General features: G+C 67.9%; 41 protein-coding genes, 1 tRNA gene and 1 pseudogene. 27 read left to right on the forward strand and 16 right to left on the reverse strand.

Going from position 1 to position 56,079, the window contains the following annotated elements; all coding sequences use genetic code 11:
- Positions 1-347: 347 nt before the first annotated feature.
- Positions 348-635: a hypothetical protein gene (locus ACAD63_RS00295; protein WP_431189894.1), complete on the reverse strand. Its 288-nt coding sequence runs from the start codon at positions 633-635 to the stop codon at positions 348-350.
- A 202-nt stretch (positions 636-837) separates the two neighbouring features.
- Between ACAD63_RS00295 and ACAD63_RS00300 the strand changes: the two genes are divergently transcribed.
- Positions 838-1,779 (forward strand): LysR family transcriptional regulator, encoded by a 942-nt coding sequence (locus ACAD63_RS00300; RefSeq protein ID WP_133096599.1) that lies wholly within the window; start codon positions 838-840, stop codon positions 1,777-1,779.
- An 85-nt stretch (positions 1,780-1,864) separates the two neighbouring features.
- Here the strand turns inward: ACAD63_RS00300 and ACAD63_RS00305 are convergent, their stop codons facing one another.
- The 4 genes from ACAD63_RS00305 to ACAD63_RS00320 all read right to left on the reverse strand — a co-directional run bounded on the left by ACAD63_RS00305 (position 1,865) and on the right by ACAD63_RS00320 (position 7,588).
- Positions 1,865-4,591, reverse strand: coding sequence for a DNA topoisomerase III (locus ACAD63_RS00305; RefSeq protein WP_434033290.1), 2,727 nt, complete (start codon positions 4,589-4,591; stop codon positions 1,865-1,867).
- Between the two features lie 148 nt (positions 4,592-4,739).
- Positions 4,740-5,144, reverse strand: coding sequence for a thioredoxin family protein (locus ACAD63_RS00310; protein WP_195427879.1), 405 nt, complete (start codon positions 5,142-5,144; stop codon positions 4,740-4,742).
- Between the two features lie 94 nt (positions 5,145-5,238).
- A complete protein-coding gene (gene dprA, locus ACAD63_RS00315; protein WP_243736962.1) occupies positions 5,239-6,399 on the reverse strand; it encodes a DNA-processing protein DprA in 1,161 nt (386 codons plus the stop codon).
- Between the two features lie 19 nt (positions 6,400-6,418).
- On the reverse strand, positions 6,419-7,588 hold the full coding sequence (locus ACAD63_RS00320; protein ID WP_133096596.1) for a LysM peptidoglycan-binding domain-containing protein: 1,170 nt from the start codon (positions 7,586-7,588) through the stop codon (positions 6,419-6,421).
- Between the two features lie 161 nt (positions 7,589-7,749).
- Between ACAD63_RS00320 and def the strand changes: the two genes are divergently transcribed.
- The 9 genes from def to ACAD63_RS00365 all read left to right on the forward strand — a co-directional run bounded on the left by def (position 7,750) and on the right by ACAD63_RS00365 (position 17,054).
- The gene (def, locus tag ACAD63_RS00325) at positions 7,750-8,256 is read left to right on the forward strand and encodes a peptide deformylase (protein WP_133096595.1); all 507 of its coding nucleotides are present in this window, start codon (positions 7,750-7,752) and stop codon (positions 8,254-8,256) included.
- 174 nt (positions 8,257-8,430) lie between these two features.
- The gene (gene fmt / locus ACAD63_RS00330) at positions 8,431-9,444 is read left to right on the forward strand and encodes a methionyl-tRNA formyltransferase (RefSeq protein ID WP_133096594.1); all 1,014 of its coding nucleotides are present in this window, start codon (positions 8,431-8,433) and stop codon (positions 9,442-9,444) included.
- A gap of 175 nt (positions 9,445-9,619) precedes the next feature.
- Positions 9,620-10,480 (forward strand): zinc metalloprotease HtpX, encoded by an 861-nt coding sequence (htpX, locus tag ACAD63_RS00335; RefSeq protein ID WP_133096694.1) that lies wholly within the window; start codon positions 9,620-9,622, stop codon positions 10,478-10,480.
- A gap of 191 nt (positions 10,481-10,671) precedes the next feature.
- A complete protein-coding gene (gene rsmB, locus ACAD63_RS00340) occupies positions 10,672-12,099 on the forward strand; it encodes a 16S rRNA (cytosine(967)-C(5))-methyltransferase RsmB (protein WP_434033291.1) in 1,428 nt (475 codons plus the stop codon).
- Between the two features lie 66 nt (positions 12,100-12,165).
- A complete protein-coding gene (locus ACAD63_RS00345) occupies positions 12,166-12,978 on the forward strand; it encodes a DUF4390 domain-containing protein (RefSeq protein WP_434033292.1) in 813 nt (270 codons plus the stop codon).
- Positions 12,975-15,413, forward strand: a complete 2,439-nt coding sequence (locus ACAD63_RS00350; protein ID WP_135706165.1) for a sensor histidine kinase — start codon at positions 12,975-12,977, stop codon at positions 15,411-15,413. Before ACAD63_RS00345 ends, ACAD63_RS00350 begins: the two co-directional genes overlap by 4 nt.
- Positions 15,414-15,467: 54 nt before the next feature.
- Positions 15,468-16,178 carry a response regulator gene (locus ACAD63_RS00355; RefSeq protein WP_135706164.1) on the forward strand — a complete coding sequence of 237 codons (711 nt, stop codon included), beginning with the start codon at positions 15,468-15,470 and terminating at the stop codon, positions 16,176-16,178.
- Positions 16,179-16,238: 60 nt separating this feature from the next.
- A tRNA-Phe gene (locus ACAD63_RS00360) sits at positions 16,239-16,314 on the forward strand.
- A gap of 275 nt (positions 16,315-16,589) precedes the next feature.
- A complete protein-coding gene (locus ACAD63_RS00365) occupies positions 16,590-17,054 on the forward strand; it encodes a hypothetical protein (RefSeq protein ID WP_135706163.1) in 465 nt (154 codons plus the stop codon).
- A gap of 31 nt (positions 17,055-17,085) precedes the next feature.
- On the opposite strand, the gene ACAD63_RS00370 is transcribed toward ACAD63_RS00365, so the two are convergent.
- Positions 17,086-18,867 (reverse strand): diguanylate cyclase, encoded by a 1,782-nt coding sequence (locus tag ACAD63_RS00370; protein ID WP_135706162.1) that lies wholly within the window; start codon positions 18,865-18,867, stop codon positions 17,086-17,088.
- A 364-nt stretch (positions 18,868-19,231) separates the two neighbouring features.
- On the opposite strand from ACAD63_RS00370, the gene ACAD63_RS00375 reads away from it, so the two are divergent.
- The gene (locus ACAD63_RS00375) at positions 19,232-20,023 is read left to right on the forward strand and encodes an aquaporin (RefSeq protein WP_434033293.1); all 792 of its coding nucleotides are present in this window, start codon (positions 19,232-19,234) and stop codon (positions 20,021-20,023) included.
- Here ACAD63_RS00375 and ACAD63_RS00380 read toward each other — a convergent pair.
- On the reverse strand, positions 20,007-21,701 hold the full coding sequence (locus tag ACAD63_RS00380; RefSeq protein WP_434033953.1) for a carbohydrate porin: 1,695 nt from the start codon (positions 21,699-21,701) through the stop codon (positions 20,007-20,009). The two genes, ACAD63_RS00375 and ACAD63_RS00380, sit on opposite strands and share 17 nt — an antisense overlap.
- Before the next feature lie 1,488 nt (positions 21,702-23,189).
- On the opposite strand from ACAD63_RS00380, the gene ltrA reads away from it, so the two are divergent.
- The 4 genes and pseudogenes from ltrA to dinB all read left to right on the forward strand — a co-directional run bounded on the left by ltrA (position 23,190) and on the right by dinB (position 28,488).
- A complete protein-coding gene (ltrA, locus tag ACAD63_RS00385) occupies positions 23,190-24,902 on the forward strand; it encodes a group II intron reverse transcriptase/maturase (protein ID WP_434033294.1) in 1,713 nt (570 codons plus the stop codon).
- A 286-nt stretch (positions 24,903-25,188) separates the two neighbouring features.
- A pseudogene (locus ACAD63_RS00390) lies at positions 25,189-26,338 on the forward strand (TRAP transporter substrate-binding protein).
- 119 nt (positions 26,339-26,457) lie between these two features.
- Positions 26,458-27,360 carry an EamA family transporter RarD gene (gene rarD, locus ACAD63_RS00395; RefSeq protein WP_135706158.1) on the forward strand — a complete coding sequence of 301 codons (903 nt, stop codon included), beginning with the start codon at positions 26,458-26,460 and terminating at the stop codon, positions 27,358-27,360.
- Positions 27,361-27,408: 48 nt separating this feature from the next.
- A complete protein-coding gene (gene dinB, locus ACAD63_RS00400) occupies positions 27,409-28,488 on the forward strand; it encodes a DNA polymerase IV (protein ID WP_195427884.1) in 1,080 nt (359 codons plus the stop codon).
- Positions 28,489-28,563: 75 nt separating this feature from the next.
- On the opposite strand, the gene ACAD63_RS00405 is transcribed toward dinB, so the two are convergent.
- The gene (locus ACAD63_RS00405; RefSeq protein WP_133096584.1) at positions 28,564-29,559 is read right to left on the reverse strand and encodes a DUF2272 domain-containing protein; all 996 of its coding nucleotides are present in this window, start codon (positions 29,557-29,559) and stop codon (positions 28,564-28,566) included.
- A 250-nt stretch (positions 29,560-29,809) separates the two neighbouring features.
- Complete coding sequence (locus tag ACAD63_RS00410) at positions 29,810-30,088, reverse strand: HU family DNA-binding protein (protein ID WP_012354324.1); 279 nt, start codon at positions 30,086-30,088, stop codon at positions 29,810-29,812.
- 1,028 nt (positions 30,089-31,116) lie between these two features.
- Here ACAD63_RS00410 and ACAD63_RS00415 point away from each other — a divergent pair.
- The gene (locus tag ACAD63_RS00415) at positions 31,117-31,620 is read left to right on the forward strand and encodes an SET domain-containing protein (RefSeq protein ID WP_133096583.1); all 504 of its coding nucleotides are present in this window, start codon (positions 31,117-31,119) and stop codon (positions 31,618-31,620) included.
- 13 nt (positions 31,621-31,633) lie between these two features.
- Here ACAD63_RS00415 and ACAD63_RS00420 read toward each other — a convergent pair whose 3' ends face one another.
- The 4 genes from ACAD63_RS00420 to phhA all read right to left on the reverse strand — a co-directional run bounded on the left by ACAD63_RS00420 (position 31,634) and on the right by phhA (position 35,609).
- Positions 31,634-33,292, reverse strand: a complete 1,659-nt coding sequence (locus ACAD63_RS00420; protein ID WP_434033295.1) for a sensor histidine kinase — start codon at positions 33,290-33,292, stop codon at positions 31,634-31,636.
- 73 nt (positions 33,293-33,365) lie between these two features.
- Positions 33,366-34,070: a response regulator transcription factor gene (locus tag ACAD63_RS00425; protein ID WP_115678953.1), complete on the reverse strand. Its 705-nt coding sequence runs from the start codon at positions 34,068-34,070 to the stop codon at positions 33,366-33,368.
- 154 nt (positions 34,071-34,224) lie between these two features.
- A complete protein-coding gene (locus ACAD63_RS00430; RefSeq protein WP_063240039.1) occupies positions 34,225-34,530 on the reverse strand; it encodes a 4a-hydroxytetrahydrobiopterin dehydratase in 306 nt (101 codons plus the stop codon).
- A 143-nt stretch (positions 34,531-34,673) separates the two neighbouring features.
- Complete coding sequence (gene phhA, locus ACAD63_RS00435; protein WP_240745911.1) at positions 34,674-35,609, reverse strand: phenylalanine 4-monooxygenase; 936 nt, start codon at positions 35,607-35,609, stop codon at positions 34,674-34,676.
- A 169-nt stretch (positions 35,610-35,778) separates the two neighbouring features.
- On the opposite strand from phhA, the gene ACAD63_RS00440 reads away from it, so the two are divergent.
- From ACAD63_RS00440 to ACAD63_RS00460, 5 genes are all read left to right on the forward strand, one after another.
- Positions 35,779-36,264 carry an Lrp/AsnC family transcriptional regulator gene (locus tag ACAD63_RS00440; RefSeq protein WP_029046491.1) on the forward strand — a complete coding sequence of 162 codons (486 nt, stop codon included), beginning with the start codon at positions 35,779-35,781 and terminating at the stop codon, positions 36,262-36,264.
- Positions 36,265-36,396: 132 nt separating this feature from the next.
- Positions 36,397-42,477 carry an alpha-2-macroglobulin family protein gene (locus tag ACAD63_RS00445; RefSeq protein WP_434033296.1) on the forward strand — a complete coding sequence of 2,027 codons (6,081 nt, stop codon included), beginning with the start codon at positions 36,397-36,399 and terminating at the stop codon, positions 42,475-42,477.
- A complete protein-coding gene (locus ACAD63_RS00450; protein ID WP_135706154.1) occupies positions 42,474-43,178 on the forward strand; it encodes a lysoplasmalogenase in 705 nt (234 codons plus the stop codon). Before ACAD63_RS00445 ends, ACAD63_RS00450 begins: the two co-directional genes overlap by 4 nt.
- Complete coding sequence (gene pbpC / locus ACAD63_RS00455; RefSeq protein WP_135706153.1) at positions 43,175-45,418, forward strand: penicillin-binding protein 1C; 2,244 nt, start codon at positions 43,175-43,177, stop codon at positions 45,416-45,418. The genes ACAD63_RS00450 and pbpC overlap by 4 nt, the downstream gene beginning before the upstream one ends.
- 58 nt (positions 45,419-45,476) lie before the next feature.
- Positions 45,477-46,430 (forward strand): delta(1)-pyrroline-2-carboxylate reductase family protein, encoded by a 954-nt coding sequence (locus tag ACAD63_RS00460; RefSeq protein ID WP_434033297.1) that lies wholly within the window; start codon positions 45,477-45,479, stop codon positions 46,428-46,430.
- Here ACAD63_RS00460 and ACAD63_RS00465 read toward each other — a convergent pair.
- Positions 46,382-47,068 (reverse strand): TetR/AcrR family transcriptional regulator, encoded by a 687-nt coding sequence (locus tag ACAD63_RS00465; protein ID WP_240745910.1) that lies wholly within the window; start codon positions 47,066-47,068, stop codon positions 46,382-46,384. The genes ACAD63_RS00460 and ACAD63_RS00465 overlap by 49 nt on opposite strands.
- A 155-nt stretch (positions 47,069-47,223) precedes the next feature.
- Here ACAD63_RS00465 and ACAD63_RS00470 point away from each other — a divergent pair, with 155 nt between their 5' ends.
- Both ACAD63_RS00470 and ACAD63_RS00475 read left to right on the forward strand, forming a co-directional pair.
- A complete protein-coding gene (locus ACAD63_RS00470; RefSeq protein WP_434033298.1) occupies positions 47,224-49,212 on the forward strand; it encodes an alkyl/aryl-sulfatase in 1,989 nt (662 codons plus the stop codon).
- Positions 49,213-49,490: 278 nt separating this feature from the next.
- Positions 49,491-50,219: an OmpW/AlkL family protein gene (locus ACAD63_RS00475; RefSeq protein WP_135706151.1), complete on the forward strand. Its 729-nt coding sequence runs from the start codon at positions 49,491-49,493 to the stop codon at positions 50,217-50,219.
- A gap of 67 nt (positions 50,220-50,286) precedes the next feature.
- Here the strand turns inward: ACAD63_RS00475 and ACAD63_RS00480 are convergent, their stop codons facing one another.
- Positions 50,287-50,487 carry a heavy-metal-associated domain-containing protein gene (locus tag ACAD63_RS00480; protein WP_195427887.1) on the reverse strand — a complete coding sequence of 67 codons (201 nt, stop codon included), beginning with the start codon at positions 50,485-50,487 and terminating at the stop codon, positions 50,287-50,289.
- Between the two features lie 182 nt (positions 50,488-50,669).
- On the opposite strand from ACAD63_RS00480, the gene ACAD63_RS00485 reads away from it, so the two are divergent.
- From ACAD63_RS00485 to ACAD63_RS00495, 3 genes are all read left to right on the forward strand, one after another.
- Positions 50,670-53,180: a heavy metal translocating P-type ATPase gene (locus ACAD63_RS00485; RefSeq protein WP_434033299.1), complete on the forward strand. Its 2,511-nt coding sequence runs from the start codon at positions 50,670-50,672 to the stop codon at positions 53,178-53,180.
- Positions 53,177-53,617, forward strand: a complete 441-nt coding sequence (gene cueR / locus ACAD63_RS00490) for a Cu(I)-responsive transcriptional regulator (protein ID WP_133096571.1) — start codon at positions 53,177-53,179, stop codon at positions 53,615-53,617. The genes ACAD63_RS00485 and cueR overlap by 4 nt, the downstream gene beginning before the upstream one ends.
- Positions 53,618-53,707: 90 nt before the next feature.
- Positions 53,708-54,670 carry an alpha/beta fold hydrolase gene (locus tag ACAD63_RS00495; RefSeq protein WP_135706149.1) on the forward strand — a complete coding sequence of 321 codons (963 nt, stop codon included), beginning with the start codon at positions 53,708-53,710 and terminating at the stop codon, positions 54,668-54,670.
- Here ACAD63_RS00495 and ACAD63_RS00500 read toward each other — a convergent pair.
- Positions 54,667-55,554 (reverse strand): LysR family transcriptional regulator, encoded by an 888-nt coding sequence (locus tag ACAD63_RS00500; protein WP_135706148.1) that lies wholly within the window; start codon positions 55,552-55,554, stop codon positions 54,667-54,669. The genes ACAD63_RS00495 and ACAD63_RS00500 overlap by 4 nt on opposite strands.
- 262 nt (positions 55,555-55,816) lie before the next feature.
- Between ACAD63_RS00500 and ACAD63_RS00505 the strand changes: the two genes are divergently transcribed.
- Positions 55,817-56,079, forward strand: a 263-nt coding sequence (locus ACAD63_RS00505; RefSeq protein ID WP_434033954.1) for an aldehyde dehydrogenase family protein, incomplete at its 3' end; no start/stop codon positions are given.

Genomic DNA, 56,079 nt, shown 5'->3' on the forward strand with positions numbered 1-56,079 from the left:
CCCCCGTGAAGTCAAAGCCCTGCCTAAGCGCTACACCGTCCGGTTCCTCAGAAAGGACCTTAACTGAACGGCATTAGGCCGCAAGGGCCCGTTTCTTATTTGTGCCGTCTGGCATAATCGATTTCAGTGCGGCGCCCGACCTGCCGCGCACCGAAACAAAGAAGCCCGCCGCCGGACATGCCGGTTGCGGGCTTCTTCTCCAATAAAGCGGGAGAGGGCGTTTGACTCTCTCCCAAAGCCGGTTGGAGACCAGGCAGAAACAGAAGGGGCCGCTCTGGGGAGGAGCGGCCCCGGATCGCGCTTGCAGGAGCCTTGTTGCGGTAGCGGACCCCGGAGGGACGGGCCGCTTACAGCGGCGCGCGATCGGTACCGGTTTCGTACTTTGCGCCGTCGGCAAAGGCGTCGAACTTGCCGGCGCGGGCGCCATTGGTGTAGGTGTCGAACTTGCCAGCCTTGGCACCGTCAGCGAACACGTCGTACTTGCCGGCCTTGGCGCCGTCCGTGTAGACGTCGTACTTGGCCGCCTTGGCACCGTCGGTGAACACATCGAACTTGCCTGCCTTGGCAAAGGCCGGCGAAGCGGACAGGGCAGCGGCGATGGTGGCGACAGCGATCAGGGCAGAGCGGTTTTTCATGATTCAGGCCTTCTTTATAGCTTGGATGCCTCCGCCAGCACTTTGGCTGAAACAGGATTGTTGCATTGCGGCATCCGATGGGTAGATATTAGGCATTTCCCTCATATCAATAAATATCAGGATCCACAATGATTAGTTCTGATTCCAACAATAAAGCAGTCTGAACGCGTAAGGATTCAGCGCAGAAACGGGAGACTATGTCATGGATCGCCTGCAATCGATGCGTGTGTTTTCCAAGGTGGTGGAACTGGGAAGCTTCGCGCGTGCAGCGCAACAGCTGGAAATGTCCAACGCCGTGGTCACCCGCTACGTCGCCGACCTGGAAAGCCACCTGGGCACCCGGCTGCTGAACCGGACCACTCGCAGCCTGTCGCTGACCGACGCCGGCGAAACCTACCTGCAGCGCTGCCAGCAGATCCTCGAGGATGTGGAAGAGGCCGAAAGCGTGGTCGCCGCGCGCAGCCAGTCGCTGTCGGGCACGCTGCGGCTGGTGACGCCGGTGATGTTCGGCCTGCACCTGCTGCCCGAACTGCTATCGCGCTTCCAGCAGCTCTATCCGGATGTGGTGTTCGACGTGCTGCTGTCTGACCGCAACGTCGACATCGTCGAGGAAGGCCGCGACGTGGCCGTAATGCTGTCAGACCTGGGACTGGGCTCGCATCTTGTGGCACGCCCGCTGCTGTCGGCCGAAGTGATCCTGTGTGCATCGCCCGGCTACGTGGCCGCGCACGCGCCGCTGCGCCATGCGCACGAGCTGAGCCACCATCGCTGCATCGCGATGCGGCTGCCCAACGCCGAACACGAATGGACGCTGCTCGGGCCCGAGGGCGAGGTGACCGTGCCGATCCGCCCTGGCCTGCTGTGCAGCAATGCCGAGCTGGCGCACCAGGCTGCGCTGGCCAATATGGGCGTGGCCATGCTGTCTTCCTACCTGGCCCGGCCGAATATCGAATCCGGCAAGCTGGTCCATGTGTTGCCGCAGTATCAGTTGCCACGGCGGGACGTCAGCGTGGTCTACCCGAGCCGGAAGTTCCTGCCGACCAAGGTCCGTGCGTTTATCGATTTCCTGCTGGAGGAAGGGCAGGTGAAGGGCAAGGCGGAGGACGCCGAGCCGCGGCACCCGGCGCATAGCGTCAGCACGTAAGTCCTGGGAAGGGCCGGCGGCTGATTCCGGATTGCAGAAGGGGCCCTTGCGGGCTGCCCTTGCGGGCCCCTTTGCCGTTACGGTGTCACTCGCCCGCTTCGACAGCGGTCTTGCGCGCCGCGCTCTTGGCGGGCACCTTCTTGGCCGCGGTCTTGGTGGCGGCGGTCTTCTTCGCTGCCGTCTTCGCTGCCGTCTTCGCTGCCGTCTTCGCCGCTGTCTTTGTGGCCGTCTTCGTGGCCGCGGTCTTGGCCGACGCCTTGCCCTCCGGTGCCTCCGCCGGCTCGGCATCGGCCACCTTGGCCGCGCCACGCGATCCCGTCTTTGCCGCAGTCTTGGCGCCCGGCTTGGGCTCGCGCGCCTCGAACTCGAAGCCGATCTTGCCGTCCGGCTGCTTGACCAGGAAGGCCTTGAAGTTGCGGCCGGTGCGCGACGACTTGAAGCCGGTCAGCAGGTCGGTCTTGCCGTCATTGAGCAGCTTGCCGATCTGCTCGCGGCTGATCTCCTGCTGCAGGATGATCTTTCCGGTGGTGAAGTCGCAGCTCTTGGGGCTGGCCACGCTGTTCTCGCAGACGTACTTCATGCCGTGCTCGAACACCGCGCCGCCGCACTTGGGGCAGGTGCCGACCGGCTCCTGGCCGCTGAAGTCGACCGGCTCGCCGTCGCCCTCGTCGTCATTCTGGCCGAAGTCGAACTCCATCTTGAAATTGCCTTCGTCGTCCTTGCCCAGCTTGAGGATGGCGGCGAACGGGCGGCCCATCTTGCTGCGGAAGCCCTGCAGCGGACCGATTTCCTTCTTCAGCAGCAGTTCCTCGACCTCTTCGATCTCGAACTGGCGCCCGCCGGGGATCTTGCTGATCGAGAACTCGCACGCGGTGCAGGCGAAGCGGCGATAGTTCTCCTTGACCTGCCCGCCGCACTGCGGGCAGGGCGTGTCCAGCGTGGCGTAGTCGCCCGGGATGGTGTCGCTGTCGTATTCCTTGGCGCGCTTGACGATCTGCTGCGTCATCTGCGCGATCTCGAGCATGAACTCGTCGCGCTTCAGGCGCCCGCGCTCGATCTGCGAGAGCTTGTGCTCCCACTCGCCGGTCAGTTCGGCCTGCGTCAGTTCCTGCACGCCCAGCCCGCGCAGCAGCGTCATCAGCTGGAACGCCTTGGCGGTGGGGATCAGCTCGCGGCCTTCGCGCACCAGGTACTTCTCGGTCAGCAGGCCTTCGATAATCGCCGCGCGCGTGGCCGGGGTGCCCAGGCCCTTGCCGGCCATGGCCTCGCGCAGCGCGTCGTCGTCCACCAGCTTGCCGGCGCCTTCCATGGCCGACAGCAGCGTGGCTTCGTTGTAGCGCGCGGGCGGCTTGGTGGTCAGGCCGACGCTCTCGACCTTGTCGGTCTTGACTTTCTCGTCCTTGGCCACCGGCACCAGGTTGGCGGCATCCTTGTCGCCTTGCGCCTCGCGGCCATAGATCACCAGCCAGCCGGGGTTGACCAGCACCTTGCCTTCGGTCTTGAAGTGGTGTCCGGCAACTTCGGTGATGCGGGTCGTGACCTGGAATTCGGCGGCCGGGAAGAACACCGCCAGGAAGCGGCGCACCACCAGGTCATACAGCTTCTGTTCCGGCTCCGACAGATTCTTTGGCGCCTGCAGCGTCGGGATGATGGCGAAGTGGTCGCTGATCTTGCTGTTGTCGAAGATCTTCTTGTTCGGGCGTACCCAGCCCTGCGACAGGATCTTCTTCGCGTGCGGCAGGTAGTTGGGCGAGCTGTCGGCCAGCATGTCCATGGTCTGCTTGACCGTGTCCATGTAGTCTTCGGGCAGCGCGCGGGCGTCGGTACGCGGGTAGGTCAGGACCTTGTGCTTCTCATACAGCGCCTGCGCCAGGCCCAGCGTGTTCTTGGCCGAGAAGCCGAAACGCGAGTTGGCCTCGCGCTGCAGCGTGGTCAGGTCGAACAGTGCCGGCGACTGCTGCGTCGACGGCTTGGATTCCTCGGTGACGGTGCCTGGCTTGTCGCGGCAGGCGGCAACGATGCTCTTGGCCTCGGCCTCGCTCCACAGGCGCGACTCGCGCGCCTCGGGATCGAACTCGCTCTTCTTGAACTTGGGGTCGAACCAGCGGCCTTCGTACAGGCCCGCGGCGGCGATGAACTCGGCGCGCACTTCCCAGTAGTCGCGCGGGACGAAGTGCTTGATCTTCTCTTCGCGCTCGACCACGATCGACAGCGTCGGCGTCTGCACGCGGCCCACGGTGGTCAGGAAGAAGCCGCCGCCCTTGCTGTTGAAGGCGGTCATCGCGCGCGTGCCGTTGATGCCGACCAGCCAGTCGGCCTCGGAACGGCAGCGTGCGGCGTCGGCCAGCGGCAGCATGTCCTCGTCCTCGCGCAGGCTGGCGAAGCCGTCGCGGATGGCCTGCGGCGTCATCGACTGCAGCCACAGGCGGCGGATCGGCTGTTTGGCCTTGGCCTGCTGCGCGATCAGGCGGAAGATCAGTTCACCCTCGCGCCCCGCGTCGCAGGCGTTGATCAGGCCGGTCACGTCCTTGCGCTTGATCAGGCGGTTCAGCACCTTCAGGCGCGACTCGGTCTTGGCGATCGGGCGCAGGTCAAAATGCGGCGGGATCACCGGCAGGTTGGCAAAACTCCATTTGCCGCGCTTGACCTCGTATTCGTCCGGGGCGGCAATCTCGACCAGGTGGCCAACTGCCGAAGACAGCACGTAGTCGTCGCTCTCGAAATACTCGTCGTGCTTGGTAAACCCCCCGAGGGCACGGGCGATATCCGCCGCGACCGACGGTTTTTCCGCGATGATGAGGGCTTTTGACATGGGAAAGGGTCCTTGCGAGCCGCTTCCGGCAACCCGCTAATTGCACTGCAAACGTAGTAATCAGAACGCCGGGAGGCTTTGAGGCGCCAATAATAAGCGCGGTTTCAACGACGGTGCAAGCAAGCGCCATCGTTGTCGCCGGCACCGCCTAGGCGGCGCCAGCCTCCCCGGCAAGTAGCCAGTCCAGCACCTGTGGCACATCTTCGGCGCTTGCCGGCATCGCGCCACCGCGCGTCAGCATGCGCTCCAGCACCTCGACATGCGGCAGCAGCGTGCCATAGAACTGCGGCGCGCCGCCCGACGCCGGCTGTACCAGCAGCGTCGGGAAGTTCTCGATGTCGATATCGCCGAGCGCATCGGCATGGGTCTCGATATCGATCCAGACGAAACAGTCCTGCGGATGGCGCCCGGCAAGTGTCTCCAGGGCCTTCAGGTAATCCCGGCAGGTACCGCACCACTGCGCGCACAGGCAAGCCACCAGACGGCCCTGTGGCCGCGCCGCCAGGCATTCGGCAATCGCGGCGGCGTCACGCTCGGGAAAGTAAACGGTCATGGCATCGGAGTCATGTGGCGTCCGCGACATGCGGACGCCGGCGATTGTATCGGTATCGGGGGCCATGCCCCCTTGCTGTGGCAAAACGCCTGGTTCAGCCGAGGCGCCGGAACAGGTTTCCCGGTAGACGTTCGGCCATGCCGGCCAGTTCCAGCTCCAGCAGGCGCGCCGCGACCGTCTCCGGGGGCTGGCCGCTGCGCTCGCACAGCGCGTCCAGCGTAACCGGATCGTAGCCGAGTGCCGGCAACAGGGTATCAGCCGGTTCTGAAAGCCGGGCCTTGCCGGTGACATCGTGGTCCGGAGCCGCAACGACCGGGACCGGGGGTGGGGCGGGGGCGCCAAGTTCGTCGAGCACGTCCGCTACCGATTCCACCAGCTTCGCCCCCTGGCCGATCAGCAGGTGGCAGCCGCGCGACAGCGGCGCGTGGATCGAACCGGGAATCGCGAACACCTCGCGCCCGAGGTCCGCCGCCAGCCGCGCCGTGATCAGCGAACCCGAGCGCGCTGCCGCCTCGACCACCAGCACGCCGCGCGCAAGCGCTGCGATGATGCGGTTGCGCCGCGGGAAGTTGGCCGCCAGCCCGCGCATGCCGAGGGGGAACTCGGTGACGATGGCGCCGCGCTGCGCCACCTCGCGGGCCAATGAAAGGTTCTCCGCGGGATAGACGCGGTCGGCCCCGGTGCCGATCACCGCCACCGTGCCGCCGCAGCCGCGCAGGCCGCCCGCATGGGCGGCCGCGTCGATGCCCTGCGCCAGGCCCGAAACCACCGTCAGCCCCGACTCGGACAAGCCCTGCCCGAACGTCAGCGCGTCGCGCGTGCCCTGCGCGGTGGCCGAGCGCGCGCCGACGATGGCCACCGCGGGGCGGGCCAGCATCGCGGGATCGCCCTGGATATATAGCAGCGGCGGCGGATCGGCCAGGTCGAACAGGCGTCGGGGATAGGCGTCGTCGGCGAGCGTAACGAGGTGGTTGCCGGGCGTGTCGAGCCAGCGCAGCGTCCGGCCGGCCAGCGCCGACACCGCGGCGCCGGGGGCAGCCAGCACGGCGCGCGCCAGCCTGGCCGGTACCACCGCCGACAGCGCCGCCACGCTTTGCGCCAGCACCTGCTGCGGCAGCCCGAATGCCGCCATCAGGCGCCGCATCGCCACAGGGCCGACGCCGGGTGCGTTGGCCAGCCGCAGCCACGCGAGCACGTCAGGCGGCTCGCGCGTGCTGTCCTGCCGGATCTCGCCGGCCAGGGGCAATGCCTTCACGCCATCCCCCAAGGCCGGTTCAGCGCGGCGAGGTGGCGCGGTCGCCGACCGCGATCACGTTGGAGGCGTCGGTCACCAGCGCGTACGCCACGCCGGGGAACACGCGGAAGACAAAGGCGAGCCCGTAACGCTCGTCGGGCAGGCGGATGCTGCGGTTCTGGTCGGTCCGGTCGTGTACGGTCTCGCCGGTGCGCGACAGCGCCAGCACTTGCCCGGGCTCGAGCCCGGCCTTGCTGCCGACGTTGAGCACCACCACCTGCTTGGCGCCGCCGAATTCGACGCCGCCATAGACCTTGGCAACGCGGCCGTCGACCTCGACATCGGGTGCGTGCGGCACGTAGCGCACCGCTTCGCGCGCCGGCTGCGGCATCAGCATCGTGCCCACGCCCATCTCTTGCTGGGCCTGCGTGACCTGCAGCGTGGACACCGCGTCGGGGCCCTGCGCGCCGCGCGCCAGCCGGACGTTGCCCTCGTACTCGGCCTCATAGCCCAGCACGGCGTTGGTGACCGGATCGCGCACCGGCGTGACCGGCCGGTAGGCCTGCCAGTCGCTGCCGGCCGGCGCATCGGGCGCAATGCCGCGCGCGTAGGCGCTGTCGTCGCGGCCCAGGTACACGCGCGATTCGGGCACCGCGACGATCCGTGCTGAGGTTGCAAGCGTGCCTTCGTCGACCACCAGCGGCCGGATCAGGAACGGCTCGATATCGCTGGCGGAAATGCTGAGGATGGCGGCGCCGTCCGCATCGCCGCCGCGCACGCGAGGTGACAGTTGCACAGTCCCGTTGCCCGCGGGGGTGGTCGACAGCCAGGCGCGGCCGTCGCGCTGGATCAGGTACAGGATCTGGCCGGGGTAAATAAGGTGCGGGTTGCGGATCTGCTGCTGGTTCATCCCCCACAACTCGGGCCAGCGCCACGGCTGGCGCAGGTATCGGCCCGAAATGCCCCACAGCGTATCGCCGTTGCGCACGGTGTACTGCGAGGGCGCATTGGGGGCGAGATCGGCGATCGGGATGCCCTGGCGGGCAGTGCGCTGGGCCTCGGCCTGCTGCGCCGCCGTGACCGTCAGGTCGGCGGCCCTGGCGGGCAGTGTTGCCGCGGCAGTGATGCCGGCGGCACTCAGCAATGTGAGGGTGAACGCGTGCAGCCTGCGGCCCGACGCCGCCTGGTGTTCTTTGGTAAGATCGCGCATTTTCCTGAACCGGCCGGTGGTTCGGCCGGATTGACCCTGGAGAGCGTGCCTGCTTCGGCGCGCCTTGATTTTTTGTACTGGCGCCCCGATTCTGCATGTAAAGTCCCGACGCCGCAACGCGGCCGGGCCGCTCGCTCAAGCGGGCGTTGCGCCCTAGCATCATGGCAAAACTCGACATCCTGACCTACCCCGATCCCCGTCTGCACACCGTCGCGAAACCTGTCGCGGCCGTGGACGACCGTATTCGCCAGCTGGTGAAGGACATGGCCGAGACCATGTACGAAGCGCCGGGCATCGGCCTGGCCGCGACGCAGGTGAACGTCCACGAGCAGGTGGTGGTGATCGACGTTTCCGAAACGCGCGACCAGCTCCAGGTCTTTATCAATCCGGAAGTCGTCTGGGCCAGCGACAAGCGCAAGGTGTGGGAAGAGGGCTGCCTGTCGGTGCCCGAGATCTATGACCGCGTCGAGCGCCCCGACCGTGTGCGCGTGCGCGCGCTCAACGAGAAGGGCGAGACCTTCGAGCTGGACGCCGACGACCTGCTGGCCGTATGTATCCAGCATGAGATCGACCACCTGCGCGGCAAGGTCTTCGTCGAGTACCTGTCGCCGCTGAAGCTGAACCGCATCAAGAGCAAGCTGCAGAAGCGCGAACGCACGCGCATGTAAGTCGCGCGCGGCATCCGCGAGAAGTGCGCGAAGATGTAACAGCACGGCGGAATCCGCCGCCTGCGCTCGACACGCGCGCGGGGTCTGCTATCTTTATGACTTCCGAAGAACAAACGTACCGGCCGCGATAGCGGCCGGTTGCGCTTTCAGCCAGTATTCACCTCGGAACCTGCCATGTCCCAAGCCAAGCCCCTGCGTGTCGCCTTTGCCGGCACGCCCGAGTTCGCGCGCGTCGCGCTTGAAGCCATCCACGCCGCCGGCTTTCCCGTGGTGGCCGTGCTGACGCAGCCGGACCGGCCCGCGGGCCGCGGCATGCAGCTGCAGGCAAGCCCGGTCAAGCAGTACGCGGTGGCCAACGGGCTCGGCCCGGTGCTGCAGCCCCGTTCGCTGCGCCGGCAAGGCAAGTATCCGGAAGAGGCCGCGGCGGCCGTGGACACGCTGGCGGAACTCGCCCCCGACGTGATGGTGGTCGCCGCCTACGGCCTGATCCTGCCGGCCGAGGTGCTGGAGTTGCCGCGCCTGGGCTGCCTCAACATCCACGGCTCGCTGCTGCCGCGCTGGCGCGGCGCGGCGCCGATCCACCGCGCCATCGAGGCCGGCGATGCCGAGACCGGCATCACGCTGATGCAGATGGACGAGGGCCTGGACACCGGCGACATGCTCACGCGCGAGGCCGTGCCGATCGGCGCCGACGACACCACCGGCACGCTGCACGACAAGCTGGCCGCGCTGGGCGCGCGCATGACCGTCGCCGCGCTGCAGGAACTGGCCGCTGGCCGCGCGCTGGCTGCGACGAAGCAGCCCGAAGCCGGCGTCACCTACGCCGAGAAGATCGCCAAGGACGAGGCGCCGCTGGACCTGCGCCGCCCGGCCACGGCGCTGGCCAGCCAGGTACGCGCCTTCAACCCGTTCCCCGGCGCCACCGTGCAGGTCGGCGATACCGTCATCAAGTGCTGGCAGGCAATGCCGCTGGCCGCGGCCAGCAGCCTGCCGCACCCGCCCGGGACGGTGCTGGCGGCCGATGCCGGCGGCATCATCATCGCCTGCGGCGACGGCAGCGCCCTGCAGGTGACCGAGCTGCAGAAGCCGGGCGGGCGCCGCCAGCCGGCGCAGCAGTTCCTGCAGGCCATGCCGGTGCCGCCGGGCACGCGCTGCGTGGTCCCCGGCAATGGCGCGGCGCAGGCATAATCAGTCAAGCCGGCGCGGCAAGCACTTCGTGTGCGTCATGCGCCATGGTGCGGCGGCTGGTCCCCGCAAGCAGTTGAATTTTCTGGTGTTGGCCCCTATCTAACGGTCATCGCACCGGCATGTTTTGCAACGCCTTGCAGCAGCCGGCGCGGTCCACTACATGGAGATCACCGCAATGTTCAACTGGGTCAAGACCTTCATGCTGATGGCGGCCATCACGGCGCTGTTCATCGTCATCGGCGGCATGATCGGCGGACGCAGCGGCATGATGATGGCGCTGCTGCTCGCGCTCGGCATGAACTTCTTCTCCTACTGGTTCTCGGACAAGATGGTCCTGCGCATGTACAACGCGCAGGAAGTCGACGCCAGTACCGCGCCGCAGTTCTACGGCATGGTGCAGGAGCTGGCGCAGCGCGCCAACCTGCCGATGCCGCGCGTCTACCTGATCAATGAAGACGCGCCGAACGCCTTCGCCACCGGCCGCAACCCGGAACACGCCGCGGTGGCCGCGACCACCGGCATCCTGCGCGTACTGTCCGAGCGCGAGCTGCGCGGCGTGATGGCGCATGAGCTGGCGCACGTGCGCCATCGCGACATCCTGACCTCGACCATTGCCGCGACCATGGCCGGTGCCATTTCCGCGCTGGCCAACATGGCGATGTTCTTCGGCGGCCGCGACGAGAACGGCAACCGCACCAATCCCATCGCCAGCATTGCGGTGGCAATCCTGGCGCCGCTGGCGGCCTCGCTGATCCAGATGGCGATCTCGCGCGCGCGCGAATTTGAAGCCGACCGCGGCGGCGCCGAGATCTGCGGCGACCCGCAGGCGCTGGCCAGCGCGCTCGACAAAATCCACCGCTATGCGCAGGGCATCCCGTTCCAGGCGGCCGAGGAGCACCCGGCCACGGCGCAGATGATGATCATGAACCCGCTCTCGGGCGGCGCCATCGCCAACCTGTTCTCGACCCACCCGGCGACCGAGGAACGCATCTCGCGCCTGATGCAGATGGCGCAGACCGGGACCTATCCCGCCTGATCGGGCGGGAGTTCGCGGGGTCCCTGGGGAGCCCGCCGGGGAGCCAATGTGGCTCAATTCCGGAGCGCGGCTCCCACACAAGGTAAACTGCCCGCTGGTTTAAACATGGACCAGCGGGCATTTTTCTTGCCCTCGCCCGGCTGCCCACCGATTCACGACTTACCTGCCGCCTCACCCGCTGCCTGACCGATATGCGCCTGCCTCCCGATTCGCTTGCCTTCCAGATGCTTGGCGCCGCCGCCGCGGTACGCGCCGTCAGCGAAGGCACCGCCTTGCCGCAGGCGATCGAAGACGCCGCCGCGCAGTTGCGCCTGGACCGCGTGCGCGATGCCGCCACGCGCGGTGCGCTGCAGGACATCGCTTACCGCACCATGCGCCAGTTCGGCACCGCGCGTGCGCTGGTGACGAAGCTGGTCACGCGCCCGCCCGGCGCGCAGGTGGACTCGCTGCTGGCGGTGGCGCTTGCGCTGCTGCTCGAGCAGGCACCGGGCCAGCGGCAGGACAAAGACAGCCAGGACGCGGCACAGGGCGCGACGCCGGGCACCCCGGGCCGCGCCGGCTACAGCACCTTCACGGTGGTCGATCAGGCGGTCAGCGCGGCCGCGTCGGAACCCAAGACTGCGCACGCCCGCGGCCTGGTCAACGCGGTACTGCGCCGTTTCCTGCGCGAGCGCAAGGCGCTGCTGGCCGAGGTCAACCGCGACGAACAGGCGCGCTGGAACCTGCCGCCGTGGTGGCTGCGCATGCTGCGCGAGGCGTACCCGGAGCAGTGGACCGATCTCGCCGCGAGCGTCAACGTGCGCCCGCCGATGACGCTGCGCGTCAACACCGCGCGGGTCAGCGTGAAGCAATACCAGACCGACCTGGCCAATGCCGGTCTCGCCGGCACCGTGGTCGGCCCGCAGGCCGTGCGCCTGGTGCGCGCGGTGCCGGTGACGCAATTGCCGGGCTTCGCCGAAGGCACGGTGTCGGTGCAGGACGCCGGCGCGCAACTGGCCGCGCCGCTGCTCGAGGTGGCCGACGGCATGCGCGTGCTCGATGCCTGCGCCGCGCCCGGCGGCAAGACCGGCCACCTGCTGGAGCTTGCCGACATCGACGTGACTGCGGTGGAAAGCGACCCGCAGCGCGCCACGCGCATCAACGAGAACCTCGCGCGCCTCGGCACGCAGGCCCGCATCGTGGTGGGCGATGCCAGCCAGCCCGCCGACTGGTGGGACGGCCAGCCCTTCGACCGCATCCTGGCCGACGTGCCGTGCTCGGCCTCCGGCATCGTGCGGCGCCATCCCGATATCCGCTGGCTGCGCCGTGAGACCGATATCGCCAAGCTGATCACCGAGCAGCGCCGCATCGTGTCGCAGCTGTGGCCGCTGCTCAAGCCGGGCGGCATCCTGGTCTACGTCACGTGTTCTATTTTCCCAACGGAAGGCGAGGAGCAGGCGCGCTGGTTTGGTGCACAACTGGCAGATGCGATACGATTGCAGGCGCCGGGGCAGCTGCTGCCCGGCACCCGTACGACAACGCACTCGGCCGGCGAACAAGGTGAAAAGGACCCTGGCCACGCCAGCCTGCCATCGGATCACGATGGCTTTTTCTACGCCCGCTTCCAGAAACGCGCCTGATCTGATCCGATGCCGAGCACGCCGCGCCCATCAGACTGCCGCGTTACCGTGGATTTCGCCGCGGGAATGACGCAACTGCGGACGCAACTGCGGGCGTGCATGCGTGTGCTGATGCTCGCGCTGGCTCTGCTGCTGTGGCTGCCGCCTGCCGCCCAGGCGCAGGTGATCGAGGCTACCGAGGCCCGCATCGAATACCAGGACGGTGGCTTCGAACTGGCTGCGAGCTTCGAGTTCGACCTGCCGCCCGCGCTGGAAGACGCGCTGCACAAGGGCATATCGCTATATTTCGTGGTCGATTTCGAGCTGACGCGGCCGCGCTGGTACTGGTTCGACGACAAGCCGGTCAACACCAGCCGCAGCGTGCGCTTGTCCTACCAGCCGCTGACGCGGCAATACCGCATTTCCACCGGCGGCCTGCAGCTGCCGTTCTCGCGGCTGAAGAGCGCGCTGCAGTTTGTCCAGCGGGTACGCGGCTGGCGCGTGTTCGAGCGCAACGCGGTCAAGCCCGGCGAGAGCTATCACGCGCAGGTGCGCATGCGGCTGGACCTGTCGCAACTGCCCAAGCCGTTCCAGATCAATGCGGTCAATACGCGCGACTGGAACCTGGCTTCGGACTGGCGGCGCTTTATCTACACCGTGCCGACGGACCTGAACGCGATCCCGACGCCGGTGCCGGTGCCCGCGGTTCCGGCGCCGCCGCCGCTGCCCGCTTCACCTGCCGCACCCATGCCCATGCCCATGCCGGCGCCCGCGTCTGCGCCGGGCGCACCCGCCGCCGCGGCGGAGCCGCGCAACACCGTGTTCGTGCAGGCGGTATCGAGCGCGCTGTTGCCCGCGCTGCTGGCGCAGCCGGCGCTGTCCGCCTCAAGCCAGCCATGAACACTTCGCTGTGGGACAGCCGTTTCCGGCGCGTGCTGTATCGCGTCGTGGCAGGCATCATCGTGTTCCTGGCGCTGGTGCTGGTCGGCCTGCTGGCCGGGGCATCGGCCAATACCGAATTCTTCGATCGCTATTTCACGCTGCTGTTCAAGGTGAACCTGGTGATCGGCGCGCTGCTGGTGCTGATCGTCGGCGCGCTCGCGGTGACGCTGTGGCTGCGCTACCGCCGCGGCAAGTTCGGCACGCGGCTGATGACCAAGCTCGCGGTGTTCTTCGGCGTGGTGGGCGTGCTGCCGGGCGTGCTGATCTACCTGGTGTCGCTGCAGTTCGTTTCGCGCAGCATCGAGTCCTGGTTCGACGTGCGCGTGGAAACCGCGCTCGAAGCCGGCCTCAACCTAGGCCGCTCCACCATCGACAGCGCGCTGGCCGACCTGCAGGGCAAGGCGCGGCTGATGGCCGAGCAGCTCTCCGGTTCGTCGGGCGTGTCCACGTCGCTGCAGCTGAGCCGGCTGCGCGAGCAATACGGCGTGCAGGAGGCGGCAATCTTCACCGGCAGCGGCCGCGTGCTGGCCACCGCATCGAGCAACTACGCCGCGCTGGTGCCCGACCTGCCTTCGGGCGTGCTGGCGGAGCAGGCGCGGCTGGCGGGCGGCTACGCCGCGGTCGAAGGCGGCACCGATCCGACGCAGGACAGCCAGGGCGCCGAGCGCGTCGAAGGCACCCCCCTGTACCGGCTGCGCGTGATCATCCCGCTGGGCGCGGCGCCGACCACCGCGCAGGAGCAGGTGGCCGCGAGCACGCCGCGCGCGACACCGCGCCCGCGCTGGGCCGGGTCGGGCCTGTCGGTGGAGCGCCGTCCCGAGGAAGCGCCGTCGAGCGGCTTCGGCCTGGTCGGCGAGACCGTGCGCGAGGAGCGTTACCTGCAGGTGCTGCACCCCGTGCCGGCCGTGCTCGCGCGCAATGCCGACGAGGTGCAGCGTGCCTACCAGGAGTACCAGGAGAAAGCGCTGGGCCGCACCGGCCTGCGCAAGATGTATATCGGGACGCTGACGCTGACGCTGTTCCTCGCGGTCTTTATCGCGGTGATGCTGGCCCTGCTGCTCGGCGGCCAGCTGGCGCGGCCGCTGCTGATGCTGCTGCAGGGGACCAAGGAAGTGGCCGAGGGCGACCTGTCGCCCAAGCGCGAGCTGAAGAGCCGCGACGAACTCGGCATGCTGACCCAGCAGTTCAACCAGATGACGCGGCAGCTGGCCGAGGCGCGCCTGGCGGTGGAAGAAAACCGCGCGGCGCTGGAGCAGTCAAAGGCCTACCTGGAAAGCGTGCTGCAGAACCTGACCGCGGGCGTGCTGGTATTCGACCGGCGCTTCGTGCTGATCACCGCCAACCCCGGCGCCGAGCGCATCTTCCGCCAGCCGTTCGGCGCCGTGCTGGGACTGCCGGTGGAGCAGATCCCGGGGATGGGCCCGTTCGGCGAGATCGTGCGCCAGGCGTTCTCCGACCAGAACACCAGCGAGGTGCTGGGCGGCGCCGAGCATTGGCAGAAGCAGATCGAGCTGCCGCAGGGCCACGGCGGCGGCATGGACGAACAACCGCTGACGCTGCTGGTGCGCGGCGCGCGGCTGCCCGGCGGCGAGCGCGACGAGCCCGGCTACGTCATCGTCTTCGACGATATTTCCGATGTGATTTCCGCTCAACGCTCGGTGGCCTGGGGCGAAGTGGCCCGTCGCCTCGCGCACGAGATCAAGAACCCGCTGACGCCGATCCAGCTGTCGGCCGAGCGGCTGCAGATGAAGCTCTCGCCCAAGCTGGAAGGCACCGACGTCGACGTGCTCAAGCGCGGCGCGGCCACGATCGTCAGCCAGGTGGCGGCGATGAAGCGCATGGTCGACGATTTCCGCGACTACGCGCGCACGCCGCCCGCGGTGCTGCAATCGCTGCAGCTCAACAGCCTGGTGTCAGAGGTGCTGCATCTGTATGGCATCGACGATCCCGCGCTGCACGAGCATCCGGTGATCCATCCGGCGCTGGGCGCTGCGCTGCCCGAGATCAAGGGCGACCCTACGCAACTGCGGCAGGTCATCCACAACCTGCTGCAGAACGCGCAGGATGCGGCCGCCGAGAACGTGGCGGCGGGTAGGGCGGCGCCCCATATCACTCTGAACACCGAGACTGTAGAATACAAAGATTCTGCCGGCGAAAACCGGCAGGCCGTCAAGCTCACCGTTGCGGACAATGGCCCCGGCTTTGCACCACGGATCCTGAGCCGCGCGTTCGAGCCCTACGTGACCACCAAAGCCAAGGGCACGGGTCTCGGGCTTGCGATGGTAAAGAAGATCATTGACGAACACGGTGCGCGCATCGAGTTGCGCAATCGCCTGGAAGGTGCGGAGGTCGTCGGTGCACAGATCTCGATCCTGTTCGTTAAACTGGCATAGTCAACTTTTGGCGATCCGGTCCCGGAACGCTGCGGTGGGGTTAAGAGGGGAAGTATGGCAACCATCCTCGTAGTCGATGACGAAATGGGAATCCGGGAGCTGCTCTCGGAGATCCTCAGCGACGAAGGCCACGTGGTCGAACTCGCGGAGAACGCGCAGCAGGCGCGCGAATACCGCGCGGGCGGCACACCTGACCTTGTGCTGCTCGATATCTGGATGCCCGATACCGATGGCGTCAGCCTGCTCAAGGAATGGTCCGCGCAGGGCCAGCTGAGCATGCCCGTCATCATGATGTCGGGCCATGCCACCATCGACACCGCGGTCGAGGCCACCAAGATCGGCGCGCTGAATTTCCTGGAAAAACCGATCGCGCTGCAGAAGCTGCTGTCCGCGGTGGAGCAGGGCCTGGCACGCGGCATCGAACGCCCGCGCAGCGCTCCCGCCGCCACCGCCGCGCCGGCAAGCGCTCCTTCGGCCGAATCCGCCAGCGCCACCGCCGCACCGGAAGCCGCAGCCGAGACCGCCGCCAATGGCAGCCCTGCGCGCGTGCCCGAGGCCGAGATGCAGTTCTCGTTCGACATGCCGTTGCGTGAAGCGCGTGACCTGTTCGAGCGCGCCTACTTCGAGTACCACCTGCTGCGCGAACACGGCAGCATGACTCGCGTGGCCGAGAAGACCGGGCTGGAGCGTACCCACCTGTACCGCAAGCTCAAGCAGCTCGGTGTCGAACTGGGCCGCAACAAGCCTGAACCGGCCGAGCAGTGAGCCAGTGATGCAGATGTCGCTTGACGGCGCCAAAGACAACGGTTATAGTCTCACTTCTTTGGCCCGGTAGCTCAGTCGGTAGAGCAGAGGATTGAAAATCCTTGTGTCGGCGGTTCGATTCCGTCCCAGGCCACCAGAATAAAAAAGCCCGGCTCTTGCAGCCGGGCTTTTTTGCTTTTGGAAAGCGGTGTCGGTCATGGTCCGGCCCGCTGGCATCAAGGCCAATGTCTTTGCCTGCCACGCAACACCCAATCCAGAAGTAAATATCTTCTACTTGGCACCCGTTATAGGTATCTCTAGGATTGCCTGATGCCCTGCCACCTGGCAGCGCGTCGCGCGCCGGCAAAACCGCTCTCGGCTACAGAACAATGCGGTACCCGGCGCAGGGAAGTCCTTTCTACCGGGGGTCAGATGGATACGTTGATCGGGACGGGCGGCGAGCGCGGCCTGTGGAAGAGCACCATGGCCGCGGCGAGCCAGGCACTGGGCGCGGCCGGCAAGGTCCAGCAGGCCGTGACGCAGACGCTGAAACTGCAGCGCAAGATCCGCGAGTTGCGCGACGCCTTGCACCAGGCCGAGGCGGAACGCGACGTCTATCGCGAACTCCATGCCCGCACCGTCGACGAACTGCACCAGGCGGTGGACCGCAGTCCGGCCGAGATGCGGCGGCTGCGAGCCGTGGCCGAGGCCATGCAGGTGCGCCATCGCGCCTACAAGCTGCTGGTGCAGCACTACATGCGACTGGGTACGCCGATCGATCCGGCGGTCTTCGCCGAGCAGCGCAGCCGCGTGCAGCAGCACATCCTGTTCCAGCGCCGCAAGGGCATCCAGGTGTCGGAGATCGGCGTCGACGATATCGCGTTCCTGCTGCGCTGAGGCGAACCGGGGTGCAAACTCAGGTGCGAACTCAGGTCGAGCGCTCCGATATATCCGCTTCGCCCGCATGCAGCCCGTCGTCGCTGACGACGCGGTTGCGCCCGTGCGTCTTGGCATCGTAGAGGCGCCGGTCGGCGATCGCCAGCAGCGCGTCCAGCGCGAGCGGGGCGTCGGCCGGCGATTCGGCCACGCCGATCGAGACCGTGAAGCGGATTACGCGCTCGGGGCCCGAGGTTCCCGCGTCTGCGGCATGGAGCGCGGGATCGGACTCGGGCTCGGCTTCCGGCTCGGCCGCCACCGCACAGCCGGCGATCGCCTCGCGCAGGCGCTCCGCGATCCGCACCGCATCGGCCAGGCCGGTCTGCGGCAACATCACGGCGAACTCTTCGCCGCCAAGGCGCGCGGGCAGGTCGAACCCGCGCAGCGTGCCGTGCAGGGCCTGCGCCAGCGCTCCCAGCACACGGTCGCCGCTGGCGTGCCCCCAGCGGTCGTTGACCTTCTTGAAGAAATCGATATCGATCAGCAGCACCGACAGCGCGGTACCGCCGCGTTGCTGGCGCCTGGCCTCACGCCCGAAGCTGGCGCGGAAATGCCTGCGGTTGGCCAGGCCGGTGAGCGGGTCCTGCTGCGCCAGTTCCTGCAGCTTCTCGCCCAGCGCAAGGTAGTGATCGAACAGCTGCGTGACCACGCGCATCGTGACCCACAGCAGCAGCGGCAACAGCAGCCAGACGATCAGCAGGGGTCCGCTCAATCGGCTGAACATCGCCGGTGCCAGCGAAGACAGCGGCAGCACGTCGACCACCAGCCACGGGCTTTGCCCCGCGCGCTGGAAGAACAGCAGGTCGCCGTTGTGGCCGAGCATGCCGGAGCCCCGCGCGAACAACTCCGCCACGCCATGCCCGGACCAGTCTCCGGCTATGGCCTCGGGCCACTTCCGCAGGCCGGTGAACCCGCTGCCGGATGACGACACCACGTCGCCGTGCACATTGACCATGTAGTGCACCGTGCCCGGCTCGCTGGCGGCACCCAGCAGCTCGTGCAGGCGCTGCTGCGCGACGTCGACGGCGATCACGCCGCGGAACTGGCTGCCGGCATAGACCGGGATGCTGATCGTCGTCAGCACGCGCGAACCCTCGAATTCGGTATAGAGCGGCGCCCAATGGATTGACCGGGTCGGGTTCCGCGCCGGCATGTGGCCGCGATAGTAGTCCATGCTGTCGAATCGCTGCATCAGCCGGACGGCCTTGGCAGGATCCTGCGGCGGATAGATAGCGAAGAAGCCATTGGACGAGATGAACAGCGCATTGCCCTGGATCAGGTCGCCGCGCAGCCCCAGCCCGAGCAGCTGGCTCAGCGTGCGGCCGACCATCAGGTCGGCCTTCAGGTCGGCATCGCGGCGGGCAAAGCCTTGCAGGCCGGCAAGGCTGCGGGGACCGACGCCGATCAGTGGCGCATCGCCACGCTGCAGGGGCAATTGCCAGGCATCGTCATTGCGGGCGGCATAGGCGCGCTCGATATCGGCATCGGCCGTGCCGACATTGGCGTACAGGGCGAACAGATACTCGGAGAAGTCGCGCAGGAAAAACAGGCGGCGGCGTTCGGCGGACAGGATTGCGTCGACGCCCAGCGCGCGCAGCACCAGCGCATGCTGGCGCTCGCCGATGACGCGCTCGCGCACCAGGTACAGCTCGCGCGCGGCGACCACCAGCGTGACCAGGAACACCGCGCCGAAGCAAGCCAGCACGACCCGTTGCGGGCGCATGACGGCAAGGCGGGGCAGCCAGCGCGGCTGCGGCAGCAAACGTCGCCACATGGGGCGGGCTCCTGTCGGTGCGGTCAGGGGTCGGGCCTGGCCTGCCGGCGGGCAGGCGCGCGATATCGATGTGCTGGCCGTGCAGACTGGCTTAGTGTAGACGAGAGCCAGCCCGCGGTGTCGATTCGAGACCCGGCGTCAGCACACAACAAAGCCGCCGCGCATTGACGCTCGGAGGCGCCGGCGGAACACTGTCGCGTCCGCGCGGGACCTGGCATCGCGCACGGAAAATCCCCCGCTGAATGCCACCGTATGAGGCGTCGTCTCAGGCGACGTTGCCGATCTTGCCGCTGCAAATTCCCCCCGTCTGTCCCGCACTCGTGGCCACTACCTTGCGCTTGCGCGCCGGCATGGGGGCGCAGCGATGAGTACGCGCGCCCGCCGCCTGGTGGCAGAGGGACTGGGCACCGCGCTGCTGGTGGCGATCGTGATCGGCTCGGGCATCCGTGCCGAGCGACTTGCCGCCGGCGATACCGCGCTGGCGCTGCTGGCCAATTCGCTGGCCACCGGCGCCGGGCTGGTGGCGCTGCTGGTCTCGCTGGGGCCGGTGTCGGGCGGGCACTTCAACCCGGTGGTGAGCCTGTCCGCGCTGGTGCAAGGCACGCTAACGCCGCGCGATGCGCTGCGCTACGTGGCGGTGCAGCTGGCCGGCGCCGTGTGCGGCGTGCTGGCCGCGCATGCGATGTTCGGCGAACCGGCGGTGGCGTGGTCGGGCCAGGCGCGTACCGGTGCGTCGATGTGGTGGAGCGAATGCGTGGCGACCTTCGGGCTGGTCGGCGTGGGCATCGGCACGCTGCGCAGCCGGCCGCAGCTGGTGCCGTTCGTGGTGGCGGGCTATATCACGGCGGGTTACTGGTTCACGTCGTCGACGTCGTTCGCGAACCCGGCGCTGACCATTGCCTGTGCACTGACCGATACCTTCACCGGGATCCGGCCGGTCGATGTGCCGGGCTTCGTGCTGGCGCAGCTCGGCGGCGGCCTGGCGGCGACGCTGGTGTTCCACTGGCTGTGCCGCAAGCCGGCGGCTGCGGAGGACACGGCGCATGCGTCAAACCCGGCCCAGGCCGAAAGCGCGACCACCGCCGCGATTACCGCCGCAACCACCGCCGCAACCACGCGGCGCAACTGGCAGACTGGCGCTACCAGCGCCGATTGAGCTGCACGCCGAAGATCGAACCGCTGGCCTGCGACGCCCATGCGTCGGCCGGCGCGGTATAGCCGATGCCGTCCACGTCGCTGGCGCGGCTGTAGGTATAGAACGCGCGCAGGTTGGCGTTGCCGGCCGACTTGCCCAGCGTCAGCGTGGGCGCCACCGTCAGCGCGGTGCGCTGGCCGCTGACGCCGAAGCCCGACGAAATCTGGTCGTGCGATACCTCGAAGTTCAGCCGGAACTGGTCGCTCGCCACATAGGCGGGGCGTACGCGCGTGGTGGTCCACTGCAGCGTGCCGACCGGCGATCGATCGAACTGCAGGCTCTGTTCCACCGCGCCGCCCAGACCCGAGCGGCCCCTCCATTCGATCGATTCCGCCACGCGCATGCGCGACAGCGATGGCCCCATGCCGGTGTAGCCGGTCATGGCACTGCGCGAGCCTGAGCCAAACTGCATGCCCAGGCGATTGGTGCCGTACAGCACGCCTTTCTGCTCGTGCAGCGCCGACGCCCACCATGCGCCGCCGGTGTCCTGCACCATCGGCTGGGCTTCGACGCGGGTGAAGCCGAGTTGCACCGTGCCCTTGTCGTTGGTCGGGATGGGCGCGGTGCGCAGCGAGTGGTAGCTCGGCAGGTTCTGGCCGTTCTGGTCCGCGCGCGCGGTGTACTGGTAGTTCAGGCCGATGTCGCCGATCACCCTGGCGTTGTCGATGCCGAAGCGCATCGCCGTGGAATTGGGCGGCAGCAGGCCGGACGACATCAGGAACGGCGCATTGTCGCGCCGGCCCGCCCACATGGTGGCGCCGTCCAGCACAGCCAGGCCGCTGACGGCGGTATAGAACTGCGGCACCAGCGCGTAGGGATCGATCGCGGCGGGGCGGCCGTTGACGGTGGTGGCGTCGGTGCCGCGCGCCTGGGCGATCAGCATCACCTGCGGACCGCCATCGACATCGAGCACCGACTCGCGGATTTTCACTTCGCCGGCGCTGCGGCAGGCCAGGCCGCTGCCGATGCCGGTCGACAGCGCGCCGCCCGGGCAGGCGCGCATGGTCGCCGGGCGGTCTTCGACGGCGGCGCGGCCGCTGTAGCCCAGGCGCCACACCGAGTCGCCCGCAGGATCGTCGGCGGGAAGTTGCGAGCGCAACACAGGCGGCGCCTCGGCAGGCGCTTGCGCCGTGGTGGTGGCATCGCCAGCAGCCTCCGCCAGAGCCTCGGCCCTTGCCGGGGGCGGCGCGGCAGGCGGATCGGCCTGGAACTCACCCAGACGCGGCGGGAACAGCACTAGCGGCGGCGGTGCCGGCGCCGGCGGCTCCGGCGGTCCTACGAAAGCCGGATCCGCGGCGCCGGTGGCGGCAACGGTCGCGGGGGCGCTGCCTTCGGACGGCGCGGCCGCCGCTGCAGGCGCCACAACCGGGACGGTCCCGCTGGGAGCCGTGGACGCATCGCCCGCGATCAGCGCCGCCAGCGGGTCGTCCTGGCCCGCGGTGGCTGCCGGCGCGGTCGCGGCTTGCGCGACAGGCGCTGCAGGCGCGGCCAGTACCACCGGCGGCACCGCCGGCCGCTGCGCAATGCGCGGAGGCTGCGTGCCGTCGTCAGGGGCGACAGCCAACGGGGCGACCGTCTGCGCGCACGCCGCCAACCCCCAGGCTGCCAGCACGGCAAAGCCGATGCGGCGCAGGGGCAAGCCGCCCAGGCCGGCGGCAGCGCGCAGGCAGGAGGGTTCGGCGGCAAGCCGGCAGGAGGAGGTCAGCAAGGCGGAGGGCACGACGACAACAAGGCGAAACGACGATTCCAGCGGCCTGAGCACGCGGCTGGATCGAACAAAACCCGCCGAAGGCGGGGACTGTTTTTTATCAGCCGGTCCATTTGACCGCAAGCCGGGTTACAAAATCCCTCACAGTGTTGCCCGTCTCACAATGCGAAAATCACACGCTTCCTGTCGCAATCGACTAGCGAAAACCCGCATTGGCACGATGCTCCGTGCCGAAAGGGCCACCGCTATAATCGGCTGGCTTGGTGCGACACGCATTCTCGTGTCCGGGTAGCTCCAACGTAAGGAGCATCGACCTTTGTCGAGACAAGGGGAGGGCCTCGGCCTGAACCGTCCAATCTCGACCACTACTTGCTTAGACGAACCCGGCCGAACAGCCAGAGGTGAGTCCGATGTGTTGTGAGGAAGCCGGAACACTGGCCGACTTGCAGCTTGCTTTTTGCTGGATGGATTTCCAGCCATTGCCCAAGGGCGGGGACGCTCGCCTTTGGGCGAGTTCTCTGTAGGCATCCCCCTAACGGAGGGTGTATGCGGTCAAACAGCGGAGATTCCGTTGTATCGCCGCAACATAGCATTCAAACCGTTCTGGATAGAACGGCGCTACGTTCTTTGGGACGGCAGCCAGCGCTCGCAAGAGTGACCGATGCCGTCAAGCGCTCGCTTGCATAGGAGCACAGTGGTAGGTAAGTGAGGTCCCGGAGCGGTAGCTCTGTGCATTATGGTTCGGTCGAATATGCCCGAAAGGGTTACACGATAGAGAACCTGCTATGCGACTAGCAGTAGCCTAGGGAGACATGCGTCACTGGTAACGGTGGGGTGTGAAGCTCTCCTGACAATGTAGCCCCCGAAAGGGTGCCATCAGGTCGCGAGACAGGATGGTGGAGGCTCCGAGCAGCAACGGGGTTGAGGCGCTAGGCTGACTGGTATGGGTAACGTAAGTGAACTGCTGATAAACGTCGTAACGATTGAGATGCCAAAGCTGCTGCTAGGCATTAACCAAAAGGTGTGTGGTCGGTTGTCCTACTCAAGCCTTGGGACACGTCGCCACGATGACCACCGGCGGAAAGGCAGACCCTAACCCAGTCGTGTAATGCGCAGGGAACGTGGTAAGCCCGCATGGCTGCCGGAGCGCAGTTTGGCTCAGGCAGGCGAACCGCAAGGAACGCTGTTGGCTGTGCGGGTATGGGAGGTTGGAAAAAGCGAATGCCGGGCTGTAATGGTCCGGATAGGGGTTGAGACATCATCCCACGCGAAAGCGGGCAGACTTCCAACTGGTCAATCGTCGCAGGACGGCTGACTGATCTCGCTTGTTTAAATTTTCTTCCCTTGAGGGGCAACACGTCCCTCAAGGGGCGTGCTGTCTCTTGATGTTGGGGGAGATCCTCAAGATAGGAGAGCAGCATGGAAGCATTGATCCGCAAGGATGAATCTGCGCTCTCCGGCGTGCCGCAAACCTGGGGCGCCATTAATTGGCGCCGCGTGGAGCGGAACGTTCGAGAAATGCAGATTCGAATTGCGAAGGCGACACAGGAAGGGGACTGGCGTAGGGTGAAAGCCTTGCAACGGTCTCTGACCCGCTCGTTCTCCGCCAAAGCACTGGCGGTAAGACGAGTGACGATGAACCAAGGTAAGCGAACGGCAGGCGTCGATCGCGAAAAGTGGACAACGCCTGAAGCCCGGTGGGAAGCCATTGGGAGGTTGAAGCGCCGGGGGTACAGACCTTTGCCATTACGGAGGGTTTTCATCCCCAAGGCCAATGGGAAGGAGCGCCCTCTGGGCATTCCAACCATGTTGGACCGAGCCATGCAAGCGCTGTATTTGCTGGCGCTGGAACCGGTGTCCGAAGGAACGAGCGATCCGAACTCCTATGGGTTCAGGACCAACCGATCCACCGCGGATGCCATGTCCCAGCTGTTTGTTTCCCTATCTCAGAAGGCCTCGGCTCAATGGGTACTGGAAGCAGACATCAAAGGATGCTTTGACCATATCAGTCACGACTGGCTGGAGAGCAATGTCCCCATGGACAAAGCAATCCTGCGCAAGTGGTTGAAAGCTGGCGTGGTATTTCAGGGCCAGTTTCAGGCGACCGAAGCCGGAACACCGCAGGGAGGCATCATTTCCCCGACTCTGGCAAATGTGGCGCTGAACGGCTTGGAAACGCAACTGATCGAGTTCCTCAGAGCGAAGTTGGGAGCGACCAAGGCGAAAAGGCTCAAAGTGAACGTTGTGCGTTACGCGGACGACTTCGTCATCACCGGTGATACGCCGGAGGTCCTAGAGGACGAAGTGAAGCCGTGGGTAGAACAGTTCCTTGCAGTACGGGGGCTGTCGCTGTCTACGGAGAAAACGCGGATCGTCAGCATCACTGATGGCTTTGACTTCCTAGGGTGGAATTTCCGGAAGTACTCGGGAACCCTGCTCATAAAGCCAAGCAAGAAAAACGCGCAAGCGTTCTATCGCAAGGTAAAGGCGGTCATCAGCACCAACAAGACGGTGGATCAGTCGGACTTAATTCGACTGTTAAACCCGATGCTACGGGGCTGGGCACAGTATCACAGTCCGGTGGTGGCGAAAGCGGTGTTCGCCCGCGTGGAGCATGAAATCTTTAATGCTCTGCGACGGTGGGCAAAGCGGCGACATCCACATAAGTCCGTCGAATGGGTGCGTAGGAAATACTTTGCGACCGTCGGCGAACGAAACTGGGTGTTTGGAACCAAGTTCGTAAGCGGCAACGGCAGTGTAGGTTGGACGGAGTTGTACTCGCTCGCGGGTACGCCTATCCGACGGCACAAGAAGATTCGGGGGGATTACAATCCCTTCGATCCAACGCAGGAACGGTACGGCGAGAAGCTGCGACAGGAGCGTATGTTGGAAAACATGGCGCACCGGAAGCAGTGGATCAAGTTGTATCTATCCCAGCAAGGCTTGTGCGCAGTGTGTCAGTGCAAGATAACCAAGGAAACAGGATGGGAAGATCATCACATCGAACCTCGCATACGCGGGGGCTCCGATGCGCTAGGGAATCGCGTGCTGCTGCATCCGAACTGTCACAAGCAAGTGCATCACCAAGGTAGAACTGTTGTGAAGCCGGTGTCCGAAGGGGCATTTAGTTGAGACTCGAGCCGTATGCGGGGAAACTCGCACGTACGGTTCCTAGGGGGGGACAGGTCAGTAATGACCTTCGTCCCTACCCTACTCTTTCGGGTAAGACAGCCCTCGCCGTGCGACGCAAGTCCCGGCCATGCAGGGCACGCCGCCGTGCCCGTTCGCAACAGGCACAGCGTGCGCAGGCCGCCTATCGACACGATCGCCGGCGGCATGTGCGTCACGGTCCCGCGCCCGGCACCAAGCGAGCCGCGCGCTTGCAACCGAACCAAAATTTATAAGAGGAGAAGTAGAGATGGAACGTCGTTCCTTTCTGTTGAAGGCGTCGGCCGTAGCCGCCACCGGGGCACTGGCCGCGTGCGGCAAGGGCGAAGAGAAGGCAGCGCCTGCCGCCGCCAGCGGTCCGGCAGCACCGGCCGTGGTCGGCAGCAACCCGGCCGTGGAATGGCGCCTGGCCTCGAGCTTCCCCAAGTCGCTCGACACCATTTTCGGCGGCGCCGAGCTGCTGTCGGCGCGCGTGAAGGAACTGACCGACGGCAAGTTCAACATCAAGGTGTTCGCGGCGGGCGAGATCGTGCCGGGCCTGCAGGTGCTGGACTCGGTACAGAACAACACCGTGCAGATCGGCCACACGGCCGGCTACTACTACTTCGGGAAGAACCCGACGCTGTGCTTTGACACCACCGTGCCGTTCGGCCTGACCGCGCGCCAGCAGAACGCCTGGATGCTGCAAGGCAACGGCATGAAGCTGATGCGCGAGTTCTTCAAGGAATACAACGTCGTCAACTTCCTGGGCGGCAACACAAACGCGCAGATGGGCGGCTGGTTCCGCAAGGAAATCAAGACCGTGGCCGACCTGCAGGGCCTGAAGTACCGCATCGCCGGTTTCGCCGGCGTGGTGCTGTCGCGCCTGGGCGTGGTGCCGCAGCAGATCGCCGGCGGCGACATCTACCCGGCGCTGGAAAAGGGCACCATCGACGCGGCCGAGTGGGTGGGCCCGTACGATGACGAGAAGCTGGGCTTCTACAAGGTGGCACCGTACTACTACTACCCGGGCTGGTGGGAAGGCAGCGCGCAGCTGTCGTTCTACGCCTCGGCCAGCGAGTTCGAAAAGCTGCCGGCGCTGTACAAGCGCGCACTGGAAACGGCGACCATCGAGGGCGACCATCGAGGCCCACACCACCATGATGGCCAAGTACGACACGGTCAACCCGCAGGCACTGGCGCGCCTGCTGGAAAACGGCGTCAAGCTGCGCCCGTTCTCCAAGGAGATCATGGAAGCCTGCTTCAAGGCGACGCAGGAAGCCTACGCCGACGAAACCGCCAAGAACCCGTCGTTCAAGAAGATCTACGACGACTGGCGCGTGTTCCGCAACAACGAGGCGGCGTGGTTCAACGTGGCCGAGCAGGCCTACTCGCAGTTCAGCTTCGCGCGCAAGCTCTAAGCACGTTCCGGCCGGTGCCGGGCACAAACCCCATGCCTGTCTGCGGGCATGGGGTTTTTTATTGCCCGGCGAGCTTTTCCCGGCGCCGGTAGAATCGCCGGCATCGACCGGAATTCCCTATGCAAATCGGCATCCTGTACGCGCTCCTGGCTTATGTCATCTGGGGGCTGCTCCCGCTCTATATCAAGTCGCTGCCCGGCATTGCGCCGACGGAGATCCTGCTGCACCGGATGGTGTGGTCGCTGGCGTTCCTGGGGCTGGTGCTGGCCTGGCGGCGCCAGTGGGCCTGGCTCGGGCAGTTGAGGGACCGGCGCCTGCTGCTGTCGTTCGGCGCCAGCGCGGCGCTGCTGTGCGCCAACTGGTTCCTCTATATCTGGGCGGTGTCGGCCAACCGCGTGGTCGATGCCAGCCTGGGCTACTTCATCAATCCGCTGTTCAGCGTGCTGCTAGGCGTGGTGTTCCTGCATGAGCGGCTGCGCGCGGTGCAATGGCTGTCGATCGCGGTGGCAGCGGCCGGGGTGGCTTGGCTGACGGTGGCGGCGGGCCAGTTGCCCTGGATCGCACTCGGGCTGGCGGCCAGTTTTGGCGGCTACGGGCTGTTGCGCAAGACGGGGGCGCTGGGCGCGCTCGAAGGATTGTCGCTGGAGACGCTGCTGCTGTTTCCTTTTGCCGCGGCGATGCTGGCCTACCTCTTCACCACGGGGCAGGATGGCTTCACCCACGCAGCGCCTGGTACGCAATTGCTGCTGCTGATGGCCGGGCCGGTGACGGCGGTGCCGCTGCTGTTCTTCGCCGCCGGCGCGCGGCGCATCCCGCTGTCGCTGCTGGGCCTGCTGCAATACACCGGGCCGACGCTGCAGCTGCTGCTGGGCGTGTGGCTGTGGCATGAACCGTTTCCCGCGCAGAAGCAGGTCGGCTACGCGCTGATCTGGATTTCGCTGGCGCTGTATGCGGTGGAAGGGCTGTGGGTGAACAGCCGGCAAAAGGCGGCTTCCATCCAGGCGACTAATGAATCGATTTGAGTCAGCGAAGCGTTTATTCTTCATGTAGATAAACCTGGTGCCCCGGCCATGTCCGCGCCGCCTGATGCCACGCCCCCGGTCCAGCGCAAGATCATCCATTGCGACTGCGATTGCTTCTACGCCTCGGTCGAGATGCGCGACGACCCCTCGCTGCGCGGCCGGCCGATGGCCGTGGGCGGCTCGCCCGACCGGCGCGGGGTGATCGCCACCTGCAACTATGAAGCGCGTGCCTTCGGCGTGCGCTCGGCCATGGCGTCGGCGCAGGCGGTCAAGCTTTGCCCCGATCTGCTGATCCTGCGTCCGGCCATGGACAAATATCGCGAGGTATCGCGCCAGATTTTTGCGATCTACCGCGAATACACCGAGCTGGTTGAACCGCTGTCGCTGGACGAGGCCTATCTCGACGTCAGCCTCTGCACGCGCCATGCCGGCAGCGCCACCCGCATCGCCGAAGAAATCCGACAGCGCGTGTGCGACCAGGTCGGCGTGACCGTTTCGGCCGGCGTGGGCCCGAGCAAATTCGTTGCCAAGATCGCTAGCGACTGGAACAAGCCCGACGGGCTGTTCGTGGTCCGCCCGGCGGCGGTCAATGCCTTCGTCGCCGCGCTGCCGGTCGAACGCATCCACGGGGTCGGCAAGGTCACCGCGGCCAAGCTGCGGCGGCTGGGCGCGCAGACCTGCGGCGACCTGCGGCCGTGGTCGCCGGACCGGCTGCACCGCGAATTCGGCGCGTTCGGGACGCGGCTCTACAAGCTGTGCCGCGGCGAGGACGAGCGCGAGGTGACGCCCGAGCGGGAGCGCAAGTCGATCAGCGTGGAAGAGACCTATGCCGACGACCTGCCCGACCTGCAGGCATGCCTGGTCGAACTGGAGCCGCTGATCGCCATGCTCGAGGCACGCATTGCCCGCGCGCAGGCGCACGGCACCATCGACAAGCTGACGGTCAAGCTGCGCTTTTCGGACTTCCGCCAGACCACGGTGGAATGCCGCGGCCATGCGCCCGACCGCACGGTCTACGCGCGCCTGCTGGCAGAGGGCCACGCCCGGCGCGGGCTGCCGGTGCGGTTGCTGGGGGTAGGGGTGGCGACCAGCGACCGGGATCGGTCGCAGCTCGAACTGTTCGAGTAAAACCAATTATTCGAGCGAATAATCAATGGGTGGATTTTTACCGCTGATCGATTATTCGTATTGATGATGCTCTGCCTATTGCAGGTTGTTCCGCATCACCAGCACCCAGGGCATGTGCGAATTGGTCACGCCATCGATCCGCCCCGAATCGCCCAGTTCGATTTCCTCCATCGATACCGATTGCTGGACATTGCCGCCGATGGCACGCACCACCCGCGCCGCCGGATCGACGGCCACCACGATGTCGCAATGCATCGGGGTGGTGCCGAAGCCGATCTCCGCCACATCCTCGAGGTAGCGGTCGCGTCCCCGCCCGGAACAGACGATGTCGCCCGGGCGGGGCATGGCCGGAACGGGTTCGATGCGGAAGGCGGGATGGGCAAGGATGCCGTCGCGCGCATCGACTACATACATCGAATGTGACTGGCCGGTCAGGAACTGCTGCTCGTCCAGCCCGGCCTTGCGCAACACCCACGAGATAAACACCGCCGACCAGGCCCAGGCGCCTTGCGTGACCTGCCGGCAACTGGGGGTTTCGCCGACGATGCCCCAGTAGCGCCGGGCCAGCGTGCAGCCCAGCGGCGTGGCCTCCATGCCGGTGCCGTCCGGGAAAGTCATGCAATCGGCGCGAGGCCACTTGATGTTGTTGCTGTCGGTGTCGGCGCTGGTGCCGCTGGCGGGCGCGCCGGTATCGGCCTTGTCCTCGGGTTGCACCTCCGGCGGTTCAGGCAGGGCCGGGGGCAGTTCGGGAGCCGGCGCGGGGCTGTAGGTGACGCAGGCGCTGTCGTCGCGGCCAAGGCGCACCACCTGCCCGCCCCAGCGCGACCACTCCTGCGTGGCGATCTCGACGATGCGCTCGCGCGGCGTGGCGCCGGGCGTGGTGACCGGCCGCTCGTTGTCGGCCAGCGGCCGTGCCTGCGGACGCGCGGGTTCGCTGACCGTGGTGCAGGCGCTCAGCAGCGCCAGCGCCGCGGCGGCGCAAATGGCTTGTGGAGAAACCTGTGGAATCCGCTGTGGAAAGCGCTGTGCATAACGCTGTGGAGATCTGCGGCGCAATGGACGGGCGAACATGGAAGCCCCACATGGCTCGGCGCCCCGTCCGGCCCTGCATCGGCCTTGGCTGGACGCCTGTTGGAAGTCCTAACGCGCAACCGCTTCGGCAATGGCTTCAGCGCTGCGGCGGATACTGCAGAAAACGTCGATCCCTGCTGTGGATAACGTCCCCCGCCTGGCGCTCGCCTGCGCCCTGGCCGAAGCTTGCGGCCGGCGGCGGCATGGCGGGGTCAAACAAACACGGGCCGTGCAGTGCAGCCCGTCAGGCTCACTGGTTGACAGCGTCCTTGAACTTCTGGCCGGCCTTGAACTTCACGGTCTTGGCGGCTTCCACCTTGATTTCTTCGCCGGTGCGCGGGTTGCGCGCCATGCGCTCGCCACGCTCGCCCTTGCTGAACGTGCCAAAGCCGATGAGGCTCAGCGTATCGCCCTTGGCCACGGCGTCCATGATGGCCGACAGGGTCACGTTCAGTGCCTGTTCTGCCTTGGCCTTGGTGAGACCGTCCACACCGGCTGCGATAGCGTCGATCAGTTCGGTTTTCGTCATGCTTCACTCCGTATCGAGTTGATAAAACACAGGCGCCCGGTCGGCGGTAGCAAGGCTGCCACCGGACCGGCAAAAGACGCCGCGGGCCACATCATACCGTGTCGGACAAGGCGCACCGCGAACAGATTGTTACCTGCAGGATTGCGCCAGGCCGCCTCAGGCCGTGGCTGGCGGCAAATCGACCTGCTGGCAGACCTGGTTGCGGGCGCTGCCGTTGCGGTGCAAACGCCGCGCGGCGAGCGCATGGACGGCCACATGACGCTGCACAGGCAGGCGGCCAGCCCGCCACGTTACAGGATGTCCCACGAGCCGTTCAAAGGCCATAGAGGGCCGCAGAGGCGTTTACGGGCCCTCTGCGACTGGGGATGGACCTCAGGGAGCCTCCGGCACGTATACGCGCCTGTATTCGCCCTAAAAGCCCCACAGTCCGGCTGCACTATGTTGCATGCAGATCCAGGCAAGGTTACCTGCCTCGCAAGACGGTATTCGGCTTGTGCATGCCTGGATCCGGCGTGTTCAGACTTGCGTATGCGGCAACCTCTGCGGGCACCGGTATACGCCGGGCTCTTGCCGCTGCCCTGGTTCCGCCTTTCGGTTTACATCTTTCTTTCATGTATACAGATAGTGGTAGTAGGTAAACGGCGCCTCCGGCTGTGGAAAACTATGTAAACGTCTTTGCCGTCAACGGTTTACGTAAACGAGAAGTGGTTGCATCCATTGTTGGTCGCAGTGGATGAACCGGCCTTATGGATGAGGTCTTGCGGTATACGCCTCCGACTTATGCCCGAGGCATCCCCATGCGGGCCCCAGGCAGCCCACATCGAATCCGCGTGCTTTTCCACAGAAGGAGGCGGGGTTATCCACATGCGCGAGGTTTACGTGACCGGCCGTAACCAGGCCGTATACCTGCCAGGGCGAGCGGTCGAGCCGTTAACCAGGGGTCACGTATACGTGTCGCAGCCACGCCGGTATCATGCCGATCGCGCCGGAACGGCCGGCACAGGCAGGCGACACGCATGGAAAGGCAAATGGCGGACAAGGCAAAGCAAAAGGCAGCGGGCAAGAAGACCGCGAGCGACCGGATCGAGGTGCGCCAGTCGGGCGTGCACGGCAAGGGCGTATACGCGATCGCCCCCATCGCCGAAGGCGAGCGCGTGATCGAGTACAAGGGCGAGCACATCTCGTGGAAGAAGGCGCTGGAGCGCCACCCGCACGATCCCAGCGATCCCAACCACACTTTCTACTTCAGCCTGGACGACGGCAGCGTCATCGACGCCAAGTTCGGCGGCAACCGTGCGCGCTGGATCAACCACGCCTGCGAACCGAACTGCGAGGCGCGCGAGAAGAAGGGACGCGTCTTTATCCACGCGCTGCGCGATATCGCCCAGGGCGAAGAGCTGTTCTATGACTACGGGCTGGTGATCGAGGCGCGCTATACGGCCAAGCTGAAGAAGGAATTCGAGTGCCGTTGCGGCAGCCCGCAATGCCGCGGCACCATGCTGGCGCCGAAGGACAAGAAAAAGAAGAAGTAAGGCCGAAGGCGCTTCAGCCGGTCGAACCTGCCGGCTCGCACGGGATCCGGATCACGAAGCGCATGACCGGCCGGCGCTCCGGCGTGCACTCGGTGCCCTGCAGGCTGGCCGGCTGCTGCGGCACGTCCTCGATATGGATGGTGCCCTGGTGCAGCGTCACGATCTCGTGCACGATGGCCAGCCCCAGGCCGGCGCCGCCACTCTGCGCCGCGCGGTCGCCGCGGAAGAAGCGCTTGAACACCTCTTCGCGCCGCTGCGGCGGGATGCCGGGCCCGTTGTCTTCGATCATCACCACCGCCATGCCGCGGTGACCCATGGCCTCGCCGCCGGCGCGCACGGTGATGCGGCCGCCGGCCGGCACGTACTTCACCGCATTGTCGATCAGGTTGGACAGCGCCTCGCGCATCAGCAGGCGGTTCCCGCGCACAACCGCGGGCGTGCTGCCGGTGAAGGTAGGCCCGGGCAATATCTCGAAACCCAGGTCGATGCGGCGCGCGAGTGCCTGCGGCACCCATTCGGCGCCGATTTCGAAGGCAAGCTCGGCCAAATCGAAGTGCTCCACCGGCCCCAGCCGCTCCAGCGACAGCCCAGGCTCTGCGCGCGCCAGCGACAGCAGCTGGTTCGACAGCCGCACCGCGCGGTCGGCCGCGGTCTGGACTTCACGCAGGGCATGCCGGACGACCTCCGGAGAATCGGCTTCCATGGCGCGGTCGGCATGCAGCTTGACCGCGGTCAGCGGCGTGCGCAGCTGGTGCGCGGCATCGGCGATGAACTTGCGCTGTGCATCGAGGGCGTCGCGCAGCCGCGCCAGCAGTGCATTCAGGCCGCGGATCAGCGGCGCCACCTCGGCCGGCACCTGGGTTTCGTCCAGCGCCGCCAGCGAGCGCGCGGTCTGCCGGTTGAGCTTGTCGGCCAGGATCTGCAGCGGCACCAGCTCTTCCTTGAGCACGTGCGACAGGATCAGGCTGCCGACCAGCAGCAGCAGGATCAGCGGCACCGACACCGACAGCAGGATCTCGTTGGCGGCGGTCTCGCGCCGGTCCAGCAGCTCGGCCACTTCGATCACGATAGGTCCGCGCGCGGGCTTGCCGGCCTCGCTGGTGCCGAGCTCGTCCACCGCGGCGCTGGGCAGCATCACCGGCAGCCGCACCGCGCGCACCTGGCGCCCGCTGAACCAGGCGTAGAACAGCCGGGCATCGTGCAGCGTGGTCTGGCCAGTGCCGTAGCCCAGCCACGTGTCCATGCCGCCGATCAGGCCATCGGGCCCGTGGATGCGCCAGTAGATGCGGTCGGTGCCCTCGGCCTCGACCAGCGTCTGCGCGATCATCGGGATGTCCTGCTCCAGCCGCGGGCCGGCGATGCGGATCTGCTGGGCGATGTTGTTGGCCACGCCATACAGCGCGCGGTCGAACACCTGCGTGGTGTAGTGCGCCGCCAGCCAGTAGGACAGCGAGCCGCTGGTGAGCACCAGCGCGAACAGCGGCGTCGCCAACGCGCGCAGCAGGTGTACGCGCAGGCTGATGTTGGAGCCGGGGCGGGCGGCCTGGCGTGTCGATGCGGGCGCGGCGCCGGCGTTGTCAGCCGCGGCGGAGGAAGGGAGCTCGTTCCGCGTTGCGATGCGGGACGAAGTGCGCCAGGAAATCCGGGTGGAGGTGCGGGAGCGGGGCCACATTGCCGGCTGGGCTGATGGGTCGGGGCCGGGGGTCAGTGCCGTGCGCCGGGCGGCGCAAGCGGCAGGAACGCTTTCATTGGCCGGCGCGGATCTGCAGCAGGTAGCCGAAGCCGCGCACGGTCATGATCTCGACATCGCTGTCCTCGAGCTTCTTGCGCACGCGGTGCACGTAGACCTCGATCGCGGTGTCGCCCACGGTATCGCCGCCTTCGCCGGCGGGGTGGGCAAAAGTGGCCAGGTGGTCCTGCAGCTGCGCCTTGCTGACGACGCGGCCCTGGCGCTGCAGCAGCAGCTCGAGCACCGCGAACTCGCGTGGCGACAGTTCCAGCGGCCGTGCGTCGATGAACATGCGGCGGTCGTTGCCGGACAGGCGCAGGCGCCCCAGGCGCACGTCGCGCTCGGGCGCGGCCTCGCCATGCTGGCTGCGGCGCAGCAGCACGCGCACGCGCGCTTCCAGCTCGGGCAGGGCGAAGGGTTTGATCAGGTAGTCGTCGGCACCGGCGTTCAGGCCCGAGAGCTTGTCTTCCAGTTCGTCGCGCGCGGTCAGGATGATGACCGGCGTGGTGCGGTTGCGGGCGCGGTAGCGCGCCAGCAGGGTCATGCCGTCGATCCCGGGCAGGCCCAGGTCGAGGATGACGAGGTCGTGCTGCTCGCGCAGCAGGTGTTCGGTGGCATAGACGCCGTCATGGACGACGCGTACCTGGTGGCCGGCGCGGGACAGGCCGGCTTCGACGCCGCTGGCAATCTGGCGGTCGTCCTCAATCAGCAGGATACGCATGGCGGCTCGGGCAGGAGGTTGGGCATGGCTGGAGGAGGGCCCATGCAGCACACGGTGCGGGCCTGCCGCAGATTGTACTCGGCGCGGACGGCTGCTTCCTTACGGTTTGCCTACATCCGCCCGGGTATCTGCTGCCGCGCGGGGTATCCGGGTATCAGCCCGGCACCACCAGCGCCGCCGCGGCGCGCTCGATGAAGTGGGCCAGGTCGATGTCGCGCTGTGTGAGGCCGTTGGCGTCGTGGGTGGACAGCGTGATGTCGACGCGGTTGTAGACGTTGAACCATTCGGGATGGTGGTCGGCCTTGTCGGCCTGGATCGCCACGCGCGTCATGAAGCCGAAGGCGGCATTGAAGTCGTGGAAGGTGAAGCGCTTGAAGATCGCGTCGCGGTCCTGGACGGTGGTCCAGCCGGGCAGTTCGGCGAGCAGCGTGGCTCGGGCTTGCGGGGACAGAGGGGTCATGGTGGGCTCGATCTGGGTCTTGGGAAATCGGCAGGCAGCGTCGGGGGACGCCGCCAGAGCGGACAGCCGGCCCGCCCGCGCCGGGGCGGCGGGCATGCCGGCATTGTTTCACAAAGCGGGAAGCGGGGCAGGGGCCGCCGGAATCAGATGTCGTCGGTGTCGGCCCAGCCTTCGCGGGTACCGACGTTGATCACCTGGTCGCCCGGCACCACGTCGCCGGCGCCCAGCGTGGGCTGCGCGCGCAGTTCCTGGTACAGCGGGGCGAAGTCCGGCCGGGTCGCGTCGAACAGCTGCTCAAAGCTGTCGATCACGAAGTAGGTCTTCTGGAACGTGTCGATGCGATAGCGCGTGCGCATGATGCGGCGCACGTCGAAGCCGATCCGGTTGGGGCTGGCCGAGTCCAGGCTGTAGATCGATTCGCCCTGGCTCGACAGGATGCCGGCGCCGTAGATGCGCAGCCCTTGCCCGGTGCGGATCAGGCCGAACTCTACCGTGTACCAGTACAGGCGCGACAGCATGTCGAGCGCGCCCATGCCGGCCGCCTTTAGGCCGCCCTTGCCGTAGGCCTCCATGTAGTCGGCAAAGACCGGGTTGATCAGCAGCGGCACGTGGCCGAACACGTCGTGGAAGCAGTCCGGCTCCTGCAGGTAGTCCAGCTGCTCGGGTTTGCGCATCCACCAGCTGGCCGGGAAACGGCGGTTGGCCAGGTGCTCGAAGAACACCTCGTCCGGCACCAGCCCGGGCACGGCGACCACCTGCCAGCCGGTGGCGCGCATCAGGGTCTCGTTGAGCTGGCCGAAATCCGGCACGCGGTCCTTTTCCATGCCCAGCGTGGCCAGGCCTTGCAGGAATTCGTCGCTGACCCGGCCCTGCAGCATCGAGGCCTGGCGCTCGTACAGCTTGCGCCAGATGGCGTGATCGGTGCTGGTGTAGCGGTGCACCGGCTGCGCGATGGTGAAGTCGGGGCGCAGCGCCTGGCCGGACAGCAGGCCTTCGTCGAACTGTTCGCGCAGCTTGTCGGTGAGGGTGCCCTGGAAGGCGGCGGGGGCTTCGGTGGCGGCCATGGCGGGTGCGGACATAGGTTTGTGTCTCCTGTTATGCGTGATCGCTGCGGCGCGGCAGCGCGGAATGCGGATTTACTGCGTAGTTTAGTGACAGCATGCTGCATATACGCCGCAAAATCGGCTTGTCTTCAATTGATCGTGCATGTAACGTGCGTCATGCGATGACTCGATGCGGAATTTGTGTATGACTGCCCAAAGCGTCTCTCTTGACCCGTTCGACCTGGCCCTGCTGGCCGCGCTGCAGGCGGACGGCCGCTCCACCCACCAGCAACTGGCCGAGCGCGTGCACCTGTCGCCCAGCCAGGTCGGGCGCCGCCTGGCGCGGCTGGAAGCCGATGGCGTCATCACCGGCTACCGCGTCAGCCTGTCGACCCAGGCGCTCGGCCTGGGCGTGCTGGTCTTTATCAGCGTCAAGCTGGCGCACCACGGCGACACCATCGTCGAGCGCTTCCGCGAGGAAATCCTGCTGCTCGAAGAGGTGCAGGAGTGCTATTCGGTAGCGGGCGAGGCCGATTACCTGATCCGCGTGGTCGTGCCGGACCTGCCCACGCTGGCGGAATTCACCATGAAGCGGCTGATGCGGGTGCCCGGGGTGGAGAGCGTGCGTTCCAATATCGTGCTCACCGCGATCAAGTGCGAGGGGGCGCTGCCGCTGTCGCACCTGCGCTGAGCCGGCTTTTAAGTCCGGGTTGAATCTTTTCCAGGTGCGCCATGCAGGATTGCGCGCCGGTCTTGCACTCCTGTGGCGTGCGTGTCACCCTCGCCGGGTGCCACGAAGTGGCGGAAAAGGGAGGATGGCAGGATGAAGGGAATCGTCGCCGGAGCCGGTCGGGACCTTGGCAGCAGGCAGCCAGCGCGCGCGTCATGCGCCGCGGCATTGGCGCTGGGCGCCGCGCTCGCGCTGCTCGCCGGCGTCCAGCCCGCCGATGCCGCCCAGGTCACCCGCTTTTCGCCCGAAGGCACGGTGGGGCAGGTCAGGCAGGTGGCGATCCGCTTCGACGAGGCCATGGTGCCGATGGGCGACGTGCAGGCCGCCGCGCCCGCCGCGGTGTCCTGCACCGGCGCCGGCACCAGCGGCCAGGCTCGCTGGGTGGATGCCAGGAACTGGGTCTATGACTTCGCCAGCGACCTGCCGCCCGGGGTGCGCTGCAGCGTGCGCATGCGCACCGGGCTCAAGAGCGTTGCCGGCACCGCCTATGCCGGCAAGCCGGAATACCGCTTCGAGACCGGCGGCCCGACCGTGATCGCCAGCCGGCCGTCCGGCGGCGAGATCGAGGAAGACCAGGTCTTCGCGCTGCGCTTCAACGGCCCGGCCACGCCGGCGTCGGTGCGCGAGCACGCCTGGTGCCAGGCGCAGGGGCTGGGCGAGCGCATCCCGGTGCGGTTGCTCGCCGGCAAGGAACGCGATGAGCTGCTCGAGGCGATCCACTGGACCAAACTGGCCAAGCCGGCGCCCGATGCCGTGCACCTGCTCGCCTGCCAGCAGCGGCTGCCGGCCGCGGCGCGCGTGCAGCTGGTGCTGGGCGCGGGCATTGCCACGCCGTCGGGGGTGGCCACGCGCGACGAGCGCCGCTTCGACTACACCGTGCGCGAACCCTTTGCCGCCAGCTTCAGCTGCGAGCGCGAGCACGCGCAATCGCCGTGCACGCCGCTGCGGCCGATGTCGGTCACGTTCTCGGCCCCGGTGCCGCGCAAGCAGGCCGAGAAGGTGGTGCTGAAGACGCCGTCCGGCCCGCGTGCGCCGCAGTTCGCTCCCGATCTGGCGCCGGATGCCAGCGTCAGCGCGCTCACCTTTGCCGCGCCGTTCGCCGAGAAGGCGCAGTTCACCATCGAGATACCGAAGGACCTGAAGGACGACAGCGGCCGCACGCTGTCCAATGCCGACCTGTTCCCGCTCAAGGTCGCCACCGCGTCCATGCCCCCGCTGGCCAAGTTCGCCGCAGCGCCGTTCGGCGTGGTGGAGCGCTTCGGCGAGCTGCCGCGCGGCAAGTCGCCCGCCGACTATCCGCCGCTGCTGCCGGTGACGCTGCGCAATGTCGAGGCCGATCTGGCCGTGCGCGGCATCCAGGCGCGTGCCGGCACGGTGATGAAGCTGCACGTGGACGACGATGCCGCGGTGATGCAATGGCTGGGGCTGGTGCGCCGCATGCATGAGTCCAACTATACGCGCGGCGAGCTCGACGCGGTGCTGGCGGGCCGCTCGCCGTACCGCGTCAGCAATCTGCGCAACGCGGTGTCGATCGAGACGCGCTCGGTGTCGTTGCTCGAGCGCGCCCCCGGCGTGCAGAAGCTGGCCGTACCCAAACCATCGGGCGACGGCCCGCGGCCGTTCGAGGTGGTCGGCATCCCGCTGCCCGAGCCGGGCTTCCATGTGGTCGAGATCGCTTCGCCGATGCTGGGCGAGGCGCTGCTCGGCAAGCGCGCGCCGATGTACGTGCGCACCGCCGCGCTGGTGACCAACCTGGGCGTGCATTTCAAGCTGGGTCGCAGTCTGGGCAACGAGGACGACGGCAGCCGCAGCGGCCTGGCGTGGGTCACGGCGCTCGACGACGGCAAGCCGGTGGCCGACGCCGCCGTCGCGGTGCGCGACTGCAGCGGGCGCCTGCTGGGCGAGGGCCGCACCGATGCCAGCGGCGTGGTGCGCTTTGCCCGGCTGGACGCCGTGCCGGAATCGAATTGCGACCAGAACGGGCTGTCGGGCTATTTCGTGTCGGCGCGCATCGCCGCCGGACATCCGCAGGCGCGCGGCAAGGCCGACATGGCCTTCGTGATGTCGGACTGGAACCGCGGCATCGAGACCTGGCGCTTCAACGTGCCCACCGACACCAGCACCGCGCCGACGGTGCGCGCGCATACCATCTTCGACCGTACCCTGCTGCGCGCCGGCGAGACCGTGTCGATGAAGCACCTGATCCGCGCCGAGACCGCGCAGGGCTTTGCCTTGCCGCCGGCCAGCCGCCCGCTGCCGACGCGCGTGGTGATCCGCCACGACGGCAGCGGCCAGACCTACGAGCTGCCGCTGCAGTGGCGCCAGACCGCGACTGGCGGGCGCAGCGCGGAAAGCACGTTCCAGGTGCCGCCCGCGGCCAAGCTCGGCGTCTATACCGTCGAGCTGGAAACGCAGGAGCAGACGCAGCAGGGCGGGCGCGCGAATGGCCGCGACGAAGGCTCGCGTACCTATCCCAGCGGCAGCTTCCGCGTCGAAGCGTTCCGGCTGCCGGTTCTCGCCGGCACGCTGCAGCTGGCCGGCAAGGCCGGCGCTGCGATCGCGCCGGCCGAGCTGCCGGTCGGCGTGGAAATCCACTACCTGTCGGGCGGCGGCGCGGCCGGCTTGCCGGTGCGCGTATCGGCGCTGCTGCGCGACAAGAGCGTCAGCTTCCCCGGCTATGACGAGTTCTCGTTCAACCCGCCGCGACCGCAGCGCGAAAGCGCCAGCGGCGACGAGGAAATGGATGACGCCGACCAGCCCGACGACGGCCAGAAGCTGGTGGCGGACAAGCTGCCGCTGACGCTGGACAAGAACGGCAACGGCTCTGTCACGCTGCGCAAGCTGCCCAAGACCGACGCGCCGCGCGACCTGGTGCTCGAAGCGGGCTTTGCCGACCCCAACGGCGAGATCCAGACGCTGCGCCAGACCGTGCCGCTGTGGCCAGCTGGCGTGGTGGTCGGCATCCGGTCCGAAGGCTGGGTCTCGGTGAAGCAGAAGCTGGCGGTGCATGGCGTGGTGCTGGACCTGAACGGCAAGCCGGTGGCTGATGCCCCGGTCAAGCTCAATGCGCGCGCTCGCCTCACCACCTCGGCGCGCAAGCGCGTGGTCGGCGGTTTCTACCGCTATGACAACCGCACCGAGACGCGCGACCTCGGCACCGTGTGCGAGACCCGCACCGATGCGCAGGGCCGCGCGCGCTGCGAGGTGGCGCTGGAGCAGGCCGGCCAGGTCGAACTGGTGGCAAGCGCGCGCGACAAGGAGGGACGCACCGCGCAGGCCGCTTCGACGGTCTGGGTCACGCGCCAGGGTGAACTGTGGTTCGGCGGCGAGAACCACGATCGCATCGACCTGCTGCCGGAGAAGAAGTCCTACGCCCCGGGAGACACCGCGGTGTTCCAGGTGCGCATGCCGTTCCGGCACGCCACCGCGCTGGTGGCGGTGGAGCGCGAGGGCGTCTACCAGACCCAGGTGGTCGAGCTGCATGGCAGCGATCCCACGGTGCGCGTGCAGGTCAGGCCGGAGTGGGGCCCCAATGTCTACGTCTCGGTGCTGGCGCTGCGCGGGCGCCTGCATGAAGTGCCGTGGCATTCGTTCTTTACCTGGGGCTGGCGCCAGCCCGGCGAGTGGTGGCGCGCGTTCCGCAGCGAAGGCCGCGAGTATGCCGCGCCGACGGCACTGGTCGACCTGTCCAAGCCGGCCTTCCGGCTGGGGCTGGCCGAGATCAGGGTGGGCAATGCCGGACACCGGCTCGATGTCACGGTGACGCCCGACAAGGCCACCTATCCGGTGCGCGGCAAGGCGCGCGTGGCGATCCAGGTCAGGCTGCCCGACGGCAAGCCCGCCGCCAATGGCGAAGTCGCGCTGGCCGCGGTCGATCAGGCGCTGCTGGAGCTGATGCCCAACACCAGCTGGGACCTGCTTGACGCCATGCTGCAGCGGCGCGGCTATGGCGTGGAAACGTCGACCGCGCAGATGGAAATCATCGGCCGCCGGCACTACGGGCGCAAGGCCGTGCCCGCCGGCGGTGGCGGCGGCAAGAGCCCGACGCGCGAGCTGTTCGACACGCTGCTGCTGTGGAACCCGCGCGTGCAGCTCGATGCCGAAGGCCGCGCCAGCCTGGAAGTGCCGCTCAACGATTCGCTGACCAGCTTCCGCATCGTCGCCGTGGCCGACCTGGGCGTGGGCCGCTTCGGTACCGGCAGCGCCACCATCGCCGCCACGCAGGATTTGCAGGTGATCTCGGGCCTGCCGCTGCTGGTGCGCGAGGACGATCGCTACCGCGCCATGTTCACGCTGCGCAATACCACGAAGCGCGCGATGACGGTGCAGGCGAGCGCGCGCGCCACGCTGCTCGGCAACGACGGCACGCTGCCGGCGCAGACCGTGCAGATTCCCGCGGGTGAAGCGCGCGAGATCGGCTGGGACGTGACCGCGCCCACGCTGCTGGCGTATGCGCGCAGCGGCACCGTGATGTGGGAAGTGCAGGCGAGCGAGCAGGGCGGCGGCAATGCCGGCGACCGCATCAAGGTCTCGCAGCAGATCGTCCCCGCGGTGCCGGTGACGGTGCAGCAGGCAACGCTGGCGCAGGTGTCGCCGTCGCTGTCGGTGCCGGTCAAGGCGCCGCCGGGAGCGCTGGCGGATCCCGCCGGCAAGGTGCGCGGCGGGCTGCAGGTGAACTTCCAGTCGTCGCTGGCGGGCGGCATGCCGGGCGTGCGCGAATGGTTCCGCCACTATCCGTTCACTTGCCTGGAGCAGCGTGCGTCGAAGGCGATCGGCCTGAACGACAAGGCCGCGTGGGAAGCGCTGATGACGCAGTTGCCGTCGTACCTCGACGCCAACGGGCTGGCTTCGTATTTCCCGCTGGCTTCGGACAGCGACTACGGCAGCGAGGTGCTGACCGCCTACCTGCTGGCTGTGACCGACGAAGCCGCGCGCGCAGGCCTGGCGCTGCGCATTCCCGACGCGCAGCGCGCGCAGATGGAGCGCGGACTGGCCGACTTCGTCGAAGGCCGTATCCGCCGCGACGGCTGGTCGCCGGTGGGCGGCACGCAATACCTGGAGGTGCGCAAGCTGGCCGCGCTCGAAGCGCTGTCGCGTACCGGCCACGCGCAGGCGCGCATGCTGGATGCGATCCAGATCCTGCCGGCGCAGTGGCCGACCTCGGCGCTGCTCGACTGGACGCTGCTGCTGACGCGCATGGCCGATATCCCGCAGCGCGAGCAGCGGCTGGCCGAGGCGCAGCAACTGCTGCGCTCGCGCCTGACGGTGCAAGGCACGCGGCTGGCGTTCTCCACCGAGCGCAACGACAACTGGTGGTGGATGATGGCCGGCGGCGACGCCAACGCCGCGCGGCTGCTGACGCTGGCCGCCGAACTGCCGGGCTGGAAGGAAGACGCGCCGCAGCTGGCCACCGGCCTGATCGGCCGCCAGGTGCGCGGCGCCTGGGGCACCACCACCGCCAATGCGTGGGGCATGCTGGCGGTGACGCGCTTTGCGCAGGTGTTCGAGAAGACGCCGGTGGCGGGCAGCACGCGCGTCTCGGTGAGCAACGCCGCCGATGCCACGCGCAGCTTCGACTGGGCGCGCGCGCAGCGCAACGACGGCGTGGCGCAAGGCAGTGTCGACCTGCCGTGGCCGGCAGGCGCGGACGGCGGCACGCTGCAGGTGGAGCAGGCCGGCGCGGGCCATCCGTGGGCGACGGTACAGGCGCTGGCCGCGGTGCCGGTCACGGCGCCGCTGGCCGCGGGCTACCGCATCAAGCGCACCGTGACGCCGCAGGAGCAGGCGGTGTCGGGCAAGTGGTCGCGCGGCGACGTGTACCGCGTCAAGCTCGAGATCGATGCGCAGGCCGACATGACCTGGGTGGTGGTCAGCGACCCGGTGCCCGCCGGCGCCACCATCCTCGGCAGCGGCCTGGGCCGCGATTCGCAGATCGCCACGCGCGGCGAGCGGCGCCAGGGCGTGGCCTGGCCGGCCTATACCGAACGCACGCCGCAGGCGTATCGCGAGTACTTCGGCTACCTGCCCAAGGGCACGGTGTCGGTCGAGTACACGGTGCGCCTGAATAACGCCGGCGAGTTCTCGCTGCCGCCGTCGCGCGTCGAAGCGATGTACGCGCCCGATGTCTTTGGCGTGGCGCCGAACGCGCGGCTGGTGGTCGGGGCACGTCCATGAGCTGGATCGCGCTGAGGATGCCGGCGCGGGTGCGCGAGTGGTGGGTCGCGGGCGCGCTGGCGGGAGTGCTCTATGGCGCCTTGCTGGTGCAGGTGTCGATGGAGCTGCCCGAAGGCGCGCCATTGACCGGGCAGATCGCCATGCAGCCGTTGTGGAAGACCGCGATGGCGCTGCTGCTGGCGCGGGCCGCGTGGTTCCACCGGCCGCTGCCGGAACGGCGCTGGCTGGTGACGGCGCTGGTGTGCTCGGCCGTCGGCGATTTCCTGCTGGCGGTGCCCGCGCTGTCGTTTTCGTTCGTGGGCGGGCTGGGTGCCTTCCTGCTTGCGCACCTCGCCTACCTGCGGCTGCTGGTGCCACTGGCCGGCGACCTGCGCCCGCACCGGCTGATCGCATGCGGCGCCATGCTCGGCGTGGCCGGGACCATGCTGGGACGCTTCTGGCCCAATCTCGGCACGCTGACGGTGCCGGTGTCGGTGTACGTAGGGGTGCTTGCGGCGATGGCGTGCAGCGCGCTGGTGGCGCGGCTGCCGACGCCGCTGGCGGCGCTGGGCGCGCTGTGCTTTGCCGCGTCGGACATGATGATCGGCATCGCGCGTTTCCTGGTGCCGTTCGAGACCTTCGCGCTGGGCATCTGGTGGACCTATGCCGCGGCACAGGTACTGCTGGTGGCGGGCATCGTGTCGGGACGGCCTGAGGCATGAAGCGACGCGGCGCGCGACTGACCTGGCTGGCGCTGCTGCCACTGCTGCCGCTGCTGTGGAGCGGCCATGCTGCCGCGTTGCCGGCCTTCGCGCAGGTGCGCGACGACTGGCGCAGCGCCGACGTGGTCGTGCTGGACCGCCACGGCGATGTGGTCGGCCGGGTACGCGACGACTTCCGCGCGCGCCGCGGCGACTGGGTCACGCTGGCGCAGACTTCGCCGGCATTGCGCACGGCCATCGTGCTGTCGGAAGACCGGCGCTTCTACGCGCATAGCGGCGTCGACTGGCAAGGCGTGGCCGCGGCGGCGTGGGCCAACCTGTGGAACACGCGCACGCGCGGCGCCTCGACGCTGACCATGCAGCTGGCCGGACTGCTTGACGACGACCTGCGCCGGTCCGGCGCGGCGGCGCAGGGGCGCAGTCTCACGCAGAAAGTTGGTCAGGCGGCGGGGGCGGCGGCGCTGGAACGCAGCTGGAGCAAGGACCAGATCCTCGAGGCGTACCTGAACCTGGTGCCGTTCCGTGGCGAACTGGTCGGGCTGTCGGCGATGTCGCAGGTGCTGTTCGGCAAGTACCCGCAAGGGCTCGATGCGCGCGAATCGGCGCTGGCGGTGGCGCTGGTGCGCGCGCCCAACGCGCCGGCTGTGCAGGTGGCGCGCCGGGCCTGCGGCATCCTGCGCGAAATGCGGCTGCCGCGCCAATGCGAAGGACTGGAAGGCTTCGCGCAACTGGCGCTGCTGCGCACCGGGCCGGTGGCGCAGCGTAATGCCGCGGCGCAGGTGCCTGCCACGGTGCAGCAGCTCGCCCCGCATCTCGCACGCCGGCTTGTCAGCGACACGCGCGCGCAGCTGGCGCCCGGCGCCTCCATGCCAGCGCACATTACATCCACGCTCGACGCACGCCTGCAGCGCGCGGCGGTCACAAGCCTCGACCGGCACCTGCGCGAGCTGGCCGGGCGCCATGTCGAGGATGGCGCGGTGGTGGTGATCGACAACGCCAGCGGCGACGTGCTGGCCTACGTGGGTTCGTCCGGCGCGCTGTCGTCGGCCGCGCAGGTCGACCACGCCGCCGCACTGCGGCAGGCCGGCTCGACGCTCAAGCCCTTCCTGTACGCGCAGGCGCTGGAGGAACGGCGCCTGACCGCGGCATCGCTGCTCGACGACCGGCCGGTGAACCTGCCGGTGGGCGGCGGACTGTATGTGCCGCAGAACTACGACCACCGCTACGCCGGCTGGGTCAGCACGCGCGCGGCGCTGGCGGCATCGCTGAACGTGCCGGCGGTGCGCACGCTGGTGATGGTGACGCCGCACCGCTTCCACAAGCGGCTGGTGGCGCTGGGCCTGCCGCTGACCGAGGCGGGAGACTACTACGGCTACAGCCTGGCGCTGGGCAGCGCCGACGTGTCGCTGCTGGCGCTGACCAATGCCTACCGCGCGCTCGCCAGCGGCGGGCGCTATGCGCCGCCGCGGCTGCGCGAAGGCGCACCTGTTGCTGCGCCCGTCGCGGTCATGCAGCCGGGCGCGAGTTACGTGATCGGCGATATCCTTGCCGACCGCCACGCGCGCGCCCGCACCTTCGGCCTCGACAGCCCGCTGACCACGCGCTTCTGGACCGCGGTCAAGACCGGCACCAGCAAGGACATGCGCGACAACTGGTGCATCGGCTGGTCGCAGCGCTATACCGTGGGCGTGTGGGTCGGCAACGCCAGCGGCGCGGCCATGCGCGACGTTTCCGGGGTGTCCGGCGCGGCGCCGGTGTGGCATGACGTCATGGAAGCGCTGCACCGCGAGCAAGGCAGCCGCGCGCCGGTGATGCCCGCGGGCGTGCAGCGCGTGACGCTGAATTTCGATGATGGCCTCGAGCCCGCGCGGGAAGAGGTGTTCCTCGCCGGCACGGCCATCACGCGCGTCAGCGTTGGCAAGCCCGCGGCGGCGGCCAGCACCGCGCCGGCGATCGCCAACCCGGCCAACGGTACCGTGTTCGCGCTCGACCCCGACATGCCGCCGGCATCGCAGCGCGTCTGGTTCCAGGCCGAAGGCATCGCCGGCCAGTCCGCGCGCGCGGTCAGCTGGCGCATGGACGGCAAGCCGCTCGGTCGCGGCGCCGAGGTGGCGTGGCTGCCGTGGCCGGGCCGCCATCAGGTGGAACTGCTAGACGCGGCGGGCAAGGTCGTGGACCGGATCGGCATCGAGGTGCGCGGCGCATCGGTGCGGGCGCCGTCCGCGCCTGCCAGGCGCTGACATCGCTGCGCGGCCGTCCCGCATAATGGCCGCTTCACCATCCCGCCGGAGCGCCCGCATGTCCCTGCTTCCCCTCGATGCCGCCAGCACGGCGGCCCGACTGCCATATCCCGAACTGGCGCGCGCCATCGCCGACATGCTGGCCGAGCTGCGCGACGGTACGGCCATGGCGCCGCCGCGCATCGCGCTGCCGGTGGGCGATGCGGAGGACGGCGAGGGTACGCTGCTGGTGATGCCGGCGCGCAACCGCAACCTGGTGATGACCAAGAACATCACCGTGCACCCCGGCAACCCTGGGCGCGGGTTGCCCAATATCCTTGGCGAAGTGGTGGTGGCCGACGCGCATACCGGCGCGCGGCTGGCCATGCTCGACGGGCCGACGGTGACCGGCCGGCGCACCGCGGCGGTGTCGCTGCTGGCGGCGCAATGCTTCGCCGCGCGCACCGACGGCGAACTGCTGATCGTCGGCGCCGGCGTGCAGGCGCTGACGCACCTGGAGGCCTTTGTCGACGGACTGGGTGTGCGCAAGGTATGGCTGCAGTCGCGCACGCGCGACAAGGCCGAGGCGCTGGCCGCGCAGGCGCGTACGCTGGGCGTCGAGGCCGAAGTGACCGACACCGTTGCCGCGGTGCTGCCGCGCGTGTCGATGGTGGTCACGGTCACGTCCAGCCGCAGCCCGGTGCTGCCGGACCTGGACAGCGGGCTCTGGCGCGACGACCACTTCATCGCCGCGGTCGGCGCTTTCCGGCCGGACATGTGCGAGCTGCCGCCGCGGCTTTGCCATGCGGCCGCGGACCACGGGCGCCTGCTGGCCGATACGCTGTTCGGCATCGAGGAAGAAGCAGGTGACCTGCTGCAGGCGGGCATCGACTGGGGCACCGTGCAGCCGTTCGAGACGGCGATCCTGCAGGCCGATGCCATCCGCACGCGCGGCGGCAGCCCGCTGGTGTTCAAGAGCGTGGGCTATGCGCTGTGGGACCTGGCGGCGTGCGTGCTGGCCAGCCGCGCCTGACGCCCCCGATCATCTTCCGCTCGGCCCGCCCGGGCGCGCAGCCAGTCGCTGAACAAGGTACGCGCCGGCGCCAGGAAGCCGGCGATCGGCTCGCTGCGGTCGCTGGCGTACCAGTGGACATAGCAGCCGTGCAGCGTGGCCACGATCAGGCGTGACATTTCGGGCGGCAGCGGCTGGCCCGGTACTGACAGCACCTCGGCCAGGTCGCGCACATGCGCGTCCCAGCTGTGCCGGATCTGCTCGCGCACGCTGGCCGGCACGCCGCCGGAGAACAGCAGGCCAAGCACCACGCCCTTGGCCTCGGGGTTGGCCGTGAAATAGTCGGCAAGTTCGTCGAACAGGTTTTCCAGCCGCTGCGGCGGCGTCTTGCCGGCATGCCTGGCGACTCCCCCAAGCTCATTTCCAAAGTCTTCGAACAGGCTGGTCGCGGCTTGTGCCAGCAGCATTTCCTTGCTGCCGAAGTGCCAGAGCAGGCTGCTCTTGGCCACCCCGACCTCGGCGGAGATTTGATCCAGTGTCACCTCGGAGTAGCCATGTGCGCTGATCAGCTCACGCGCGACGGCGAGAATCCGGTCTCGTGTTTCCAGGCCGCGGCGGTTCTTGAGCGCAGCGGGCGGGGCCTTGGTGGGCGGGGGCATCGATGACGGCATAGGGGGCAGGGGCAAAGTTCAGAATTTTCAGCGGCGCTGCGATTTGACAGTAGAGGAGTTCTGCCAGCAAACTTCAATATTGTACTGAACGTTCAGCACAATCTTTGGACACCACTCGCTGACAGCGCCTGAAGGAGACCCGCATGGAGACCCGCATGTCGTACCCGACCTCTACTGCCGCGGCCTTCGCCGCAGCCCTCGTTTTCGCTGGCGCTTCCGGATCGGCCAGTGCCGCGCCTACACCGCCCAACCCGGCCAGCGACGCCACGGCCCGCGCCCAGGCCGCCGTGCTTCAGCAACTGCCGTTCCAGAATCAGCGTGATTTCGAGGACGCGCGCCGGGGTTTCATCGGCACCATCGACAGCGGCGAGATCCGCGATGCGCAAGGCAGGGTGGTGTGGTCGCTGGATTCATACCGCTTTATCGACAAGGATGTCGCACCGGCGACGGTCAATCCCAGCCTGTGGCGGCAGGCCCGGCTGAACATGAACCACGGCCTGTTCCAGGTGACCGACCGCATCTACCAGATCCGCGGCTTCGACATCTCCAACATGACGATCATCGAAGGCGACAGTGGCCTGATCATCATCGACCCGCTGACCGCCACCGAGACCGCCCGCACCGGCCTGGAGCTGTACTACAAGCACCGCCCCAGGAAGCCGGTGGTGGCGGTGATCTATACGCACAGCCATGCCGATCACTTCGGCGGCGCCAAGGGCGTGATCAGCGAAGACGACGTCAAGGCGGGGAAGGTCAAAGTGCTGGCGCCCGAAGGCTTCATGGAAGAGGCGGTCAGCGAGAACGTCTTTGCCGGCAATGCGATGAGCCGACGCGCCCAGTACATGTATGGCGCCAACCTGCAGCGCTCGGCCACCGGCCAGGTCGATGCCGGGCTCGGCAAGGCGGTCGCGCAGGGCACGCTGACGCTGGTGCCGCCGACCGACCTGATCGCGAGGACCGGCGAGACCCGCACCATCGACGGCGTGCAGATCGAATTCCTGATGGCGCCCGGCACCGAGGCGCCGGCCGAGATGCTGATGTACCTGCCGCAGTGGAAGGCGCTGTGCGCGGCCGAGGATGCCACCCACAACCTGCATAACCTGTACACCATCCGCGGCGCGCAGGTTCGCGACGCCAACCAGTGGTGGCGCGCGCTGGACGAGACCATCGACCGCTTCGGCGGCCGCACCGAGGTGCTGTTCGCGCAGCACCACTGGCCGACCTGGGGCCGCGACAATATCGTCACCTACCTCGGCAAGCAGCGCGATGGCTACAAGTACATCCACGACCAGTCGCTGCGGCTCGCCAACCTGGGCTACGTGCCCGCCGAGATCGCCGAGCGTGTGAAGCTGCCGCCGTCGCTGGCCTCCGAATGGCACCTGCGCGACTACTACGGCACCGTCAGCCACAACGCCAAGGCGGTCTACCAGCGCTACCTCGGCTGGTACGACGCCAATCCCGCCAACCTGAACCCGCTGCCGCCCGAGGATGCCGGCAAGCACTACGTCGAGTACATGGGCGGCGCGGCGCGCGTGCTGGAGCGGGCGCGCGCGTCGTATGCGCGCGGCGAGTACCGCTGGGTGGCAGAGGTGCTCAAGCACGTGGTCTTTGCCGACCCCGACAACCAGGCTGCGCGCCGGCTGCAGGCCGATGCGCTGGAGCAGCTCGGCTACCAGGCCGAGTCGTCGACCTGGCGCAATGCCTACCTGACCGGCGCTGCCGAGCTGCGCGACGGCGCGCCCAGGTCCACGCGCCGCACCGGCAGCCCCGACGTGCTGCGGGCGATGACCGACACCATGTTCCTGGACTACCTGGCGATCAGCCTGAACGGCGACCGTGCCGCGGGCAAGACCGTCGCGATCAACTGGGTGCAGCCCGACACCGGCAAGCGCTACGCGCTGACGGTCGAGAACGGCGTGTTCCGCTACAAGGCAGGCGCGCAGCATGCCGCACCGCAGGCCACACTGACGATGCCGCGCGCGGTGCTGACCGGCGTGCTCTCGGGGCAGACCACGCTGCAGGCGGAGACCCAGGCCGGCCGCGCCAAAGTCGGTGGCGATCCGCAGGCGCTCGCTGCATGGCTGGCACTGATGGACAAGTTCGAGCCGAGCTTCGCAATCGTCACGCCGTGAGCGCGGGTCTCGCCGCGTAGGGCAGGGGCAGGCGGGCGCTATTGCGCAGCCGGCCCCTAAACCCTCGTATCTTTCAGGGTTTTTTCCGGCGCGCGGCATAAAGCGTTGCGCCGACGCAGCGTTTACCCGGCCTGGCAATGTCTTCAGCCTGGGTTTCTTAGTGGTTAACCCTTCGTTTAGGGGGCGTCCTCTACGATTCTGTATCGTCGGTGAAACAGTCCTGCTCATACCCGCCGGATAATGCATACGGCAGTAAACGAATGAGGAGTAAGAGGACTATGAAATCGACCTACAAGAAGAAGATGCTGGCGGCTGGCGCTGTCATGGCGCTGACAGGAGCCGCACAAGCACAATCGGCCGGCAGCAATATCGTCAGCCTGGGCTGGTTCCGCGTGATGCCGAACAGCTCCGCCGACCCGATGACCGTCGACAGCATCAATGGCCGGCCGGTCAACATGACCCGCGCCAACACCGGCGCCGATATCGAGAGCGCCGACACCTTGGGCCTGGCGTTCACGCACTTCTTCACGGACAACATCTCGGGCGAGCTGGTCGCGGGCATTCCGCCCAAGCATGACGTCACGGGTACCGGCGAGTACGCCAAGTACGGCAAGCTCGGCTCGGTCAAGCAGTGGAGCCCGGCGCTGCTGGTCAAGTACCACTTCTTCGACGCCAGGACCAAGTTCCGCCCGTATGTCGGCATCGGCGTCAACTACACCTGGTTTACCGACGAAACCATCACCAACCAGCAATTCGTCAATGGCGCGTTCGGCATCCCCGGCGCCAGGATGACCGCCAGCGCCAAGCCGTCGTGGAATCCGGTGTTCAACATCGGCGCCAACTATGCGATCAACGACAACTGGTTCCTCGGCCTGTCGGTTTCGTACCTGCCGCTGTCCACCACCGCCACGCTGACCACGCAGGCTGGCCCGGTGACGATCATTTCGCATACCAAGATCAAGATCGACCCGGTGGTGACATTCCTGAGCGTGGGCTACCGCTTCTGAGCGCAGCGCCACGGCCAGTGCAAAAAGGGACGCCCGGGGGCGTCCCTTTTTGCTGCAGGCCTGCCGCTTATGACACCGACTTGACCGGATAGCCAGCGTCTTCGATGGCGTGCCGCAATGCCTGCGTGTCGGCGCCGCTGTCCACGCGCACGGCCTGGGTCGGTACGTCGGCGCTGACCCTGGCGGCCGGATCAACCGCCTGCACGGCACGCGTGATGGCGCCGACGCAATGGTTGCAGGACATGCCTTCGACCTGGAACTGGATCATGCTGGAAACCTCCTGAAGGGTTGAATGGCGGCACGGCGCCGCGACAGACATAGTGTGAACCTTGCCATGGTGGGAAGCGCAAGAGGATTTTTAAAGTGGCGGGAAATGCTGTTCCGCCCTTGACCTTCCCATGATGGTAAGGTTAATGATGCTGACATCGACACTGTGGATGATCCAGAACCATGACAAGTTCCAGCGCTGTGCTCGCTCCGCAACCCGCCAAGAACTTTGACGACACGCCCGAATGGCGCCTGGCGGTCGAGGGCATGACCTGCGCCTCGTGCGTGCGCCGCGTGGAGAACGCGCTGGCGCGCGTGCCGGGGGTACACGACGTGGCCGTCAACCTTGCCACCGAGGCCGCCACCCTGCATGCCGACTCCGCTGCCGTGCTGCCGGCCGCCGCGCGCGCCGTGGCCGATGCCGGCTATGCGGTGCCGCAGGACACCGTCGAACTGCAAGTCAGCGACATGACCTGCGCGTCGTGCGTCTCGCGCGTGGAAAAGGCGCTGCGCGCCGTGCCGGGCGTGGTGGAGGCGCAAGTCAACCTGGCCACCGAACGCGCCACGGTCACGGTGCTGCGCGGCACCGCCGATGACGCCGCGCTGACTGCCGCCGTGGCGCGCGCGGGCTATGGGGCCACGCCGGCGGCTGGTGCCGAAGCCGGCGCAGTTGCGTCGACGCAAGCCGCGCGCACGCCTGCGTTCTGGGACGGCCCCTGGCCGGTGGCGATCTCGGCCGCGCTGTCGCTGCCGCTGGTCGCGCCGATGGTGCTGGCATGGTACGGCGTGCACTGGATGCTGCCGGCCTGGGCGCAGTGGCTGCTGGCGACGCCGGTGCAGTTCGTGTTCGGCTGGCGCTTCTATAAGGCTGGCTGGAAGGCGGTGCGCGCGGGCGCCGGCAATATGGACCTGCTGGTGGCGCTGGGCACGACCGCGGCATACGGGCTGTCGCTGTGGCTGATGTGGCGCACGCCTGCCGACGCCATGCCGCACCTGTACTTCGAAAGCGCGGCGGTGGTGATCACGCTGGTGCGGCTCGGCAAGTGGCTGGAGACGCGCGCCAAGCGCCAGACCGCCGAGGCCATCCGCGCGCTGGCGGCATTGCGCCCCGATACCGCGCGCGTGCGCCGCGGCGGCGAGGAAATCAGCGTGCCGCTGGCTTCGGTGCGCGTCGGCGACGAGGTGGTGGTGCGCCCGGGCGAGCGCATCCCGGTTGATGCCGAGGTGATCGAAGGCAGCAGCCATGCGGACGAATCGATGCTGACCGGCGAGAGCGTGCCTGTGCCCAAGAAGCCGGGCGACCGGCTGACCGGAGGCGCGATCAACTTCGAAGGGCTGCTGGTGGCGCGCACCGTTGCCGTCGGCGCCGAGACCGTGCTGGCGCGCATCATCCGCATGGTCGAGCATGCGCAGGCGGCCAAGGCGCCGATCCAGCGCATGGTGGACCAGGTCAGCGCGGTGTTCGTGCCGGTGGTGCTGGTGATCGCGCTGCTGACGGTGCTGGGCTGGGGCCTGCTGGGCGGAAACTGGGAAGCGGCGCTGCTCAATGCGGTGGCGGTGCTGGTGATCGCCTGCCCGTGCGCGCTGGGGCTGGCCACGCCCACCGCGATCATGGCGGGCACCGGCGCGGGGGCGCGTGCCGGCATCCTGATCAAGGACGCCGAGGCGCTGGAAGTGGCGCATCGCGTCAGCGTGGTGGCGTTCGACAAGACCGGCACGCTGACGGTCGGCAAGCCCGAGGTGGTGGCGCTGCATGCTGCCGATTCTTCCGATGCCGACGCCGATGCCGACGGCGGCGCGCTGCTGGCGCGTCTGGCCGCGCTGCAGGCCGGCAGCGAACACCCGCTGGCACGCGCGGTGCTGGCCGCGGCGCAGGCGCGCGGCATCGACGTGCCCAGGGCCGAGGACGTCAAGGCGCTGCCGGGCCGCGGCATTGCCGGCGTGGTCGACGGCCAGGCGCTGCAACTCGGCAGCGAACGCCTGCGCGAATTGCTCGGTGCTGACGCGGGTACGCTGGCACCGGTGGCGCAGCGGCTGCAAGGCGAAGGCCGCACCGTGTCGTGGCTGGTCGAGACCACGCCGCCACGCGTCGTCGGGCTGGTTGCGTTTGGCGATGCGATCAAGCCGGGCGCGCCCAAGGCGATCGCCCGGCTGCGCGCGGCGGGCGTGCGCACCGTGATGCTGACCGGCGACAACGCCGGTGCGGCGGCGCGGGTAGCGCGCGAGCTCGGCCTCGACGAGGTGCAGGCCGAGGTGCTGCCCGAGGACAAGGCCGCGCGTGTGCAGGCGCTGGGCCAGGGCGGTGCGGTCGTGGCGATGGTCGGCGACGGCATCAACGATGCACCGGCGCTGGCGGCGGCCGATGTCGGCATCGCTATGTCGACCGGCACCGACGTGGCCATGCACGCAGCCGGCATCACGCTGATGCGCGGCGACCCGGCGCTGGTGGCCGACGCGCTGGCGGTCTCGCACCGCACCGTGCGCAAGATCCGGCAGAACCTGTTCTGGGCATTCTTCTACAACGTGGTCGGCATCCCGCTGGCGGCGGCGGGGCTGCTGAACCCGGTGGTGGCGGGCGCGGCGATGGCGTTCTCCAGCGTCAGCGTGGTCAGCAACGCCTTGCTGCTGCGGCGCTGGCATCCGCAGTCCAGAACGGCAGCCACGGCAGCCACCGCACAGGGAGGCAAGCGATGAATATCGGCGAAGCGGCGCAAGCGTCGGGCGTGTCGGCCAAGATGATCCGGCACTACGAATCGATCGGGCTGGTGGAGGCGCCGCCGCGCACCGAGGGCGGCTACCGGCGCTATGACGAACGCGCGGTGCATACCTTGCGCTTCGTGCGGCGCGCCCGTAATCTGGGCTTCTCGCTCGACGAGATCCGCGACCTGCTGTCGCTGTGGCGCGACCGCGGCCGCGCCAGCGCCGACGTCAAGGCGCTGACGCTGAGGCACGTGGCCGACCTGGAGCAGCGCATTGCCGAACTGGCGGCGATGCGCGATACATTGCGGCAACTGGCGCAGCATTGCAGCGGCGACGACCGGCCGGATTGCCCGATCCTGGCCGATATCGCGGATGTGCCTGGCACTGGCGACGCGCGCCACGCGGCGCGGGAAGAACAGGGCTGTCACTGATCGCCTTGTGCCGTTTGGTGCAGTCACGCAGCAAGACAAAGAACAATGCCGGCGCACACGCCGGCCCGGCCGCAGAGGAGACCGTAGCGCATGGCACAACCGATGACGGACGATCCCGCTTCCGCTGGCGCCGCCGAGGCCCGGGGCACCACTACAGCCCCTGGCCCCGCCATTGCGCACGCGCCGGTGCAAAGCCGCCAGCGCATGCGCGACGGCACCGAGCTGCTGCTGCGCACCTGGCTCCCCGATCCCGGCCGCTTTGCGGAACCGCTTGGCTCGGTGCTGCTGGTGCACGGGCTTGCAGAACACGCCGGGCGCTACCAGCACGTCGCCGAACTGCTGTGCGGATTGGGATTGCGCGTGCGCGCGTTCGACCTGCGCGGCCACGGCGCCAGCGGCGGCGCGCGCATGGTGGCCGACCATCCCGACATCTATCTCGAGGACCTGGCCGAGGTCTACGACGCCGCGCTGCATGACTGGAACGAGCTGCCGATCCTGCTCGGCCACAGCATGGGCGGGCTGATCGCGGCGCGCTTTGCCACCGCGCGCGTGCGCCCGGTGCGCGCGCTGGTGCTGTCATCCCCTGCGCTGGCGCTGCGGCTGGCGCAGCCGATGCTGGCGCTGCACCGCGTGCTGCTGACGCTGGCGCCGCGCCTGCGCGTGCCCAACCCGATCGACGCGCGGCACCTGTCGCACGATCCGGCCGTGGTGGCGGCCTACCGCGCCGACCCGCTGGTGCAGACCACCATCACCGCCAGCGTGCTGGAGAGCTTTATCCGCGGCATGGCGCAGGCACAGGCCGATGCCGCGCGGCTGGAGGCGCCGATGCTGATGCTGGTCGGCGGCGCCGACCGGGTGGTCGATCCGGCGGGCAGCCGCAGCTTCTTCGACAATGCGCCGCCCGACCTGCGCGATGAGGTCTGGTATCCGCACGGCTTTCACGAGATCTTCAACGAAGCACAGCCGCTGCGCGGCGAAGTGTTCGCGGCGCTGGGCGACTGGCTGCGGCGGCACTTGCAACCCCCTGCGGCCTCGGCGCCGCCATCGGGCTAGGTCCGGAACACCGACTCCGCCACGCCGAACACCGCGGCCACCACCGGGTCGTCGCGGCGCGTTGCCAGGCAGACCAGCGTCAGCTCGGTCTGCACGGACATGCCCTCGACGATCACCAGGCCGTGCGCATGCGACTCGCGCAGCGCAATCGAATCGCGTACCAGCGACAGTCCCACGCCGGAACGGACCAGGTCCAGCATCGAGGCTTCCTGGTCCACGTGCGCCACCTTGGGTACGCCGGCCGCGTCGACACCCGCTTGCGCGAAGCGCTCGCACAGCAGGCGGTTATGCGCCGACTCGGGTGGCGTCCAGATCCACGGCAGCGTTGCCAGCTGCGCCCATGAGCGCAGCGCGGTGCGTTCTTTCCAGCCCTTGGGTGCGACCACGTAGTAGGAGAAGGGCGTGAGCGTGAGCGCATGGAAGCTCGCGTCGGCCGGCTGGCCGAGGTAGAAGCCGACGTCGAGCGCGCCGCTGCGTACCTGTTGCAGCACCCAGCCCGACATGCCATGGCGCAGCTCGGTGCCAATCTGCGGGTGGCGTTCGACCAGCGTGCGCAGCATCGGTCCCAGCCGCGTGAATTCCGGATCCAGGATGGTGCCGATCGCCAGCCGCCCGCGCACCGTGTGATGCATGGCATCGACGGTGTGCTGCAGGTCGCCTACGCCGTCGAGGATGCGCTCGGCCAGCGGCAGCAGCGCGGCGCCGTCCGCGGTCAGCGTCAGGCCGGCGGCGGTGCGTTCGAACAGCTTGATGCGCCACGCCGACTGCAGCGCCTTGAGCTGCAGGCTGACCGCGGGCTGGGTCAGGTGCAGGCGTTGCGCGGCGCGGGTCAGATTGCCTTCTCGTGCGACGGCGACGAATGCGCGCAGGTGGTGGAGGTCCAATGCAATGGGGGCGTTTCGAATGCGCGAGTGGTGCGGCGCAATATTTAGCGCGGCTTATATTGCGCTTGACGATAAATCATTGGACGGGGCGGTGCAACTGCACCAAGCTTGCGCTCATTCCGGCCCGCTGCGCCATGCGCGGCAAGCGACGCTGCGGCGCTGTTATCGCTGTTATTACCGCGCGCAATGATTGCGGCCGATCCTCGATATCCAGTATCAAGCAGGAGTGGAAGTGGAAGACATCCTTGCAGAAGCCAGCGCTGTGCAAACTACCGTTGGACATTTCATCGGCGGCCGGCAGACGCGTGGCGCGTCGCAACGCCTGGCCGATATCTATAACCCGGCGATTGGCGAAGTTGCCGCACGCGTGGCGCTTGCTACCGCGCAGGACGTTGCCGACGCCGTGGCTGCAGCCAAGGCCGCGTTTCCGGCATGGGCCGAGACGCCACCGCTGCGCCGCGCGCGCATCCTGTTCAAGTTCAAGGAGCTGCTCGACCAGCACCATGACGACCTGGCCGCGCTGAT

It is taken from the genome of Cupriavidus sp. a3 (assembly GCF_051015765.1).
In the GTDB taxonomy this organism is placed as follows: domain Bacteria; phylum Pseudomonadota; class Gammaproteobacteria; order Burkholderiales; family Burkholderiaceae; genus Cupriavidus; species Cupriavidus oxalaticus_A.

Coding starts and splice junctions, on each gene's coding strand:
- ACAD63_RS00430 (WP_063240039.1), bottom strand. CDS start 34,530: ATGACCCCTCTGTCCCCGCAAGCCCGAGCCACGCTGCTCGCCGAACTG.
- ACAD63_RS00450 (WP_135706154.1), top strand. CDS start 42,474: ATGAGCTGGATCGCGCTGAGGATGCCGGCGCGGGTGCGCGAGTGGTGG.
- ACAD63_RS00460 (WP_434033297.1), top strand. CDS start 45,477: ATGTCCCTGCTTCCCCTCGATGCCGCCAGCACGGCGGCCCGACTGCCA.
- ACAD63_RS00320 (WP_133096596.1), bottom strand. CDS start 7,588: ATGCGCGATCTTACCAAAGAACACCAGGCGGCGTCGGGCCGCAGGCTG.
- ACAD63_RS00355 (WP_135706164.1), top strand. CDS start 15,468: ATGGCAACCATCCTCGTAGTCGATGACGAAATGGGAATCCGGGAGCTG.
- ACAD63_RS00465 (WP_240745910.1), bottom strand. CDS start 47,068: ATGCCCCCGCCCACCAAGGCCCCGCCCGCTGCGCTCAAGAACCGCCGC.
- ACAD63_RS00310 (WP_195427879.1), bottom strand. CDS start 5,144: ATGACCGTTTACTTTCCCGAGCGTGACGCCGCCGCGATTGCCGAATGC.
- ACAD63_RS00365 (WP_135706163.1), top strand. CDS start 16,590: ATGGATACGTTGATCGGGACGGGCGGCGAGCGCGGCCTGTGGAAGAGC.
- dinB (WP_195427884.1), top strand. CDS start 27,409: ATGTCCGCGCCGCCTGATGCCACGCCCCCGGTCCAGCGCAAGATCATC.
- ACAD63_RS00480 (WP_195427887.1), bottom strand. CDS start 50,487: ATGATCCAGTTCCAGGTCGAAGGCATGTCCTGCAACCATTGCGTCGGC.
- ACAD63_RS00305 (WP_434033290.1), bottom strand. CDS start 4,591: ATGTCAAAAGCCCTCATCATCGCGGAAAAACCGTCGGTCGCGGCGGAT.
- ACAD63_RS00440 (WP_029046491.1), top strand. CDS start 35,779: ATGACTGCCCAAAGCGTCTCTCTTGACCCGTTCGACCTGGCCCTGCTG.
- ACAD63_RS00410 (WP_012354324.1), bottom strand. CDS start 30,088: ATGACGAAAACCGAACTGATCGACGCTATCGCAGCCGGTGTGGACGGT.
- ACAD63_RS00420 (WP_434033295.1), bottom strand. CDS start 33,292: ATGTGGCCCCGCTCCCGCACCTCCACCCGGATTTCCTGGCGCACTTCG.
- rsmB (WP_434033291.1), top strand. CDS start 10,672: ATGCGCCTGCCTCCCGATTCGCTTGCCTTCCAGATGCTTGGCGCCGCC.
- ACAD63_RS00415 (WP_133096583.1), top strand. CDS start 31,117: ATGGCGGACAAGGCAAAGCAAAAGGCAGCGGGCAAGAAGACCGCGAGC.
- ACAD63_RS00470 (WP_434033298.1), top strand. CDS start 47,224: ATGGAGACCCGCATGTCGTACCCGACCTCTACTGCCGCGGCCTTCGCC.
- def (WP_133096595.1), top strand. CDS start 7,750: ATGGCAAAACTCGACATCCTGACCTACCCCGATCCCCGTCTGCACACC.
- ACAD63_RS00345 (WP_434033292.1), top strand. CDS start 12,166: ATGACGCAACTGCGGACGCAACTGCGGGCGTGCATGCGTGTGCTGATG.
- ACAD63_RS00485 (WP_434033299.1), top strand. CDS start 50,670: ATGACAAGTTCCAGCGCTGTGCTCGCTCCGCAACCCGCCAAGAACTTT.
- ACAD63_RS00300 (WP_133096599.1), top strand. CDS start 838: ATGGATCGCCTGCAATCGATGCGTGTGTTTTCCAAGGTGGTGGAACTG.
- ACAD63_RS00475 (WP_135706151.1), top strand. CDS start 49,491: ATGAAATCGACCTACAAGAAGAAGATGCTGGCGGCTGGCGCTGTCATG.
- pbpC (WP_135706153.1), top strand. CDS start 43,175: ATGAAGCGACGCGGCGCGCGACTGACCTGGCTGGCGCTGCTGCCACTG.
- rarD (WP_135706158.1), top strand. CDS start 26,458: ATGCAAATCGGCATCCTGTACGCGCTCCTGGCTTATGTCATCTGGGGG.
- ACAD63_RS00425 (WP_115678953.1), bottom strand. CDS start 34,070: ATGCGTATCCTGCTGATTGAGGACGACCGCCAGATTGCCAGCGGCGTC.
- ACAD63_RS00405 (WP_133096584.1), bottom strand. CDS start 29,559: ATGTTCGCCCGTCCATTGCGCCGCAGATCTCCACAGCGTTATGCACAG.
- htpX (WP_133096694.1), top strand. CDS start 9,620: ATGTTCAACTGGGTCAAGACCTTCATGCTGATGGCGGCCATCACGGCG.
- ltrA (WP_434033294.1), top strand. CDS start 23,190: ATGGAAGCATTGATCCGCAAGGATGAATCTGCGCTCTCCGGCGTGCCG.
- ACAD63_RS00375 (WP_434033293.1), top strand. CDS start 19,232: ATGAGTACGCGCGCCCGCCGCCTGGTGGCAGAGGGACTGGGCACCGCG.
- ACAD63_RS00495 (WP_135706149.1), top strand. CDS start 53,708: ATGGCACAACCGATGACGGACGATCCCGCTTCCGCTGGCGCCGCCGAG.
- cueR (WP_133096571.1), top strand. CDS start 53,177: ATGAATATCGGCGAAGCGGCGCAAGCGTCGGGCGTGTCGGCCAAGATG.
- ACAD63_RS00370 (WP_135706162.1), bottom strand. CDS start 18,867: ATGTGGCGACGTTTGCTGCCGCAGCCGCGCTGGCTGCCCCGCCTTGCC.
- ACAD63_RS00295 (WP_431189894.1), bottom strand. CDS start 635: ATGAAAAACCGCTCTGCCCTGATCGCTGTCGCCACCATCGCCGCTGCC.
- ACAD63_RS00445 (WP_434033296.1), top strand. CDS start 36,397: ATGAAGGGAATCGTCGCCGGAGCCGGTCGGGACCTTGGCAGCAGGCAG.
- fmt (WP_133096594.1), top strand. CDS start 8,431: ATGTCCCAAGCCAAGCCCCTGCGTGTCGCCTTTGCCGGCACGCCCGAG.
- phhA (WP_240745911.1), bottom strand. CDS start 35,609: ATGTCCGCACCCGCCATGGCCGCCACCGAAGCCCCCGCCGCCTTCCAG.
- ACAD63_RS00350 (WP_135706165.1), top strand. CDS start 12,975: ATGAACACTTCGCTGTGGGACAGCCGTTTCCGGCGCGTGCTGTATCGC.